The sequence below is a fragment of the Mesorhizobium sp. M1342 genome, from assembly GCF_040317955.1.
In the GTDB taxonomy this organism is placed as follows: domain Bacteria; phylum Pseudomonadota; class Alphaproteobacteria; order Rhizobiales; family Rhizobiaceae; genus Mesorhizobium.
This window is the reverse complement of sequence record NZ_JAMYLI010000004.1, coordinates 1-55,620: the sequence shown is the minus strand read 5'-3', so window position 1 is coordinate 55,620 and position 55,620 is coordinate 1. Positions and strand designations below refer to the sequence as shown.

Annotated in this window: 54 protein-coding genes and 2 tRNA genes (1 of these 56 only partly in view); 29 read left to right on the top strand and 27 right to left on the bottom strand. The window is 62.5% G+C overall.

The annotated features are described in order from the left end of the window. The 6 genes from NKH06_RS05105 to NKH06_RS05080 form a co-directional block, all read left to right on the top strand. Positions 1-279: the 3' portion of an aminotransferase-like domain-containing protein gene (locus NKH06_RS05105; RefSeq protein ID WP_352892434.1), read on the top strand. It extends 1,131 nt beyond the left edge of the window; only the last 279 of its 1,410 coding nucleotides appear in the window; its start codon lies beyond the left edge, outside the window; its stop codon occupies positions 277-279. Between the two features lie 119 nt (positions 280-398). Beyond that, the gene (gene purL, locus NKH06_RS05100) at positions 399-2,630 is read left to right on the top strand and encodes a phosphoribosylformylglycinamidine synthase subunit PurL (RefSeq protein WP_352892433.1); all 2,232 of its coding nucleotides are present in this window, start codon (positions 399-401) and stop codon (positions 2,628-2,630) included. Positions 2,631-2,637: 7 nt separating this feature from the next. Next, on the top strand, positions 2,638-3,198 hold the full coding sequence (locus tag NKH06_RS05095) for a hypothetical protein (RefSeq protein WP_352892432.1): 561 nt from the start codon (positions 2,638-2,640) through the stop codon (positions 3,196-3,198). 133 nt (positions 3,199-3,331) lie between these two features. Beyond that, entirely contained in the window at positions 3,332-3,565 is a 234-nt protein-coding gene (locus tag NKH06_RS05090) for a BolA/IbaG family iron-sulfur metabolism protein (protein WP_010909092.1), read from the top strand. 142 nt (positions 3,566-3,707) lie between these two features. Further along, entirely contained in the window at positions 3,708-4,043 is a 336-nt protein-coding gene (grxD, locus tag NKH06_RS05085; protein ID WP_006332883.1) for a Grx4 family monothiol glutaredoxin, read from the top strand. A 249-nt stretch (positions 4,044-4,292) separates the two neighbouring features. After that, positions 4,293-5,477, top strand: coding sequence for a multidrug effflux MFS transporter (locus NKH06_RS05080; protein WP_352892539.1), 1,185 nt, complete (start codon positions 4,293-4,295; stop codon positions 5,475-5,477). On the opposite strand, the gene NKH06_RS32000 is transcribed toward NKH06_RS05080, so the two are convergent. The 4 genes from NKH06_RS32000 to rpsD all read right to left on the bottom strand — a co-directional run bounded on the left by NKH06_RS32000 (position 5,474) and on the right by rpsD (position 8,370). Next, entirely contained in the window at positions 5,474-5,881 is a 408-nt protein-coding gene (locus NKH06_RS32000) for a UCP034077 family protein (RefSeq protein WP_502914406.1), read from the bottom strand. The two genes, NKH06_RS05080 and NKH06_RS32000, sit on opposite strands and share 4 nt — an antisense overlap. 55 nt (positions 5,882-5,936) lie before the next feature. Continuing rightward, the gene (locus tag NKH06_RS05070; RefSeq protein WP_352892431.1) at positions 5,937-6,770 is read right to left on the bottom strand and encodes an inositol monophosphatase family protein; all 834 of its coding nucleotides are present in this window, start codon (positions 6,768-6,770) and stop codon (positions 5,937-5,939) included. Beyond that, entirely contained in the window at positions 6,760-7,644 is an 885-nt protein-coding gene (gene ttcA / locus NKH06_RS05065) for a tRNA 2-thiocytidine(32) synthetase TtcA (protein WP_352892428.1), read from the bottom strand. The genes NKH06_RS05070 and ttcA overlap by 11 nt, the downstream gene beginning before the upstream one ends. Positions 7,645-7,752: 108 nt before the next feature. Next, complete coding sequence (gene rpsD, locus NKH06_RS05060; RefSeq protein ID WP_023759539.1) at positions 7,753-8,370, bottom strand: 30S ribosomal protein S4; 618 nt, start codon at positions 8,368-8,370, stop codon at positions 7,753-7,755. A gap of 375 nt (positions 8,371-8,745) precedes the next feature. On the opposite strand from rpsD, the gene NKH06_RS05055 reads away from it, so the two are divergent. Next, on the top strand, positions 8,746-8,955 hold the full coding sequence (locus tag NKH06_RS05055) for a hypothetical protein (protein ID WP_023810329.1): 210 nt from the start codon (positions 8,746-8,748) through the stop codon (positions 8,953-8,955). An 84-nt stretch (positions 8,956-9,039) separates the two neighbouring features. On the opposite strand, the gene NKH06_RS05050 is transcribed toward NKH06_RS05055, so the two are convergent. The 3 genes from NKH06_RS05050 to NKH06_RS05040 all read right to left on the bottom strand — a co-directional run bounded on the left by NKH06_RS05050 (position 9,040) and on the right by NKH06_RS05040 (position 11,000). Then, entirely contained in the window at positions 9,040-9,228 is a 189-nt protein-coding gene (locus NKH06_RS05050; protein WP_023810328.1) for a DUF3008 family protein, read from the bottom strand. Between the two features lie 64 nt (positions 9,229-9,292). Then, the gene (gene murI, locus NKH06_RS05045; RefSeq protein WP_023810327.1) at positions 9,293-10,093 is read right to left on the bottom strand and encodes a glutamate racemase; all 801 of its coding nucleotides are present in this window, start codon (positions 10,091-10,093) and stop codon (positions 9,293-9,295) included. After that, positions 10,086-11,000: an RNA methyltransferase gene (locus tag NKH06_RS05040; protein ID WP_128303273.1), complete on the bottom strand. Its 915-nt coding sequence runs from the start codon at positions 10,998-11,000 to the stop codon at positions 10,086-10,088. The genes murI and NKH06_RS05040 overlap by 8 nt, the downstream gene beginning before the upstream one ends. 215 nt (positions 11,001-11,215) lie before the next feature. Here NKH06_RS05040 and NKH06_RS05035 point away from each other — a divergent pair, with 215 nt between their 5' ends. The 3 genes from NKH06_RS05035 to NKH06_RS05025 are packed head-to-tail and all read left to right on the top strand — an operon-like array spanning position 11,216 to position 13,655. Next, positions 11,216-12,427 (top strand): NADP-dependent isocitrate dehydrogenase, encoded by a 1,212-nt coding sequence (locus NKH06_RS05035; protein ID WP_128303272.1) that lies wholly within the window; start codon positions 11,216-11,218, stop codon positions 12,425-12,427. A gap of 10 nt (positions 12,428-12,437) precedes the next feature. Beyond that, a complete protein-coding gene (locus tag NKH06_RS05030; protein ID WP_128303271.1) occupies positions 12,438-13,058 on the top strand; it encodes a glutathione S-transferase family protein in 621 nt (206 codons plus the stop codon). Positions 13,059-13,073: 15 nt separating this feature from the next. Further along, positions 13,074-13,655: a demethoxyubiquinone hydroxylase family protein gene (locus NKH06_RS05025; protein ID WP_352751540.1), complete on the top strand. Its 582-nt coding sequence runs from the start codon at positions 13,074-13,076 to the stop codon at positions 13,653-13,655. A 6-nt stretch (positions 13,656-13,661) separates the two neighbouring features. On the opposite strand, the gene alaS is transcribed toward NKH06_RS05025, so the two are convergent. Both alaS and recA read right to left on the bottom strand, forming a co-directional pair. Continuing rightward, complete coding sequence (gene alaS / locus NKH06_RS05020; RefSeq protein ID WP_128303270.1) at positions 13,662-16,328, bottom strand: alanine--tRNA ligase; 2,667 nt, start codon at positions 16,326-16,328, stop codon at positions 13,662-13,664. Positions 16,329-16,625: 297 nt separating this feature from the next. Then, entirely contained in the window at positions 16,626-17,726 is a 1,101-nt protein-coding gene (gene recA / locus NKH06_RS05015; protein ID WP_023810321.1) for a recombinase RecA, read from the bottom strand. Between the two features lie 280 nt (positions 17,727-18,006). On the opposite strand from recA, the gene NKH06_RS05010 reads away from it, so the two are divergent. Together NKH06_RS05010 and NKH06_RS05005 are read left to right on the top strand one after the other, a co-directional pair. Next, positions 18,007-18,951, top strand: coding sequence for a carbohydrate kinase family protein (locus tag NKH06_RS05010; protein WP_128303269.1), 945 nt, complete (start codon positions 18,007-18,009; stop codon positions 18,949-18,951). Positions 18,952-19,026: 75 nt separating this feature from the next. Beyond that, positions 19,027-19,944, top strand: a complete 918-nt coding sequence (locus NKH06_RS05005; RefSeq protein ID WP_128303268.1) for a pseudouridine-5'-phosphate glycosidase — start codon at positions 19,027-19,029, stop codon at positions 19,942-19,944. A 205-nt stretch (positions 19,945-20,149) separates the two neighbouring features. Here NKH06_RS05005 and NKH06_RS05000 read toward each other — a convergent pair whose 3' ends face one another. After that, positions 20,150-20,473 (bottom strand): TfoX/Sxy family protein, encoded by a 324-nt coding sequence (locus NKH06_RS05000; protein ID WP_128303267.1) that lies wholly within the window; start codon positions 20,471-20,473, stop codon positions 20,150-20,152. Positions 20,474-20,564: 91 nt separating this feature from the next. Here NKH06_RS05000 and NKH06_RS04995 point away from each other — a divergent pair, with 91 nt between their 5' ends. Beyond that, complete coding sequence (locus tag NKH06_RS04995) at positions 20,565-21,062, top strand: GFA family protein (protein ID WP_128303266.1); 498 nt, start codon at positions 20,565-20,567, stop codon at positions 21,060-21,062. Between the two features lie 253 nt (positions 21,063-21,315). On the opposite strand, the gene sufA is transcribed toward NKH06_RS04995, so the two are convergent. From sufA to NKH06_RS04960, 7 genes are all read right to left on the bottom strand, one after another. After that, positions 21,316-21,696: a Fe-S cluster assembly scaffold SufA gene (gene sufA, locus NKH06_RS04990; RefSeq protein WP_023810316.1), complete on the bottom strand. Its 381-nt coding sequence runs from the start codon at positions 21,694-21,696 to the stop codon at positions 21,316-21,318. 103 nt (positions 21,697-21,799) lie between these two features. Then, entirely contained in the window at positions 21,800-22,192 is a 393-nt protein-coding gene (locus tag NKH06_RS04985) for an SUF system Fe-S cluster assembly protein (RefSeq protein ID WP_023810315.1), read from the bottom strand. 21 nt (positions 22,193-22,213) lie between these two features. After that, on the bottom strand, positions 22,214-23,458 hold the full coding sequence (locus NKH06_RS04980; RefSeq protein WP_352440141.1) for a cysteine desulfurase: 1,245 nt from the start codon (positions 23,456-23,458) through the stop codon (positions 22,214-22,216). A 4-nt stretch (positions 23,459-23,462) separates the two neighbouring features. Beyond that, a complete protein-coding gene (gene sufD / locus NKH06_RS04975) occupies positions 23,463-24,731 on the bottom strand; it encodes a Fe-S cluster assembly protein SufD (protein ID WP_352892421.1) in 1,269 nt (422 codons plus the stop codon). Between the two features lie 19 nt (positions 24,732-24,750). Next, a complete protein-coding gene (sufC, locus tag NKH06_RS04970; protein WP_128303263.1) occupies positions 24,751-25,506 on the bottom strand; it encodes a Fe-S cluster assembly ATPase SufC in 756 nt (251 codons plus the stop codon). A gap of 27 nt (positions 25,507-25,533) precedes the next feature. Further along, entirely contained in the window at positions 25,534-27,051 is a 1,518-nt protein-coding gene (gene sufB, locus NKH06_RS04965; protein ID WP_127319478.1) for a Fe-S cluster assembly protein SufB, read from the bottom strand. Between the two features lie 186 nt (positions 27,052-27,237). After that, positions 27,238-28,401 (bottom strand): cysteine desulfurase family protein, encoded by a 1,164-nt coding sequence (locus NKH06_RS04960; protein ID WP_128303262.1) that lies wholly within the window; start codon positions 28,399-28,401, stop codon positions 27,238-27,240. A 236-nt stretch (positions 28,402-28,637) separates the two neighbouring features. Between NKH06_RS04960 and NKH06_RS04955 the strand changes: the two genes are divergently transcribed. After that, positions 28,638-29,312, top strand: coding sequence for an alpha/beta hydrolase (locus tag NKH06_RS04955; protein WP_023669128.1), 675 nt, complete (start codon positions 28,638-28,640; stop codon positions 29,310-29,312). Between the two features lie 21 nt (positions 29,313-29,333). Continuing rightward, positions 29,334-29,984, top strand: a complete 651-nt coding sequence (locus NKH06_RS04950; protein ID WP_352440138.1) for an FMN-binding negative transcriptional regulator — start codon at positions 29,334-29,336, stop codon at positions 29,982-29,984. 11 nt (positions 29,985-29,995) lie between these two features. Here NKH06_RS04950 and NKH06_RS04945 read toward each other — a convergent pair whose 3' ends face one another. From NKH06_RS04945 to NKH06_RS04935, 3 genes are read right to left on the bottom strand one after another with little or no spacing between them, the layout of a single operon-like run. Continuing rightward, a complete protein-coding gene (locus NKH06_RS04945) occupies positions 29,996-30,826 on the bottom strand; it encodes a phosphatase PAP2 family protein (RefSeq protein ID WP_352892416.1) in 831 nt (276 codons plus the stop codon). Positions 30,827-30,871: 45 nt separating this feature from the next. Continuing rightward, positions 30,872-32,515, bottom strand: a complete 1,644-nt coding sequence (locus NKH06_RS04940; protein ID WP_352773101.1) for an ArnT family glycosyltransferase — start codon at positions 32,513-32,515, stop codon at positions 30,872-30,874. Positions 32,516-32,563: 48 nt separating this feature from the next. Beyond that, complete coding sequence (locus NKH06_RS04935; protein ID WP_352865650.1) at positions 32,564-32,818, bottom strand: hypothetical protein; 255 nt, start codon at positions 32,816-32,818, stop codon at positions 32,564-32,566. Between NKH06_RS04935 and tyrS the strand changes: the two genes are divergently transcribed. The 3 genes from tyrS to NKH06_RS04920 all read left to right on the top strand — a co-directional run bounded on the left by tyrS (position 32,805) and on the right by NKH06_RS04920 (position 35,513). Beyond that, entirely contained in the window at positions 32,805-34,058 is a 1,254-nt protein-coding gene (tyrS, locus tag NKH06_RS04930) for a tyrosine--tRNA ligase (RefSeq protein WP_352865653.1), read from the top strand. The genes NKH06_RS04935 and tyrS overlap by 14 nt on opposite strands. An 859-nt stretch (positions 34,059-34,917) precedes the next feature. Next, complete coding sequence (locus NKH06_RS04925) at positions 34,918-35,106, top strand: type II toxin-antitoxin system HicA family toxin (RefSeq protein WP_352673854.1); 189 nt, start codon at positions 34,918-34,920, stop codon at positions 35,104-35,106. A gap of 5 nt (positions 35,107-35,111) precedes the next feature. Beyond that, positions 35,112-35,513, top strand: a complete 402-nt coding sequence (locus NKH06_RS04920) for a type II toxin-antitoxin system HicB family antitoxin (RefSeq protein ID WP_352673856.1) — start codon at positions 35,112-35,114, stop codon at positions 35,511-35,513. 31 nt (positions 35,514-35,544) lie between these two features. On the opposite strand, the gene NKH06_RS04915 is transcribed toward NKH06_RS04920, so the two are convergent. Continuing rightward, positions 35,545-38,925, bottom strand: a complete 3,381-nt coding sequence (locus NKH06_RS04915) for a hypothetical protein (protein ID WP_352865658.1) — start codon at positions 38,923-38,925, stop codon at positions 35,545-35,547. 95 nt (positions 38,926-39,020) lie between these two features. Between NKH06_RS04915 and NKH06_RS04910 the strand changes: the two genes are divergently transcribed. Further along, positions 39,021-39,488: a peroxiredoxin gene (locus NKH06_RS04910; RefSeq protein ID WP_023810305.1), complete on the top strand. Its 468-nt coding sequence runs from the start codon at positions 39,021-39,023 to the stop codon at positions 39,486-39,488. Between the two features lie 151 nt (positions 39,489-39,639). Further along, positions 39,640-40,944: a M23 family metallopeptidase gene (locus tag NKH06_RS04905; RefSeq protein WP_352892411.1), complete on the top strand. Its 1,305-nt coding sequence runs from the start codon at positions 39,640-39,642 to the stop codon at positions 40,942-40,944. 49 nt (positions 40,945-40,993) lie between these two features. Here NKH06_RS04905 and NKH06_RS04900 read toward each other — a convergent pair whose 3' ends face one another. Together NKH06_RS04900 and NKH06_RS04895 are read right to left on the bottom strand one after the other, a co-directional pair. Beyond that, positions 40,994-42,223 carry a M20 metallopeptidase family protein gene (locus NKH06_RS04900; protein WP_352440132.1) on the bottom strand — a complete coding sequence of 410 codons (1,230 nt, stop codon included), beginning with the start codon at positions 42,221-42,223 and terminating at the stop codon, positions 40,994-40,996. Next, positions 42,210-43,388, bottom strand: a complete 1,179-nt coding sequence (locus tag NKH06_RS04895) for a M24 family metallopeptidase (RefSeq protein WP_352440131.1) — start codon at positions 43,386-43,388, stop codon at positions 42,210-42,212. Before NKH06_RS04895 ends, NKH06_RS04900 begins: the two co-directional genes overlap by 14 nt. 225 nt (positions 43,389-43,613) lie before the next feature. Here NKH06_RS04895 and NKH06_RS04890 point away from each other — a divergent pair, with 225 nt between their 5' ends. The 5 genes from NKH06_RS04890 to NKH06_RS04870 all read left to right on the top strand — a co-directional run bounded on the left by NKH06_RS04890 (position 43,614) and on the right by NKH06_RS04870 (position 48,547). After that, a complete protein-coding gene (locus NKH06_RS04890; protein WP_352440130.1) occupies positions 43,614-44,780 on the top strand; it encodes an ROK family transcriptional regulator in 1,167 nt (388 codons plus the stop codon). Continuing rightward, positions 44,777-45,541, top strand: a complete 765-nt coding sequence (locus tag NKH06_RS04885) for an ATP-binding cassette domain-containing protein (protein WP_352440129.1) — start codon at positions 44,777-44,779, stop codon at positions 45,539-45,541. Before NKH06_RS04890 ends, NKH06_RS04885 begins: the two co-directional genes overlap by 4 nt. A 39-nt stretch (positions 45,542-45,580) precedes the next feature. Further along, positions 45,581-46,621 (top strand): sugar ABC transporter substrate-binding protein, encoded by a 1,041-nt coding sequence (locus tag NKH06_RS04880; RefSeq protein ID WP_352440128.1) that lies wholly within the window; start codon positions 45,581-45,583, stop codon positions 46,619-46,621. A gap of 146 nt (positions 46,622-46,767) precedes the next feature. Continuing rightward, positions 46,768-47,763, top strand: a complete 996-nt coding sequence (locus NKH06_RS04875) for an ABC transporter permease (protein WP_352440127.1) — start codon at positions 46,768-46,770, stop codon at positions 47,761-47,763. 13 nt (positions 47,764-47,776) lie between these two features. Next, the gene (locus tag NKH06_RS04870) at positions 47,777-48,547 is read left to right on the top strand and encodes an SDR family oxidoreductase (RefSeq protein WP_352865671.1); all 771 of its coding nucleotides are present in this window, start codon (positions 47,777-47,779) and stop codon (positions 48,545-48,547) included. 61 nt (positions 48,548-48,608) lie between these two features. Here the strand turns inward: NKH06_RS04870 and NKH06_RS04865 are convergent. Further along, positions 48,609-48,684, bottom strand: a tRNA-Val gene (locus NKH06_RS04865). A 216-nt stretch (positions 48,685-48,900) separates the two neighbouring features. On the opposite strand from NKH06_RS04865, the gene NKH06_RS04860 reads away from it, so the two are divergent. The 3 genes from NKH06_RS04860 (at position 48,901) to NKH06_RS04850 (ending at position 50,992) form a co-directional block, all read left to right on the top strand. After that, positions 48,901-48,977 (top strand) — tRNA-Asp (locus NKH06_RS04860). Between the two features lie 339 nt (positions 48,978-49,316). After that, positions 49,317-49,877 (top strand): polysaccharide biosynthesis C-terminal domain-containing protein, encoded by a 561-nt coding sequence (locus tag NKH06_RS04855; protein WP_352440125.1) that lies wholly within the window; start codon positions 49,317-49,319, stop codon positions 49,875-49,877. Beyond that, positions 49,871-50,992 carry a glycosyltransferase family 2 protein gene (locus NKH06_RS04850; RefSeq protein ID WP_352440124.1) on the top strand — a complete coding sequence of 374 codons (1,122 nt, stop codon included), beginning with the start codon at positions 49,871-49,873 and terminating at the stop codon, positions 50,990-50,992. The genes NKH06_RS04855 and NKH06_RS04850 overlap by 7 nt, the downstream gene beginning before the upstream one ends. A 51-nt stretch (positions 50,993-51,043) precedes the next feature. On the opposite strand, the gene rbsK is transcribed toward NKH06_RS04850, so the two are convergent. Genes rbsK through NKH06_RS04835 form a run of 3 tightly spaced genes read right to left on the bottom strand, consistent with a single transcriptional unit; the run spans position 51,044 to position 53,525 of the window. Beyond that, a complete protein-coding gene (gene rbsK, locus NKH06_RS04845; protein WP_352440123.1) occupies positions 51,044-51,988 on the bottom strand; it encodes a ribokinase in 945 nt (314 codons plus the stop codon). 4 nt (positions 51,989-51,992) lie between these two features. Next, positions 51,993-52,445 (bottom strand): RbsD/FucU family protein, encoded by a 453-nt coding sequence (locus NKH06_RS04840; protein ID WP_352440122.1) that lies wholly within the window; start codon positions 52,443-52,445, stop codon positions 51,993-51,995. 21 nt (positions 52,446-52,466) lie between these two features. Continuing rightward, on the bottom strand, positions 52,467-53,525 hold the full coding sequence (locus NKH06_RS04835) for an ABC transporter ATP-binding protein (RefSeq protein ID WP_127288682.1): 1,059 nt from the start codon (positions 53,523-53,525) through the stop codon (positions 52,467-52,469). A gap of 287 nt (positions 53,526-53,812) precedes the next feature. Here NKH06_RS04835 and NKH06_RS04830 point away from each other — a divergent pair, with 287 nt between their 5' ends. Beyond that, a complete protein-coding gene (locus NKH06_RS04830; RefSeq protein WP_352892403.1) occupies positions 53,813-55,477 on the top strand; it encodes an ABC transporter substrate-binding protein in 1,665 nt (554 codons plus the stop codon). The last annotated feature ends 143 nt before the right edge of the window (positions 55,478-55,620 follow it).

Here is a 55,620-nt window from a genome sequence, read left to right as displayed (position 1 = left end):
TTGGCCGGCTTCGCATTCAAGTCGCATGACAGGGTGCCCTTTGTCTGGCTGACCCTGCCCGACCCCTGGCTTTCCGGCACCTTCAAGAACGCCTGCCTTGAGCACGGCGTGCTGATCGACGACGAGGACGAATTCAAGGCCGGACGCTCCGAGCAGGTTTTCCATGGCGTCCGCTTTGGCGTTTCGCAGCCGAGGCAGCGCGGGGATATCGCTGAAGGCGTTGCGGTGATCCGGCGACTTCTCGATGAAGGCCGCGCCGGCTACGACAGCTTCTCCTGACACTGCGTGGCTTTGTCCGGTTTTCCGTCGTTTTTCGTCAATCCATGGGTGTATCGGCCGCCGGGCTTGCGATAAGACGGGACTCAAAATCCCAACGTCCCGGATAAAAATCGCCGCCCATGACCATTTCCAATTCCGTGCCGATCACCCCCGAGCTCATTGCCTCACACGGGCTCAAGCCCGACGAGTATCAGCGCATCCTCGATCTTGTCGGGCGCGAGCCGAGCTTCACCGAACTCGGCATTTTCTCGGCGATGTGGAATGAGCACTGCTCCTACAAATCCTCGAAGAAGTGGCTGCGCACGCTGCCGACCACTGGTCCGCAAGTGATCCAGGGGCCGGGCGAGAATGCCGGCGTGGTCGACATCGGCGACGGCGACTGCGTCGTCTTCAAGATGGAGAGCCACAACCACCCGTCCTACATCGAGCCCTACCAGGGCGCGGCGACCGGCGTCGGCGGCATATTGCGCGACGTCTTCACCATGGGCGCGCGGCCGATCGCGGCGATGAATGCGCTGCGCTTCGGCTCGCCTGACCATCCCAAGACCCGGCATCTCGTTTCAGGCGTGGTTTCCGGCGTCGGCGGCTATGGCAACGCCTTCGGCGTGCCGACAGTCGGCGGCGAGGTCAATTTCGACGCCCGCTACAATGGCAACATCCTGGTCAACGCCTTTGCGGCGGGCCTTGCCAAGACCGATGCGATCTTCCTGTCCGAAGCCAAGGGCGTCGGCCTGCCGGTCGTCTATCTCGGCGCCAAGACCGGCCGCGACGGCGTCGGCGGCGCCACCATGGCTTCGGCCGAATTCGACGACAAGATCGATGAGAAGCGCCCGACGGTGCAGGTCGGCGATCCCTTCACCGAAAAGTGCCTGCTGGAAGCCAGCCTCGAACTGATGGCCTCGGGCGCCGTCATCGCCATCCAGGACATGGGTGCGGCCGGCCTCACCTGCTCGGCGGTCGAAATGGGCGCCAAGGGCGACCTCGGCATCGAGCTCTATCTCGACAAGGTGCCGGTGCGCGAAGAGCGCATGAGCGCCTACGAGATGATGCTGTCGGAAAGCCAGGAGCGCATGCTGATGGTGCTGCGCCCGGAAAAGGAAAAGGAAGCCGAGGCGATCTTCCACAAATGGGGGCTCGACTTCGCCATTGTCGGCAAGACCACCGACGATCTGCGCTTCCGCGTGCTGCATCAGGGCGACGAGGTCGCCAACCTGCCGATCAAGGATCTTGGCGACAAGGCTCCGGAATATGATCGGCCGTGGAGCGAACCGAAGAAGCCGGCGCGGCTGGCCGCCAATGACATTCCGCAAGCCGACGTTGCCGACGCGCTGCTGAAGCTGCTCGGCGGGCCCGACCTGTCCTCGCGCCGCTGGGTGTGGGAGCAGTATGACACGTTGATCCAGGGCAATTCGCTGCAGCTTCCAGGCGGCGATGCCGGTGTGGTCCGGGTCGAAGGCCATGCCACCAAAGCGCTCGCCTTCTCGTCCGACGTGACGCCGCGCTATTGCGAGGCCGACCCTTATGAGGGCGGCAAGCAGGCGGTGGCGGAATGCTGGCGCAATTTGACCGCCACCGGCGCTCTGCCGCTGGCCGCCACCGACAACCTCAATTTCGGCAACCCGGAACGGCCCGAGATCATGGGCCAGCTGGTCGGCGCGGTGAAAGGCATAGGCGACGCCTGCCGTGCGCTCGGATTCCCGATCGTCTCCGGCAATGTCTCGCTCTACAACGAGACCAACGGCCAGGGCATCCTGCCAACCCCGACCATCGGCGGCGTCGGGCTGATCGCCGATTGGTCGAAGATGGTGCGGATCGGCTTTGCGGCCGAGGGCCAGATGATCCTGCTGGTCGGCGCGCCGGCGTCCTGGGGAACGCATCTTGGCCAATCGGTCTATTTCAGGGACATCCACGGCCGCACGGACGGCCCGCCGCCGCCGGTAGACCTCGATCACGAAAAGCGCGTCGGCGACCATGTGCGCACGCTCATCGCATCCGGTGTCGTCACGGCGGCGCATGACGTTTCCGACGGCGGTGTCGCCGTTGCACTTGCCGAAATGGCGATGGCGTCCGGCATCGGCGCCACCGTTCCCGGGCTTGTCGGCACCGACCCGATCCCGGTCTGGTTCGGCGAGGATCAGGGCCGTTACCTCCTGACGCTGTCGATCGATCCGCATGGTGACGAATGGGACGCGATTCGCAAGCAGCAGGGCGAACTCGGCATCTTCGCGCCGTGGATCGGCTCCACAGGTGGCAGCGCGCTGAAGCTTGGCGGCGCCAGGGCAATCCCGGTCAGCGAATTGAGCGGAGCCCACGAAGGCTGGTTTCCGCGCTTCATGGACCAGGCCAGTTGACCAGAGCATGATCCCGAAAAGTGGAAACCGGTTTTCGGGAAGAGATCATGCTCAACCACAAAAGCTGGCTGCCCGGGCGCTGCTTGCAGTCGTTTTCTGGCCGTCGCTGTTCTTCTTCTGGTTCCTCGGGCCGTTCGTCTTTTTCCTGCTGTCGACGACCTCAAGCGAGGTTTGCGCCCGGCTGGAAACGCGCGCGCAGTTTCTTGCCGCGGCCAACGGCGCCATCCCGATGCTGGCGCTGCAGTACCTCATCTACGCGGCCCCGATCATCTGCCTGGTGCTTTGGGGCCGCTTGGCGCCGGATCCGGCACGGGCAAGGCACATTGTCACCTGCATCAAGCTTTTTGCCAGCGCGGTGGTCGTAGGCGCGTTGTGGGAGTACGGCTCGTCGTTGACCTGCGACGGCTACGGCCAGGCGTTCTTCTCGCCGGCTTGGCAAATGACGAGCTATCTTCTCATTGTCAGCCTCGTGCTCAACTTGCCGCTCTATGTACTTGCCTTCAGCCTTGGCCGTGCTTTCTCGACACGCGAGGACATTGCCGAGGATGAAGCAAGCCCACCGGCCTAGTCTTTCTCTGAAACCATCGAACCGTCTTGCCGTTGGTGGGACAGAACGGCTTCAATCCGGACCGGAAAGGCTTTAGGCTCGCCCGACTCTCATCTTATGGCCGGCTACCGGCCGCTCGAAACAGGATTTTGCCATGGCAATGGATGCCCACGACATCGAAAAATTGATCAAGGACGGCATTCCGGACGCCAAGGTGACGATCCGCGATCTCGCCGGCGACGGTGACCACTATGCGGCCGAGGTGGTGGCCGAGAGCTTTCGGGGGAAAAGCCGCGTCCAGCAGCACCAGATGGTCTATGATGCGCTGAAAGGGAATATGGGCGGCGTGCTGCATGCGCTGGCCTTGCAGACCAGCGTTCCGGACTGACCCTTAGCGCTTGGCCCAACACGGCTCATCCTTTGCGCCATTTCAGCCACGGCACGGCTAACGTCTTGTTTCGAGCAATCGTTGGGTTTATTTGAAGGGATATGTTTCGAGCCTGACTCCCACAGGCGGGAAAGGATTTTCCATGAGCGGTATCAACGACTACATCGACAATGAAGTGAAGGGCAACGACGTCGTCCTTTTCATGAAGGGCACGCCCGGTTTCCCGCAATGCGGATTTTCCGGCCAGGTCGTCCAGATCCTCGACTATATCGGCGCCGACTACAAAGGCGTGAACGTTCTGGACTCGGCTGAACTGCGCCAGGGCATCAAGGAATATTCCAACTGGCCGACTATCCCTCAGCTCTACGTCAAGGGCGAATTCGTCGGCGGCTGCGATATCATCCGCGAGATGTTCCAGGCCGGTGAGTTGCAGACATTCCTCGTCGAGAAGGGCGTCAGCGTCAAAGGCGCCGCCTGATTTCTGTTTTGTGCATATTGCCATCCGAAGGTTGATTTTGATTTTCGGGGTCATGCACAAAGGCGTCGGGGGCAGCTCGGCAATTTTCATGTCCTGAACCCAGGACCAAGACGAGCCAATGCGCCGGCCCGCCGGCGCATTTTCGTTTGAAAGATCGGACTTGCCGTGGACCAGTCAAAACCAGAGCCGCAATCGGCAAGCAAACTGCCCATTCCGCGCTGGGAGTTCATAGCCCTATGCGCGGCGCTGATGGCGCTGAACTCGCTGGCCATCGATATCATGCTGCCCGCGCTGCAGCAGATCGGCGCCTCGCTCGGCGTCGAAAATGAAAACCACCGGCAGTACGTCATAACGGCCTACATTCTGGGCTTCGGCGGCGGACAGTTGTTCTTCGGGCCGATCTCGGATCGCTTCGGGCGTCGCGCACCGCTGGTCGCCGGGCTGGTGATTTATGTCGCCGCGGCGGCGGCTGCCGCCATTGCGCCAAGCTTTGAAACACTTCTGCTGTGCCGAGCCGTGCAAGGCATCGGTGCGGCCGCCACCCGCGTCATCGCCGTCTCCATCGTGCGCGATACGTTCGACGGCCGGCGCATGGCCGAGGTGATGTCGCTGATCTTCATGGTGTTCATGGCGATACCGGTCATTGCTCCCGGCATCGGCCAGTTCATCATGCTGTTCGCGACCTGGCATTGGATCTTCGTCACCATGGCCGTCGGTGCGCTCCTCGTCTCGGCCTGGTCGCTGCTGCGCCTGCCTGAAACGCTGCATCCCGAACATCGCCGGCCGCTGACCGTGAACTCGATTGTCGGTGGGTTTCGCATCGTGCTCACCAACCGCATTGCGATCTGCTATGCCTTCGCCAGCACCTTCATCTTCGGCGCCATGTTCGGCTTCATCGCTTCGGCGCAGCAGATCTATGTGGACATCTTCCATGTCGGCGAGATGTTCCCGGTCATCTTCGCCGGGGTTGCGGGCGTGCTCGCCTTCTCCAACTTTCTGAATTCGCGCCTTGTCGGCCGCATCGGCATGCGCCGCCTGTCGCAAAGCGCACTGCTGCTGTTCCTGGTCATCAGCCTTGCCTGGCTGGTGATTTCGCTGGAAATGAAGATGCCGCTCTGGCTGTTCATCACCTTCTTTGCCTGTGCCATGCTTCCGTTCGGTGCGCTCGGCGCGAACTTCAACGCGCTGGCCATGGAACCGCTCGGACAACTGGCCGGCACGGCGTCGTCGATCCTCGGTTTCATGCAGACGTTTCTCGGCGGCATTCTCGGCACGCTGATCGGCCAGGCCTTCAACGGCACGGTGACGCCGCTGGCCGCCGGCTTCTGCAGTGTCTCGGTCGCGGCGCTGCTGATGATCTTCATCGCCGAGCGCGGCAAGATGTTCCAGCCACAGAACCCGCCCGTTTCAGGGCACATCACCGACTTGCATTAGGACGCACCTTCAAGAGTTGCCGTGAACCGAGGGGCAAGCATGCGCCCTGCGATTGCTTCACCCATGCTGTCCGAAAAAGGCAATGGCAGAGCGTCATCAAGTGCCCTGAGGATGGATGCCACGAAGGCCCTGCTGCGCTGGGCATCGGTTCCCAGATCGGAATATGTGGCGCGAGGCTTGCCAATCAGTGTGCCGTTGCGGCGAAGCGAGAACCGCAGTGTCAGGGACATGCCCGCGGTTCCGGGTGGCGGCTTCCAGCAGGCATAGATAGCGTCCGACATCTCCCTTATCGTATCGACGGGATCGGAACTGCGACAGCTGCGCTCTTGCGATTTTGCTTCCAGGGAACTGGCAAACAAGACGGCGGCAAGAGCCGCCGCGACAAATGCGAACCGAGGTTTCATTCGAGAGCCTCCGGATTTGCGTGAAATTGCACCGCTCCTTCGGCTAACGCAGCAATTAATCCTGTGCCGCCCAGAGTTCGCGGCGCAATTCGTGCCAGCTTTCGCGATCGGGCGCGACAAGCAGGCCGCCGCCGAGATGCGAGGGCAGATAGGTGCTGCCGTCGAAGCGCGCCGCGTGGCCGCCGGCCTCTGCATGGATCAGCACGCCGGCCAGGTGATCCCACGGCATCAGCTTGTTGTAGACGACGAAGTGGGCATGGCCGCTCGCCAGCAAGCGGTATTCGTGCGCGGCGCAGCGATAGGCGAATTGCGACAGGATCTTGGTCTGGTTGCGCGCCAGCCGCGACCGCTCGGGTTCGGGCATATATTGCCAGGAGACGGAGCCGGTCATTTCCGAGATCAAGGCGGGTGCCGCGACATGCACCTTCTCCAGGCTGCCATGCGCATGCCGGATATGGCTGCCGGCGCCCCTGGCGCCGATCAGCCAGTCCTTGCCGACCGGATCGTGGATGATGCCGGCGACCGTCTCGCCCTTGACCACGACCGCCAGCATGACGCCGAACAGCGGCACGCCGGAGGCGAAGTTGAAAGTGCCGTCGACCGGGTCGATGACGAATGCCAGATCGGCATCGCCCAACCCGTTCAACAGCGCCGGATTGTCGGAACAGGCCTCCTCGCCGACGACCATCGCCTGGGGATAGCGCTCCCGCAGCCTGGCGGTGATGAGCCGCTCGGCATTGACGTCGGCTTCGGTCACCAGGTCGGCGGCCGAGGTCTTCTGCCTGATATCGCCGTCGCCCAACCGGCGAAAACGCGGCATGATCTCGGCTTTTGCGGCGTCGGACAGAAGACCGGCAAGCCAGTCGATCGCAGTATCGTCAAATGTCATCGGGAACGTCTTGCCTGGCTGTGAGGGTTTCATTGAGGGCGGCGAAATCGAACAGCTTTCTGTCGAGCAGATGCGATGGCCTGCTGTTCGACAGCGCGCGCAGCATCGTATCCTTGCGGCCCGGCATGCGCCTTTCCAGATCCTCGAGCATCGCCTTCATGGCGTTGCGCTGAAGACCTTCCTGGCTGCCGCAGAGATCGCAGGGAATGATCGGGAAATGCATGGCGGCGGCGAATTTTTCCAGATCGGCCTCGGCGCAGTAGCTCAATGGCCGCAGCACCATGACGTCGCCCTCGTCGTTGAGCAGTTTTGGCGGCATGGCGGCGAGACGGCCGCCATGGAACAGGTTCATGAAGAAGGTTTCGAGAATGTCCTCACGATGGTGACCGAGCACAAGCGCCGAGCACCCCTCCTCGCGCGCAATGCGGTAGAGATGGCCGCGCCTGAGGCGAGAGCAGAGCGAGCAATAGGTGCTGCCCGCAGGAAGCTTGTCGGTGACGACGGAATAGGTGTCCTGATATTCGATCCGGTGGGCAATGCCGTGGCTGTCGAGATAGTCCGGCAGGATATGTTTGGGGAAATTGGGCTGGCCCTGGTCGAGATTGCAGGCCAGAAGATCGACCGGCAGCAGCCCGCGCCATTTGAGGTCGAGCAGCACCGCGAGCAGGCCGTAGGAATCCTTGCCGCCAGACAGGGCAACGAGCCAGCGCTGGCCGGGCTTCACCATCGTGAAATCCTCGATCGCCTGCCGGGTCAGCCGCAGCAGCCGCTTGCGCAATTTGTTGAATTCGACCGAGGACGGCACGTCGGCGAACAGCGGATGGAAGCCGCCTTCGCTGTCGGCGATCGGTTCGATGTCTGGAAGCATGTTCATGGCATGTCGCTTTCAGTGGCCCAGAGCGCCGGATTAGCGGACATGACCGACAAAGAAAAGGCCGCCTCGACGGGCGGCCTTTGCTTGGTATCGCAGAACGCGCTCGTTTTAGCGCGAATAGAATTCGACGACCAGGTTCGGTTCCATCTGCACGGCGAACGGAACGTCCGCAAGGCCAGGGATGCGCGAGAAGGTCGCGACCATCTTGTTGTGATCGGCTTCGATGTAGTCCGGCACGTCGCGCTCGGCGAGACCGACCGCTTCCAGAACGATGACCAGCTGCTTGGACTTTTCGCGCACTTCGACGACATCGCCCGGCTTGCAGCGATACGAGCCGATATTGACACGCTTGCCGTTGACGTTGACGTGGCCGTGGTTGACGAACTGACGGGCGGCGAAAATGGTCGGCACGAACTTGGCGCGGTAGACGACCGCGTCGAGACGCGATTCGAGCAGGCCGATCAGGTTCTCCGAGGTGTCGCCCTTGCGGCGGTCAGCCTCTTCATAGACCTTGCGGAACTGCTTTTCCGAAACGTCGCCATAGTGACCCTTCAGCTTCTGCTTGGCGCGCAGCTGCAGGCCGAAATCGGAAAGCTTGCCCTTGCGGCGCTGGCCATGCTGGCCGGGACCGTATTCACGCTTGTTGACCGGGGACTTCGGGCGGCCCCAGATATTTTCGCCGAGACGGCGGTCGATCTTGTACTTCGCGGATTCGCGCTTGCTCATCGCATTCCCTTTTCAAAACAATACACCCGGAACCTCATGGTCCGGGTGAAGGAAACGCGCCCTCCTCTGGCCTCCGTTTTCGAGACCTGACAGGGTTTTCCCACGCAACGCGGCGGAAAACCCACGGGACACGTCAGTTCAAACAAGATAGTAGAATTGGATTTCCACGCATCTTGCCCACATAAAGAAAACCACCGGGCATTGCGGCCCGGTGTTGGGGCGCTGATTAAACGGAGATTTAACCGGTGTCAAGCTTGTGGCTGGCGTAGGCCATGGCGACGATATAGCGTCTCTGGGTTGAGTGCAGTGCCGGATGTGGCGGGAGGTTGCGCCAGCGGCATCAGGAAGGGACCGGAGCAGAGGAGCTACATTCGCATGAAGAAATTCTTCCTTACCCTGACAGGAGCCGCTGTGTTGGCGGGATCCATGGCGGTCCTGACACCGGAGCCGGCGGAGGCCAGGCATTGGCAAGGACACCGGCATCACCAGGCTTGCCGCATCGTGATCAAGAAGAAGGTTATCTGGCGGCACGGCCACAAGAAGGTCATACGCTACAAGATCAAGCGCTGCAGCGGGCGCTGGTAGGCTCCTATCCGGTCTCAGGCGGCCGATATCATTTCAAAGCCCGCGGTCTTGGCCGCGGGCTCTTTGATTCCGGATGCTTAACCCTTAGTCTTTCGACTTCTTCTCCGGCAGGCCCTTGCGCTTCGTCTCGGCGAATTCCTCGAGCTGCTTTTCGCTCATCGATTCGTACATTCCCTTGGAAGCGCCCTGGAGTTCGCTCTTCTTGGTCTCGCCGCGCTTGGCCGACAGAGCCGCGCCGGCGGCTTTCTGCTGGGCTTTCGAGGTGGCTGGCATGGCTCTTTCTCCCGTTAGAATCTGGAGAAAAACGCAACGACTGCCGTGATGTTCCGCTTCGCAATCACGACATCGCCAGCCCGAAGCCCTGTATTAGGCGACGGGTCGGAAAATCGGCTCTTTTCGATGTGAAGACGGCAAGGTCGGGGCCTTCAGGCAGCATCTCGCCACGACCGCTCGGATCGATGTCGGCGAGAAGCGACAGCGCCCGGCGCGCGATCGCTTCAGCGGGGTCGAGCCAATCAACCGGCCAGGGCGCCGTCTTGCGCATGCGATTGGCCAGAAAGGGGTAGTGTGTGCAGGCGAGCACGACGATATCCGTACGCAGCGCATCATGTTCGACGAAGCACGGCGTAATCTCAGTGCGCACGGCTTCTTCATCGACGAAGCCCTCACGCATGTAGATCTCAGCCAGTCCCGCCAGCCTGTCGCTGCCGACCAGGCGGACATGGCATTTCTGCGCCCATTTGCTGATCAGGTCGCGCGTGTATTGGCGCTTGACGGTGCCAGGCGTCGCCAGCACCGAAACCAGCCCTGAGCGCGTGCGTTCCGCCGCCGGCTTGATCGCAGGCACCATGCCGACGAAAGGATGCTCGGGAAATCTATCGCGCAACGCATCGATCACCAACGTCGAGGCGGTGTTGCAGGCGATGACGGAAATGGCCGGCGCAAAGCGCTCCAGCAGTTTGCCGAACAATTCGAGTATATGCGCCCTCAGCGCCGGCTCTTCCCAAGCGCCGTAGGGAAACGCAGCGTCGTCGGCGACATAGATGAAGCGGCGGTCGGGCATCAGCACGCGTGCCTCGCGCAGCACGGTAAGCCCGCCGATGCCCGAATCGAACATCAGGATCGGCCGCTCAGTCATTGTCGGTTCCTTTTCCGCCAAGCGGCGGTATGTCATCGTCCTTGCCGGTGTCGGCAAAGCGCGCCGCCTCCGCCTTGCGGGCACGCGCGGCGGCCGCGGGCAAGCGCCGCGGATCGTCGCCAGGGGACCCGTCGCCGCGCGGCATCGCCGGAGAAAACCTGTCGAGCGACGAGATGATGCCGCGCAGCACCTTGAGCTCCGGTTCGGCAAAGCCGGGGCGTGTGAGCACCGCGCGCAGATTGTCGACCATTTTCGGCTTCTTCGGCGCCGGCCGGAAATAGCCGCGCGCTTCCAATGCGCCTTCCAGATACGCAAACAGGCCGTGCAATTCTTCCTTGCTTGCCGGCTTCATGTCCGGGCCGGAAAAATTGGTCTTGGTCTCATCTTCCAGGCCGGACTTCATCCATTCATAGGACATCAGCAGCGCGGCCTGGGCGATGTTGAGCGAGGAGAAATCGGGATCGACCGGGAAAGTGACGATCTCGTCGGCCAAGCCGACCTCGTCATTGTAGAGGCCGAAGCGTTCGCGTCCGAACAGGATGCCAGTGCGTTGTCCCATTGCATGATGGGTCCGAAGCATCCTGCCCGCCTCCACCGGCCCGCGCACGGATTTGAAGCCGTCGCGCTGCCTGGCCGTGGTTGCGAAGACAAAATTCAAGTCGGCGAGCGCCGAGGCCAGGTCGTCGAACACTCTCACGGCGTCGATGACATGGTCGGCGCGGCTGGCCGCCGCGCGTGCCTTCTCGCTCGGCCAACCATCACGCGGGTTGACCAGGCGCAGCTCCGACAGACCGAAATTGGCCATGGCGCGCGCGACCATGCCGATGTTCTCGCCAAGCTGCGGCTCGACGAGGATGATCGCCGGGCCGGCGACTGCAATGCTATCGGGATCTTTGATGACGGGCATGATTGTCAATGAACTGCTGTTTGCGGCATTTCAGCGTCCCTGCCATATTCGGCCGGGAAAATGAAGCATTCGCAAATGACGACGGCTCTGGCCTCCAATTCGTGACCGATCGCCGTTTGCGTGGCCAAAAGCGCTTTGATATACGGGCGACATCTCCCGGCCCAACGCCACGCGGGCAAGGCCGTCCCATATCCCAGCAACGAGGCATTCTTTCCATGGCGAAGATCAAGGTGGCGAACCCGGTCGTCGAACTCGACGGCGACGAGATGACCCGCATCATCTGGCAGTTCATCAAGGACAAGCTGATCCATCCTTATCTCGACCTCAAGCTTGAATATTACGACCTCGGCATCGAGCACCGCGACGCCACCAACGACCAGGTGACCATCGATTCGGCCAACGCCATCAAGAAACACGGCGTCGGCGTGAAATGCGCGACGATCACCCCCGACGAGCAGCGCGTCGAGGAGTTCAAGCTGAAGAAAATGTGGAAGTCGCCGAACGGCACCATCCGCAACATCCTCGGCGGCACCATCTTCCGCGAGCCGATCATCATGAAGAACGTGCCGCGCCTGGTGCCCGGCTGGACCAAGCCGATCATCGTCGGCCGCCATGCCTTCGGCGACCAGTACCGCGCCACCGATTTCCGCTTCCCCGGCAAGGGCAAGCTGACCATCAAATTCGTCGGAGAGGACGGCCAGGTGATCGAGCACGATGTGTACGACGCGCCCGGCGCCGGCGTCGCCATGGCCATGTACAATCTCGACGAGTCGATCCGCGAGTTTGCCCGGGCGTCGCTGAACTACGGCTTGCTGCGCAACTATCCGGTCTATCTGTCGACCAAGAACACCATCCTCAAGGCCTATGACGGTCGCTTCAAGGACATCTTCCAGGAGGTCTACGAGGCTGAATTCGAGGCCGAGTTCAAGTCGAAGAAGCTGTGGTACGAGCACCGCCTGATCGACGACATGGTGGCCTCCGCCCTGAAATGGTCAGGCGGCTATGTCTGGGCCTGCAAGAACTATGACGGTGACGTGCAGTCCGACACCGTTGCGCAGGGTTTTGGGTCGCTCGGCCTGATGACCTCAGTGCTGATGACACCGGACGGCAAGACGGTGGAAGCGGAAGCCGCGCACGGCACCGTCACCCGCCATTATCGCCAGCACCAGAAGGGCGAGGAAACCTCGACCAATTCGATCGCCTCGATCTTCGCCTGGACGCGCGGCCTCGCGCACCGCGCCAAGCTCGACGACAATGCCGACCTGAAGCGTTTTGCCGACACGCTGGAAAGGGTCTGCATCCAGACGGTGGAGTCCGGTTTCATGACCAAGGACCTGTCGCTGCTGATCGGTCCCGACCAGCCATGGCTTTCGACCACCGGCTTCCTCGACAAGATCGACGAGAACCTGCAGAAGGCGATGGCGTAAGCTAGGGCCTATGGCCAAGCCGGTCGTCTACGGGGCGGATTACAGCGTCTATGTGCGCATCGTCCGCCTTGCGCTCGAGGAAAAAGCCCTCGACTACGAGCTTGTGCCGGTCGATGTCTTCGCCACTGGCGGCATTCCCGCCTGGTATTTCGAGCACCATCCGTTCGGCCGCATCCCGGCGTTCGAGCATGACGGGTTTCGGCTCTTCGAGACGAGCGCGATTGCCAGATATGTCGACGAAGTATTCGACGGGCCGAGCCTTCAGCCGACGGAGGCTCGCGGCCGCGCACGGATGAACCAGATCATCGGCATGCTCGACGCCTACGCCTACAGGTCGATGGTCTGGGATGTCGCCGTCGAGCGGCTGGAGAAGGATGCGCCCGACGAGACCCTGATCGCCAATGGCATTTCGCAGGCGAGCAAAGCGCTGCAGACGCTCTCTTCGCTGAAAGCGCCGGGCTCGTGGTTGCTGGGCGATCGGCTGACACTGGCCGACCTGCATGCAGCACCGATCATCGGCTATTTCGTCAAGGCCGCCGAGGGGCAAAAGCTGCTGGCCGAGTTTGCCGAGATCCAGGCCTGGTGGGATCGCGTTGCAAAGCTCCCACGCTTTGCCAACCGGCTGACATAAGGCTTGGGCGCGTCCATGGATGATCTTTCTCACCAGGACGCACTCACGGTCGCCAGAATAGTCCGAGTGAACCACGCCGGCGAGTTCGGGGCGATCCGAATCTATTCGGCGCAGATTCTTGTCGCCAAGCGCTTTTGGCCAGATTGCGTGCCGTCCTTGTCGGAGATGCTTGGGCACGAGCGCAATCACTGTGCCGCCTTCCGTGCCGCCATGCCGTTGCGGCAGTCGCGACCGTGCCGGGTGATGCAATTCTGGAGCTGGGGCGGCTGGCTGCTGGGTTTTCTGACCGCCCTGCTCGGACCGCAAGGCATCTGGGCCTGCACCGCAGCGGTCGAAGCGGCGGTGCATCGCCATCTCGACGATCAGCTGTTTTTCCTCGCCGAACGCGATGGCGAACTGCACGGCATCATCCTAGCGATCCGCGAGGAAGAGCTTGCCCATCTCCATCACGCCGAGGAGCAGCTGAAATCGCCTGGACCGCTGCTCAACCTTTTGCGGTCGACGATCTCGGTCGCCACGGACAGCCTGATCTGGCTGTCCACCTGGGGCGATTCCAGCAGAATGACGCATGCGCTGAAAGCGGCAAAGCGTCCCTGATGAACGCTAGGCTGCTTCCAGCGCAGCCCTTACCGCGGCGATCGCGTCGGCCGCTTTGGAAGCATCGGGGCCACCGGCTTGTGCCATGTCGGGCCGACCGCCGCCGCCCTGCCCGCCCAATGCGGCGGAGGCCACGCGCACCAGATCGACGGCGCTGAAGCGGCCGATGAGGTCGTCGGTGACGGCCACCACGACGCTTGCCTTGTTGTCTTCGCCGGCGCCGACGAAGACGACGACGCCGGAGCCGAGCGAGCTCTTGCCGGCATCGGCCAGCGGCTTCAAATCCTTCGGCGAGACACCGGAGACCGTCTTGCCGAGGAAGCCGACACCGGCGACCGTCTCATTGGCGGCTGGAGCATCGGCTGACGATCCCCCGCCCAGCGCCAGCTTCTTGCGCGCCTCGGTCAATTCCTTCTCGAGCTTCTTGCGCTCTTCGAGCAGCGTCTCGACGCGCGCCGGCACATCGGCCGGCGAAATCTTGAGCACGGCCGCCGTCGCCTTCAAACGCCGGTCCTGCTCGTCGAGATGTTTGCGCGCGGCTTCGCCGGTCAGCGCCTCGATGCGGCGCACGCCGGCGGCGACCGCGCTGTCCGACACGACACGCACCAGGCCGATATCGCCGGTCGCCCGGACATGCGTGCCACCGCAGAGCTCGACCGAATAGGGCCGGTTGGCCTTGGCGCCATGCACGCCGGTGCCCATCGACACGACGCGCACTTCGTCGCCATATTTCTCGCCGAACAGCGCCATGGCGCCTTCGGCAATGGCATCGTCGACCGACATCAGGCGCGTGGACACCGGGCCGTTCTGGACGACGATCTCGTTGGCCATGCGCTCGACCTCTTCGAGGTCTTCCGGTGAAATGGGCTTGTTGTGCGAAATGTCGAAGCGCAGACGCTCCGGCGCCACCAGCGAGCCCTTCTGCGCGACATGGCTGCCCAGCACCTCGCGCAGAGCCTCATGGATCAAATGCGTCGCGGAATGGTTGGCGCGCAACCTGGAGCGGCGCGCATGATCTACCTTCAGTTCGACGGCGGCGCCCGTCTTGACCGTGCCGCTGGCAACCTTGCCGATATGCACGAACAGCCCGTCGGCCTTCTTCTGCGTGTCGGAAACCTCGATCGAGAACCCTTCGCCGGAGATGACACCGGTGTCACCCATCTGGCCGCCGGACTCGGCATAGAACGGCGTCTGGTTGACGACGATCGCCACCGCGTCGCCCTTGCCGGCGCTGTCGACGGTCTTGCCGTCCCTGACCAGCGCCTGGATGATGCCTTCGGCAGCTTCAGTCTCATATCCGAGGAACTCGGTGGCGCCGGCCTTCTCGCGCACGGAGAACCAGATGGTCTCGGTCGCCGCGTCGCCGGACCCGGCCCAGTGCTTGCGCGCCTCGGCCTTCTGCTGCTCCATCGCATTGGTGAAGCCGGCAAGATCGACCGAGATGCTGCGCTGGCGCAGCGCGTCCTGTGTCAAATCGAGCGGGAAGCCATAGGTGTCGTAGAGCTTGAAGGCCGTCTCGCCATCCAGCATGTCGCCGGCATGAAGCGTTTCGGTCGCCTCCGAAAGCAGGCCGAGGCCGCGCACCAGCGTCTTGCGAAACCTGGTCTCCTCGAGCTTCAGCGTCTCGGTGATCAACTGTTCGCCGCGCAGCAGTTCCGGATAGGCCTGACCCATTTCGCGCACCAGCGCCGGCACCAGCTTCCACATCAGCGGTTCGTTGGCACCGAGCAACTGCGCATGACGCATGGCGCGGCGCATGATGCGGCGCAGGACATAGCCACGGCCTTCGTTCGAAGGCAGCACGCCATCGGCGACCAGGAAGGAGGACGAGCGCAGATGATCGGCAATGACCCGGTAGGACGCGACAGTCTCCTTGTCGGGACCATGCCCGATCGCGGACGAGGCCGCGTCGATCAGGTGACGGAACAGATCGGTCTCGAAGACGCTTTCCACCCCTTGCAGGATGGACGCCATGCGCTCCAGGCCCATGCCGGTGTCGATCGAGGGGCGCGGCAGGTCGATCCGCTCCTCCTTCGTCACCTGTTCATACTGCATGAACACCAGGTTCCAGAATTCCAGGAAACGGTCGCCATCCTCCTCCGGGCTGCCGGGAGGGCCGCCCCAGATGTGTTCGCCGCGGTCGATGAAGATCTCCGAACACGGACCGCACGGGCCGGTGTCGCCCATCGCCCAGAAATTGTCCGATGTCGCGATGCGAATGATGCGGTCGTCGGAAAACCCGGCGATCTTCTTCCAGAAACCGGCCGCCTCGTCGTCCGTATGATAGACGGTGACCAGCAGCTTGTCCTTGTTCAGCCCGAACTCCCTGGTGATCAGGTTCCAGGCAAGCTCGATGGCGCGCTCCTTGAAGTAGTCGCCAAAGGAAAAATTGCCGAGCATCTCGAAGAAGGTCAGATGGCGCGCGGTGTAGCCGACATTGTCGAGGTCGTTGTGCTTGCCGCCGGCGCGCACGCTCTTCTGGGCGGTCGAAGCGCGCGAATAGGGCCGCTTCTCCAAACCGGTGAAGACATTCTTGAACTGCACCATGCCGGCGTTGGTGAACATCAGTGTCGGATCGTTGCGCGGCACCAGCGGGCTCGACGCGACGATCTCGTGACCCTCCTTGCGGAAGTAGTCGAGAAATGTCGACCGGATCTCGTTCACGCCACTCATGAATGCTGCCTTTTCGGAAGAGCCGCCGGCAAACCGGCGGAAATGGGCTCTGCGTTTTTAGAAGATTAGGACTTGGCCTTTTAGCCGCCGCGCCTCACCCTGTCCAGAAACACGGAATTGGTCCAATCCACGGCCTTTGCGGCCATTCGAACCGGGCCTGTTTTCGCCGCCAAACGCAAAACCGCCGGCACTGGGCCGGCGGTTTCGAAACGCAATAACGCGGAACTCAATTACATAAGCCTGAGATAATAGAACGCGATTATGGCCGAACTCCGGCCGGCATCGCGCACGAAGCTGTTACATGGCGCCGGATTCTTCCTCGAAACCGTCGTCTTCGCCGCGCTCAGGGCCGCCATTCTCGAGGAATTTCTCGGCGATCAGCCCGGCATTCTGCCTGATCGACAACTCGATCTCGCGTGCCGTGTCGGGATTGTCACGCAGGAACAGCTTGGCATTTTCGCGGCCCTGGCCGAGACGCTGCGAATTATAAGAAAACCAGGCGCCAGACTTCTCGACAATACCGGCCTTGACCCCGAGATCGACCAGTTCGCCGGTTTTGGACACGCCCTCACCAAACATGATGTCGAATTCGACCACCTTGAAGGGCGGCGCCAGCTTGTTCTTGACCACCTTGACGCGGGTCTGGTTGCCGACAACCTCGTCGCGGTCCTTGATCGAGCCGATGCGGCGGATGTCAAGACGCACCGAAGCGTAGAATTTCAGCGCGTTGCCGCCCGTCGTGGTCTCGGGCGAACCAAACATGACGCCGATCTTCATGCGGATCTGGTTGATGAAGATGACCATGGTGTTGGAGCGCGAGATCGACGCGGTCAGCTTGCGCAGCGCCTGGCTCATCAAGCGGGCCTGCAGGCCGGGCAGCGAATCGCCCATCTCACCTTCAATTTCGGCGCGTGGCGTCAGCGCCGCGACCGAATCGACCACCAGCACGTCGATGGCGCCGGAGCGCACCAGCGTGTCGCAGATTTCCAGCGCCTGCTCACCGGTGTCGGGCTGCGAGATCAGGAGGTTTTCGAGATCAACGCCAAGCTTGCGGGCATAGACCGGATCGAGCGCATGCTCGGCATCGACGAAGGCGCAGATGCCGCCCTTCTTCTGGGCTTCCGCAACGGTGTGCAGCGCCAACGTCGTCTTGCCCGAGCTTTCCGGCCCGTAGATCTCGATGATGCGGCCGCGCGGCAAGCCACCAACACCAAGCGCGATGTCTAGGCCAAGCGAGCCGGTCGGCACCGTTTCGATCTCGACGACCTGATCGTTGGCGCCGAGCCGCATGATCGAGCCCTTGCCGAAAGCCCGCTCGATCTGCGACAGCGCCGCATCCAGAGCCTTTGATTTGTCCACTGCCTTGTCCTCTACCAGCCGCAAAGAATTCTGAGCCATGATACATCACCCCTTGGTCGTCAATGAAGGCCGGACAATCCGTAATCCCTGCCTATTTGTACCTTTTTTGTTCTCATTTGGCAAGAGGGGTCAAATATCTGAAAAACAAACAATATCCGGATTTGTTCTTTTTTTGTCCAAGGATTCGATCAGGGATGCACCACACGTTGGGCCAGACGGCTCGGTTGTTTCGATCTGCCGAATCGCCGCCTTGCATGCGAAGCTCCGTTGCACAGCCTAGCGCTTGTGCGGCTGGAATAACAAAGGTCATATCGCCGGCATGCTGAAATCCGCGAAAATACTGGCCGTAGGCGGCGCCCATATCGACCGGCGCGGCCAGGTGTCCGGCGCTTACGTGCCGGCTGCCTCCAATCCCGGCACGATGCGCGAGGATGTCGGCGGCGGGGTCTTCAACGCTTTGCGCAGTGCGGTGCGGCGCGGCGTCTCCGCGTCGCTCATATCGGTTCGCGGCGGCGATGCCGCTGCCGACACCGTTTCGCGAGCCATTGCCGAGGCAGGCATTACCGACCTGTCGGCGGTCTTCCTCGACCGCACGACACCGAGCTACACGGCGCTGATCGACAGCGAAGGCGAGCTGATCGTCGGCTTTGCCGACATGGCGCTCTATGATTTGGCGTTTCCCAAGCAGATCAGGCGCTCCAAGGTGCGGGAGGTGATCGCTGCCGCCGATGCGATCCTGTGCGACGCCAACCTGCCCTCTTCGGCGCTGGAACGGCTGGTCGCGCTCGCCACGGGCAAGCCGGTTTTCGCCATTGCAATTTCGCCTGCCAAGGTAACGCGGCTGATACCGGTGCTGAAGGAGCTCTCGCTCGTCTTCATGAACCGGCGCGAGGCCATGGTGCTGGCCGGCGTCGCCGCGACTGCCACGGAGCGCGAGGTCGTCGACGGGTTGCGATGCAGCGGCCTCGTCAGCGGCGTGGTGACGGCGGGCAGCGAGCCCATGCTGGGCTTCGATGAAGCCGGCGCCTTCTCGATCCTGCCGCCGCCGCCAAGAAAGGTCGCTGACGTCACCGGGGCCGGCGATGCCCTGGCGGGCGCAACGGTCGCTGCTTTGCTGCGCGGACTGCCCCTGCGGTCAGCACTGCGCGAAGGCATTGCCGGGGCGACGCTTGCCATCGAAAGCGCCAACGCCGTTCCGGAGTTCACCGCGGCTGATTTCACTGAGGCATTGGCTCTTGTGCCGGATGCCAGGGAAGTGGCATGAGACCGGCAAATTCATAGTGCCACGATGTTGCCTGATGTCCCGACGGACGCGCTGCATTCCGGATTGGAGACCCTGATGACCCCTGAGACCGCCCGCCCCTTCATCGACATCCACGCGCCGGTGGCGCAGGCCCTGGCTGCCGGGCGGCCGGTGGTGGCGCTGGAAAGCACCATCATCACCCATGGCATGCCCTACCCCGACAATGGCGCCATGGCGGCCGATGTCGAAAAGATCATCACCGACGGCGGCGCCGTGCCGGCGACCATCGCCGTGGTTGGCGGCCGCATAAAGATCGGGCTTTCGGACGGCGAGCGCGAATCGCTGGCGATGACGGGCGACGCCATGAAACTGTCGCGCGCCGATCTCGGTTTTGCCGTGGCGCAAGGGCGCACCGGTGGCACCACGGTCGCCGCCACGATGATCGCGGCGCATATGGTCGGCATAAAAGTGTTCGCCACCGGCGGCATCGGCGGCGTGCACAAGGGCGCCGAAAAGAGTTTTGACATTTCCGCCGATCTCGACGAGCTGGCGCGCACCCCGGTCATCGTCGTCTCGGCCGGCGCCAAGGCGATCCTCGACATCGAAAAGACGCTGGAGGTGCTGGAAACACGCGGCGTGCCGGTGATCGGCCATGGCTGCGAGACGATGCCAGCCTTCTGGTCGCGACATTCGCCATTCCGCGCGCCGCTGACCTTGCACGAGCCGGAAGAGATCGCGCATTTCTACCAGACGAGGGCAGCGCTGGGGCTCGCCGGCGGCATGCTGATTGCCAATCCGGTGCCGGAAAACCATGAAATCCCGGCTGAGGAGATGGCGGGCTATATCGACGCCGCGCAGAAGGCCGCAGAAGCGCTCAACGTGACCGGCAAGGCGGTGACACCGTTCTTGCTGTCGAAAATCCTCGAACTGACCGGCGGCCGGAGCCTCAAGACCAACATCGCGCTGGTGGAAAACAACGCGCGGCTGGCGGCACGGATTGCGAAGGCGTTGTAGGCCAACGTCGGCGGGACAGCACCCCCCTCTGTCCTGCCGGACATCTCCCCCGCAAGGGGGGAGATCGAATGTCGTCAACGCCTCTGCCAATCTTCAACGTTGAAAAAAGCAGGCAGACGGTGAAACCGCCAATCTCCCCCCTTGCGGGGGAGATGGCCGGCAGGCCAGAGGGGGGTGGTGTCCCTCGACCGTCCCAAGGCTGGCATCACTTCCCCGCCCGCCGTCCAGCCGCATACGCCCGCCGTACCCAGGCCGCCATCTCGTCGGGATCATCGAAAGCGCTGTCGGGAACGCCCCAGTAGGGCATGGCGACCAGCTTGCCGTGGCGCGAGCCGGTATAGGTCCATTGCGTGCAGCCGGCGGCCTCGAACTCGGGCGCGCTTTGCTCGTCGGCCTTCAGCATCAACTCACCGCGCAGCACGATGGCGACGATGACACCGTCGAAATAGATGCCCTTGCCGCCGAACAGTTTGCGGATGCTGACAGGGCCGAGGCCCTCGAACAGTTCGGCGATGCGTTCATTGTCCATGCCGCGATCATGTCACCGGCGTTTGGCCTTGTCATCGCCGCAACCAAAATCATGCTGACAGGTTGTGTGAGGTCGATCGGAGTTTCCCGCCATGCCCGTCCTGCTCAAAGGGTCCTGCCGCTGCAATGCCGTGCGTTTCGAGGTGGAGAGCCACACGCCGGCGCCATTCATGCTGTGCTACTGCTCGATCTGCCGCAAGCAGCAGGGCGGCGGCGGGTTTGCCATCAATCTCGGTGCGGACAACGAAACACTGAACATCAGGGGCAAGCGCAGCCTCGGCGTCTTTCGGGCGGAGATCGAGGATGACGAGCATCCGCATTGCGAAATCTCGAGCGGCGAGCGCAATTTCTGCAAGAAATGCGGGGCGGCCCTTTGGCTCTACGACCCGACATGGCCGGAACTGGTGCATCCCTTCGCCTCGGCGGTCGACAGCGATTTACCCATTCCGCCAAGCAAGGTGCACCTGATGCTGAAATACAAGGCGAACTGGGTGGAGCCGGAGGTTGGCAAGCATGACAAGGTCTTCGACGTCTATCCCGAGGAATCGATCGTCGACTGGCACAAGCGGACGGGCATGTGGGTGGATTAGCGTCCTTCACCTCGTTTACGGCGGGGCGATTGCATATGGGTTTTTACGAAGAGGACCCCCACCCTAACCCTCCCCACAAGGGGGAGGGAACGCTGCCGCGCGCCATCCTTTTGGCGTCGAAACCTCGGGGATTTGCGGAATCAGCGCCTACCGAGTCTCCCTCCCCCTTGTGGGGAGGGATTAAGGGTGGGGGTATTCGTAGAGCGCAAGCCAGTCATATGCGATCACCCCTGCCGCTTACGGGGCTGGAAGATCAGGCCGAGGCGCGTGCTTCTGCCAGCGCCTTGAGGTCCGCCGGCTTCAACTCGACGGACTCACCGCAGCCGCAGGCCGAACTCTGATTCGGATTGCGGAATGTGAAGCCGGTGCGAAGCGTCGTCTGCTCGAAATCCATCTCGGTGCCGAACAGGAATAGCGCTGCCTCGGGCGCCACATAGACATGCGCGCCATCGCGCTCGATATGGTCGTCCTTGGTGTTGGGCTCGGTCACCAGATCGACCGTATATTCCATGCCGGCGCAGCCGCCCTTCTTGATGCCGAGGCGGATGCCGTGCGCGTTGTCGCGGGTGGCGACGATCTCGCGCACCCGGTCGGCGGCCTTTTCGGTCATCGTGATGACGGCGAAGCGTCCCATTCTTTTTCCTTCCATTCCATGCAGGTTCAAGGCCTGCCGAATGATTCCTCACCTAAAATGGTGAAGTTTTATCCCTGGCGCAAGTGCACCAGCCTCTGTCGGGCTAGTACCAACCCACCGCCACCTGCGCCTCTTCCGACATGCGGTCGGCCGACCATGGCGGGTCGAAAGTCATGTTGACCTCGACGCCGGACACGCCTTCGACGGCGCCGACGGCATTCTCCACCCAGCCGGGCATTTCGCCGGCGACCGGGCAGCCCGGAGCGGTCAGCGTCATGTCGATCTTGACCGAGCGATTGTCCTCGATGTCGATCTTGTAGATCAGGCCGAGCTCGTAGATATCGGCTGGGATTTCCGGATCGTAGACGGTCTTCAGCGCCGAGACGATGTCGTCGGTCAGCCGCGCCAGCTCGTCGGCTGGAATGGCCGATCCCGAAACCAGCGCATTGGGCGCGGTTTCCGGAATGGTCTCGGCAGCGATGCTTGCATCATCCATGGTCGTCACCCAAAAAAATCATCATCCGAAGAATTTGCGCGCTTTTTCGAGCGCCTCGGCCAAAGCGTCGACTTCGGCCCTGGTATTATACATGCCGAACGATGCCCTGCATGTGGAGGTTACGCCGAACCGTTTCAACAGCGGCTGGGCGCAATGGGTGCCGGCGCGGACAGCAACGCCCTGCCTGTCGATCACCATCGACACGTCATGCGCATGAATGCCTTGCAGTTCAAACGAGATGATGGCGCCCTTGCCAGGCGCATCGCCGAAGATGCGCAGCGAATTGATGGCGCGCAGCCGCTCATGCGCGTAATTCTTGAGATCTTCCTCATGCGCGGCGATGCGCTCGCGGCCGATTTTTTCCATATAGTCGAGCGCAGCACCCAGCCCGATCGCCTGGACGATCGGCGGCGTGCCGGCTTCGAAACGGTGGGGCGGCTCGTTGTAGGTGACGATGTCTTCCGTCACCTCCTCGATCATCTCGCCGCCGCCCATGAAGGGCCGCATGCCAGCGAGAATGTCCTTCTTGCCGTAGAGCACGCCGATGCCCGAGGGGCCGTAGACCTTGTGGCCGGTGAAGACGAAGAAGTCGCAGTCGAGATCCTGCACATCGATCGGCATATGCACGGCGCTCTGGCTGCCGTCGACCAGCACGGGAATTCCACGCGAATGCGCAATGCGCACGATCTCCTTGATCGGCGTCACCGTGCCCAGCGCATTCGACATCTGCGTGATGGCGATCAGCTTGGTGCGATCGGTCAACCGCTTCTCGAATTCCTCGATGTGGAAGACGCCGAGATCGTCGACCGGCACCCAAACGAGTTTCGCGCCCTGCCGCTCGCGGATGAAATGCCAGGGAACGATGTTAGAGTGGTGCTCCATGATCGACAGCACGATCTCGTCGCCCTCGCCGATGTTGGGCATGCCATAGCCATAGGCGACGGTATTGATGGCCGACGTCGTGTTCGAGGTGAAGACGATGTTGTCGGTGCTCGGCGCATTGAGGAAACGGCGCACCGTTTCCCGCGCCTTTTCATATGCGTCGGTCGCCGCATTGGAGAGGAAGTGCAGGCCGCGATGGACGTTGGCATATTCCTGAGAATAGGCGTGCTGGATGGCGTCGAGCACCGCCTGCGGCTTCTGTGCCGAGGCGCCATTGTCGAGATAGACCAGCGGCTTGCCATAGACTTCCCGCGACAGGATCGGGAAATCGCGGCGGATCGCTTCGACGTCGTAGAAATCTCCGATCTTGCCTGGAGCGTTCATCAGGTCACCCGTGTGCCACGAACCAGTCGTCGAGCCGCGCTTCCAGCGCCTCGACGATCGCCTCGTCGTCCAGTTCCTCGATCACCTCCGCGACGAAGGCCTTCACGAGCAACCCCCGCGCGCTTTTCTCGTCGACGCCGCGCGCCATCAGGTAGAACAGATGGTCGTGGTCTATTTCGGTGACCGTCGCGCCGTGGCCGCAAATCACGTCGTCGGCGAAGATTTCAAGCTCCGGCTTGGTCGAGAACTCGCCATCGTCCGACAAAAGCAGCGTGTTGCAGGCCATCTTGGCGTTGGTCTTCTGCGCATATTGATGGACGTTGATGCGGCCCTGGAACACACCGCGCGCCTTGCCCGTCACCACATTGCGGATCACTTCCGTAGAGGTCGTGTGCGGCACGGCGTGGTCGAGCACCATTGTCACGTCGGTGTGGGTGTCGCCGGCCAGCAGGTTGATGCCGCGAAGCTTGAAATCGGCGCCTTCGCCAGTCGTCCTGACCATGATCTCCTGGCGCACGAGCTTGCCGCCGGCGTTCATGACGAACAGCGTCAGTTTCGCATTCTTGCCGATATGGGCCTTGAACTGCGCCAGATGCGTCGCCGTTTCCGGCTGCTCCTGGACGACCAGCCACGTTACCTCGGCGCCCTCGTCGAGCACGATCTGACTTACCGAGCTGCTCAAGGCAGCGCCATCACCCGTCTGCCGTTCGACGATGACGGCCTTGGCGCTGGCGCCGACGCGCACGGGCAGGCGCACATGCGTCTGGCCGCCAGCCTGCAGGTTCTGCAGTTCGATCGGCTTTTCCAGCTTCGTCCCATCGGCAATATCGATGAAATAACCATCGGCAACGAAAGCCGTGTTCAGCGCGCCGATGGCATCGTCGCTGCCATAGGGATCGAGCCCCGGTGCGATGCTGCCGTCGATCAGCTTTTCCGAAAGGCGCTGGAAGGTGACGCCTTCAAGGACAGGCACCTTGGCGTCGGACTTGCCGTTCAGGATCGACACCACGGCGGAACCTTCGACGATCGGTGCGATGGCTTTAGCCATGGCGGCCGGGTCGAAGTCCGGCACGGTATTCAGCAACCGGCGCAGGTCGGTATAGTGCCAGGATTCGACGCGCCGCGTCGGCAGACCGTGCTTGATCGTCTCGATGGCGTCGTCGCGCTTCAGCATCACCGCGCCGTCGCCCGGCAGCAGCGACAATCGGTCGCCGAACGCGTCGATCAACGCTGTCTCGGCCGGTGTCCGCTGCGGTTGTGCGTGCATATTCATCAAACTGCCCTCTGGCATCTCACGCTGCTTCGCCGATCACGCCGGCATAGCCATTGGCTTCCAAATCGAGCGCCAGCGACTTGTCGCCTGACTTGATGACCTGGCCCTTGTAGAGCACGTGCACGGTGTCGGGCACGATGTGCTCAAGCAGGCGCTGGTAGTGGGTGATGACCAGGAACGCCCGGTCCGGCGCCCGCAGCGCGTTGACGCCGTCGGACACGATCTTCAGCGCATCGATGTCGAGGCCGGAATCGGTCTCGTCGAGCACGCACAATTTCGGCTCCAGCAGCTTCATCTGCAGGATCTCGGCGCGCTTCTTCTCGCCGCCGGAGAAGCCGACATTGAGCGGCCGCTTGAGCATCGCCATGTCCATGCTGAGCGAGGCGGCGGCTTCCTTCACCCGCTTGAGGAATTCCGGGATCTTCAGCGGCTCCTCGCCACGTGCCTTGCGCTGCTCGTTCATCGCCACTTTCAGGAATTCCATGGTCGCGACGCCCGGTATCTCCATCGGATACTGGAAGGCGAGGAAGATGCCTGACGTGGCGCGCTCGGCCGGATCCATTTCGAGGATCGACTGGCCGTTGTAGAGGATGTCGCCTTCGGTCACTTCATAGTCCTCGCGGCCGGCGAGGATGTAGGACAGCGTCGATTTTCCCGAGCCGTTCGGCCCCATGATCGCGGCGACCTGGCCGGCTTTCACCGTCAGGTTCAAGCCGCGGATGATCTCGGTGCCGTCATCGACGATGCGGGCGTGCAGGTTTCTGATTTCAAGCATTTTTTCGTTTCCTGAATATATATCCGGTCAGCCGACCGAGCCCTCAAGGCTAATCCCGATCAGCTTCTGCGCTTCGACCGCGAATTCCATCGGCAGTTGCTGGATGACATCCTTGACGAAGCCGTTGACGATCAGCGCGATCGCTTCCTCTTCCGGGATGCCGCGCTGCATGACGTAGAATTTCTGGTCCTCGGAAATCTTCGACGTCGTCGCCTCGTGCTCGAACTGCGCCGTCGAATTCTTGGCTTCCATGTAAGGCACGGTGTGCGCGCCGCACTGGTCGCCGATCAGCAGACTGTCGCAGTTGGTGAAATTGCGGGCGTTGGTCGCTTTGCGATGCGCCGAGACCTGGCCGCGATAGGTGTTCTGCGAGAAGCCGGCGGCGATGCCCTTGGAGATGATGCGGCTCGACGTGTTCTTGCCGAGATGGATCATCTTGGTGCCGCTGTCGACCTGCTGATAGCCGTTCGACACGGCGATCGAATAGAACTCGCCTTGGGAATCGTCGCCACGCAGGATGCAGCTCGGATATTTCCAGGTAATGGCGGAGCCGGTCTCGACCTGCGTCCACGAAATCTTGGAACGGTCGCCGCGGCAGTCGCCGCGCTTGGTGACGAAATTGTAGATGCCGCCCTTGCCTTCGGCGTCGCCGGGATACCAGTTCTGCACCGTCGAATATTTGATCTCGGCATCGTCGAGCGCCACCAGTTCGACAACGGCGGCATGCAGCTGGTTCTCGTCGCGCTGCGGCGCCGTGCAGCCTTCGAGATAGGAGACGTAAGCCCCCTCCTCGGCGATGATCAGCGTGCGTTCGAACTGGCCGGTGTTCTTCTCGTTCATGCGGAAATAGGTCGACAGTTCCATCGGGCAGCGCACGCCCTTGGGCACGAACACGAAGGAGCCGTCGGTGAACACGGCCGAATTCAGCGTCGCGTAGTAATTGTCGGACGTCGGCACGACCGAACCGAGATATTTCTTCACCAGCTCCGGATGCTCGCGAATGGCTTCCGAGATCGAGCAGAAGATGACGCCGGCCTGCGCCAACTCCTTCTTGAAGGTGGTGACGACGGAGACGGAATCGAACACGGCGTCGACGGCGACGCGGCCTGATTTATAGACATTGTCGCTGACTTCCTCGAGCTCGGAGGCGTCGGTCTTCTGCACGCCGGCGAGGATTTCCTGCTCCCGCAGCGGAATCCCCAGCTTCTCGTAGACCTTCAGCAGCTCGGGATCGACATCGCTGAGCGAGGTCGGGCCGGGCGTGCTCTTCGGCGCCGCGTAGAAGTAGATGTCCTGGAAATCGATCTTCGGATAGTGGACGCGCGCCCAGGTCGGCTCGTCAAGCGTCAGCCAGCGGCGATACGCTTCCAGACGCCATTCCAGCATCCAGGACGGCTCGTCCTTCTTGGCCGAAATGAAACGGATGATGTCTTCGCTGAGGCCCTTGGGGGCCTTGTCCATCGCGATTTCGGTCTGGAATCCGTATTTGTATTGGTCGACGTCGATCTTTCGGACCCGATCGATCGTGTCCTGCACAGCAGGCATATGCGTTCTCCATCCACGCCGGGGTCAAGGCCCGACAGTTTTCAAACTATGGCACCGCCAAAACCGAACCCCAAGAGGTGCTCGCGGCAGCGTAAGTTTAATATAGTGCGCTTCGACCGGGAATTCACCCGGCCAGCATGAAACGCACGGCTCTACCAGGCCGAAAGGCCCAAATTCGTCCAACCGCTACGCGGCCCGTTCTCTATCCGCCCTACGGGCGGCAATACCCGCAAGCGCGGTGCGGAAAAGCTCAACGTCTTCCGCGCCGGTCGCCGGTCCGATGGACACCCGCAAGGCGCCGAGACTGTCGCCGTATCCCATGGCTTTCAGCACATGGCTCGGTCCGACCTTGCCAGACGAACAGGCAGAGCCGGCCGACAGCGCTACACCGGCCAGATCGAAGGCGATCTGCGCGGTTTCGGCTTTGACGCCCGCAATAGCGAAGAATGCCGTATTGGCAAGCCTTGGCGCACCGGTTCCGAAGATTTCCGCGTCCGGCACCAGCGTTTTCACGATGGCTTCGATCTCGTCGCGGCGCCGGCGTACCGCATCCATGCTTTGTAGTCCGGCAAGCGCCTCGCGGGCGGCCGCGCCAAAACCTGATATGGCGGCGAGGTTTTCAGTGCCGCCGCGATGGCCCTTTTCCTGGCCGCCGCCATTGATCAACGGCTTCGGCATCATCAAATCCGAAGCCGCGACGATGGCGCCGACACCTTTGGGACCACCGATCTTGTGCGAGGACAGAATCAGATAATCGGCGTAACCCGCTGATAGCTCGATCGAAATGCGCCCCGCGGCCTGTACGGCGTCGACAATGAGGATACCGCCCGCCGTCTTGACGATTTCGGCGATGCGATCGATCGGCTGGATGACGCCGGTTTCGTTGTTGGCGGCATGGATAGCGACCAGCGGCAGGCCTTCGCTCTTGTCATGACCGCCGAGCACCGATGCCAAGGCGCCGAGATCGGCGATGCCGTTGGCGTCGACACCGATCCGGGTAACCTGCGCTGCCGGGAAGTGTCCGCCATTCAACAGGCAGGGATGATCGGCCTCGGACACGTAAAGCCGGCTCATGCGCACGGTGCCGCGCCCCATCCGCCAGTCTGGTGACAGCAGCGTCGAGGCGGCTTCCGTGGCACCGGAGGTGAACACGATATGCTCCGCCTTGGCGTTGACGAGCGCCGCCACGTCACGCCTGGCGCTCTCGATCAGGCGGCGGGCCGCACGCCCCTCGGCGTGAACCGATGACGGATTGGCGGCGACGTCAAGCGCCGCGACCATAGCCTCGCGGGCCGCGGCAAGCAGCGGCGCACTGGCATTATAATCGAGATAGGCGCGTTTTGCGGCCATTTTCGTCCGTCAAGTCCCGTCAGAAGCCATTCCGATGTCGTATGGCGTTATTTCCTTGAAATTCCAAGGCGAGCCGTCCTATTTACGCGGCTTGCGGCGCGGGTGGCCGGGCTCGATGTCTTGCCACCCAGTTTTGAACAATTCTAAACTAGCTTCTAAGAAGACGCTCGCCCTGCGTCAAGGCCAGAGGAAACGTTCCAGGCACCGCGCGTTCGTATTACCAAGTGGAGTATTTTATGCCTGAGGTCATTTTCACCGGTCCTGCCGGCCGCCTGGAGGGTCGCTATCAGCCTTCCAAGGAAAAAAGCGCGCCGATTGCCATCGTCCTGCACCCGCATCCGCAATTCGGCGGCACGATGAACAACAAGATCGTCTACGACCTCTTCTACATGTTCCAGAAGCGGGATTTCACCACGCTGCGCTTCAATTTCCGCGGCATCGGCCGCAGCCAGGGCGAGTTCGACCACGGCACCGGCGAGTTGTCGGATGCCGCCGCGGCGCTGGATTGGGTGCAGTCGCTGCATCCGGATTCCAAGAGTTGCTGGGTCGCCGGCTACTCCTTCGGCTCCTGGATCGGCATGCAGCTTCTGATGCGCCGGCCGGAAATCGAAGGCTTCATCTCGATCGCGCCGCAGCCCAACACCTATGATTTCTCGTTCCTGGCGCCCTGCCCGTCATCGGGCCTGATCATCCATGGCGATGCCGACAAGGTGGCGCCGCCGAAGGATGTGCAGGGCCTGGTCGACAAGCTGCACACGCAGAAGGGCATCACCATCACGCAAAAGACGTTGCCCGGCGCCAACCATTTCTTCGCCAACGATGCCGACCTGCTGCTCGAGGAATGCGCCGACTATCTCGACCGCCGGCTGGCCGGCGAATTGTCGGATCCGCGTCCGAAGCGGCTGAGATAAACAAGAAAAGAACGGACGGCGATGTACGAGCCTCCTCATTTCAGGGAAACGCGGCCGGAAATCCTGCACGGGCTGATCCGGACGCATCCGCTGGGCCTGTTGATTTCCAACGGGTCCGATGGGCCGGTCGCCAACGCTGTCCCGTTCCTGCTCGACGCGGAAATCGGGCCTAACGGCAGGCTGCGCGCCCATCTGGCGCGGGCCAACCCGCAATGGCGCCTGCTGGCCGACAATCCGGCTTCACCGGTATTGATCGTCTTCCAGGGCAGCGATGCCTATGTGACGCCGTCCTGGTACGAGACCAAGCGCGAGACCGGCAAGGTGGTGCCGACCTGGAATTATGCCATCGTGCAGGTTCGCGGCACAGTCAAGGTGATGGATGACCAGGACTGGCTGGCGCAGCAGATCGCCGATCTGACGGCGTCGCAGGAAGGCGCTCGCCAAGCGCCCTGGGCAGTGACCGACGCGCCGGAGCCGTTCATCCAGTCGCAGATCAAAGGCATTATCGGGCTGGAAATCGAGATCAGCGAAATCCACGGCAAGTGGAAGGTCAGCCAGAACCGGCCGGTCGCCGATCGCGTCGGCGTTGCACAGGGGCTGGAAAGCGAAGACCACCAGTCGCCCGGCATGGCCGGCCTGGTCAGATCCTATGGCGGGCTGGACGGCAACTGAACTTCGAATGCTCAGGAAGCGTTCCTTCTCCGCCCAATCAGCCGAAACGTTGTCTTGCGGACCGGCAGTCCCGAAGGCATCGGCCGGAAGATGAAGCCGAGCCGGGCAAAGACCAGCCCGCAGGCCAGCGCGAAACCGCAGCCAAGGCCGAAGCCGGCGACGGTGTCGCTGGGATAGTGCGCGCCAACGAAGATACGGGTCGAGGCGATGCAGGCAGTGATCGCCAGGGCGATGTACCAGCGCCGCGGAAACAACAGCAAAGCGACCCCGAACACCGCGCCCATCGTCGTACCATGGCCGGATGGAAAGCCGGCGAAGCGCGCATCGAAAGCGAAGGGGTGCAGGGTAAGCACGCCAAAGTCCTCGTAATAGAGCGGGCGAGCCCGGCCAATCGCATATTTCAGCACATTGACGGCGATTCCCGACAGGCCGGTGGCGCACAGCACCAGAAAAGCCAGGCAGGTCCAGTTGTAGAGGAGCATCAGCGAGCGCCGGGAGAGGCTTCGCCAATCCGTCAGGTTCGCGGCGACAAGCAGAAGCGCCGACGGAATGAGATACCAGCCACCCAGGCCGAACTGGGTGAAAAAGTCGGCAGTCCGGGCAAATCCCGCCGACCACTTGCCGTGAAGCATTCCGGCCGGAGTGTCGAGACGAACAAACGCTGCCGCCGTCAGCAAAATCCAGACCAGCACCCAGACCGACCACAAAACGTTCGGGTATCTGGCCGGACGGGTGGCAAGGCGGCTTTTGGCGATCTGCATCGTATCGCGAAAATTGTCGAGCGACCGGCGCCCTACCCCAAGGAGCAGGCTCGAAACGGGCGGGCGTGATTTCACCAGCATAGGAAATTCGACCCCATTGTTGCCGTCATGGGCATCGGCGAGCCGTCACTGGGTTACACGATAGAGGCCGAGCGACAGCTTGTCTCCCGATGAATAGTTGAGGCCGTCGACCTCGGCAACGCGGTTCGCCGACTTGCCTTGCGCCGCCAGCAGCCCATTCAGTTTCTGCTCGTCGCCGACCTGCGCCAGCGCCAGGGCGCAGGCAGGATCGCCGAGCAGATGCTTGGCGACGCCATCGACATCGGTCAGGACGGTCTTGGTGCCGACCAGGAACACCAGGCTCGGCTCGTGATATTCCGCCGAAGCGAGCACCGTGGTGTCGCAAGGCCTGTTGGCCTGGAACGCCGCCTCGATCGCCGGGCTCAGCCAGATCGGCTTCAGCGAAGGCGCGATGACGCCGAACAACAGCCCATAGGTGATGCCCGCGCAAGCCGCGACGGCGCCGATGCGAGGAAGCGGAACCTGCAACTCCCGCGAGAAGGCAAGGTAGCCCGCCCCCAGTGCTGCCGCGGCGGCCGGAATGCTCCACCAGGAGAAGGCGCCGGTGAGATAGATCGGCGCTCCGACGCAGACCGCCGCCAGGCCAAGGCTGACCACGGCAAGACCGAATGCGGTCGACCACCACAACCAATCCTGCCAGCGCCTGAGCGGCGCATTCGCCTCCTGCGGCGGCAAGGTCAGCAGCCAGCCGATCAGCAGCGCCATGCCGGGATAGGCCGGCAGGACATAGTGCGGCAGCTTGGTCGGGATCAGCTCGAACACCAGCCAGAACGGAATGTACCAGGCGAGGCAGAAACGTAACCGGGGATCGTCGCGCAGACGGTTGAGGGCCTGCAGCCCGGCGCCGACCGCGATCAGACCGAACGGCCACATGAACAAGGAATAGGTCAGCATGTAGAAGCCCGGCGGCAGGCCGTGCGATTCCTCACCCGAGGCGACCTTGGCCATCATGTCCTTGCCGACGGCATCACTGAGGAAGGCGCCGCCGCTCTTCCAGGTGATGAGGGCGACCCAGGGCAGCACGATGAGCAGCACCAGGGCGACACCGCGCACGAGCTTCAGCTTCAGGAGCCAGCGCCAGTCGCGCTCGAAGGCAAACAGGGCGGCGACCGTCAGCACCGACAGGAGCGGAGCCACCGGCCCCTTGATAAGGATTCCCAGGCCTTGAGCCGCCCAGAAGATCCACGGCAAATGGGCGGCCACCGGTTCGTTGCGGCGCGATGCCAGATAAATCTGGGCGAGCGCGCCTTGCGCCGCCACGCAGCAGGCCAGCAGCATGGCGTCGGTCTTGGCGTCACGGCCCTCGAAGGCTGTGGCGAAGATAGCCGCCATCATCAGGCCGGCGGCGAGACCGGCATTGGCCCCGAACAGCTTGGTGCCTGTCCAGGCAATGCCGACGACGGCCAAGGCAATGCCAAGCATGGAGACCAGGCGGTAGACCCAGATCGGCGCCGCCGCCCCCTCGCCGCTCAGCGCCACGGCCGCCGATTGCAGCCAGTAGATGCCGATCGGCTTCTTGTAGCGCGAGGCATCCTGAAAACGGATGTCGACATAGTCGGAGGTTTCGACCATCTGCTTGGTGGCCTGGACAAAACGGGATTCGTCCCGGTCGACGGGTGGAAGGCTCGCCAGTCCACTGAAAGTCATCAGCACGCTGAACAGAAAGAGAAAAAGATAGTTCCTGTTCATCGCGGAGCTTTCCGGATCTGATCTGCGGGATGGCCCCGTCGCGGCGCCTCAGGCCCTGCCCCTGCGCGGCGCCTCAATACGCCAGCCCAAACGACGAAGCAAGGATTCGCAAACGCCATCCGCGCTAGCTGCAAAACGGGAAACCACTTTTGCTGATCGCTGGATCTTTGTCTGGCGCGCGATCAGACGCAAAACCGGAAACCACTTTTGCTGATCGCGCTTGGATGCTAAACGCCCGCGTTCATGCACATCCGAGCCACAGCGGCCGGGCGCTTTCGGGAAAGAAACAATGTCCGCCTTCAAATCCGATTTCCTGCGCACGATGAGCGAGCGCGGTTTCATCCACCAGACTTCGGATGATGCCGGCCTCGACAATATCTTCGCCAAGGAGACGGTGACGGCCTATATCGGCTTCGACGCCACCGCCAAGAGCCTGCACGCCGGCTCGCTGATCCAAATCATGATGCTGCACTGGCTGCAGCAGACCGGTCATCGGCCGATCGCGTTGATGGGCGGCGGCACCTCGATGATCGGCGACCCGTCCTTCAAGGACGAGGCGCGCAAGCTTTTGACCCCGCAGGACATCGAAGACAATCTAGCCGGCATCCGCCGCAACTTCATGCCCTACCTCAAATTCGGCAGCGGTCCGAACGACGCCATCATGGTCAACAACGCCGACTGGCTGATGGAGATCAACTACGTCAATTTCCTCCGCGATGTCGGCCGTCACTTTTCCGTCAACCGCATGCTGGCGTTCGATTCCGTCAAGTTGCGGCTCGATCGCGAGCAGTCGCTGTCGTTCCTCGAATTCAACTACATGATCCTGCAGGCCTATGATTTCGTCGAGCTCTACAAGCGTCTCGGCTGCCGCCTGCAGATGGGCGGCTCCGACCAGTGGGGCAACATCATCAACGGCATCGATCTCGGCCGCCGCATGGAGGATGCGCAGCTCTATGCGCTGACGACCCCGCTGCTCACCACCTCGTCGGGCGCCAAGATGGGCAAGTCGGCTTCGGGCGCGGTCTGGCTCGATGCGGAGATGCTGAGCCCCTACGAATTCTGGCAGTACTGGCGCAACACCGAGGATGCCGACGTCGCCCGCTTCCTGAAGCTCTACACGACGCTGCCGCTGGACGAGGTGGCGCGGCTCGAACAGCTCGGCGGATCCGAGATCAATGAGGCCAAGAAGATCCTCGCCACCGAGATCACCGCCCTGCTGCACGGCCGTGCAGCCGCCGAGCAAGCCAGCGATACGGCGCGCAAGACGTTCGAGGAAGGCGCGCTCGCGGAGTCGCTACCGACCGTCGAGGTCGACAAAACGGCGCTTGAAACCGGCGTCGGTATCCTGTCGCTGCTGGTCACTGCCGGACTGGCGGCATCGAACGGCGAAGCGCGGCGGCATGTGCAGGGCGGTGCCGTGCGCCTGAACGACGAGCCGGTGAGCGACGAGCGCCGCCTGGTGACTTCAAAGGATTTGAGTCCGGAAAGCGTCGTAAAGCTTTCTCTGGGAAAGAAAAAACACATTCTGGTGCGGCCGGCTTGAGGACTACCACGTGGAGAGATGATGAAGGTACCGATTTATTGGCTTGACCGAGCGGGTCAGACGGCCACATCGCTTTCCGAGCCAGCTTTCCCTTTCGTCGATATCGAGATTTCAAATGGGGGCGGCCTCTGGCACTCCGTTCAGGCAGTCGTTGACACTGCATGCATGGGCACGATGGTCACACGGGAATTGGCTCAAGCTTGGCGGCTCAACCCGGGTATGACAGCTGAGATGACTGGTAACTGGTCGAAGACCGAAGTCCAGTACAGGCAACATGCGTTACCAAATTTTCCCCCGGATGACCATGGAGTGCTTCATCGGAGAGCTACGCTTGGACAGCGATGGCTTCCCTATCCAAGCCCTCATAGGCATCGATACCCTGAGACACGGGACTCTCGTCCTTCGGCCTCCCCCAGCTGAAAGCTACCTGCAATTCGAGATATCTGGACTTGAAGCTCGCGCAGAACATCCGCCAGTTCATTGATGAGTTGAGTAGAGGAATAACCGCCAGCTGATGTTTGAGACGTGCGCGACGCAGAGGTAGCCGGTGACCGGCTTGGTGAGTCCTCATTCGGCCACGCGATCGACGGAACCGGCGAAAGAGCACTGCTCTGCACCCTCGCTTTTGGCGCTATCCAGATGCGGTTTCGATGGATGGCATGACTGCTTACACTTACAGGTGTCGTTTCGAAGAACTGCACTTCAGCATTTGAACCGCGGCGAAACTTGCATTACCTTTGTTGGTAGCTTTGACAGCGACGACGACCATCAGGCGGATCACCGCAACGTCATATGCAACCAATTCGGTCTAGACCGATTTTCATTGACATCGTGCGCATCAGTGTGTATTGATACACACATGAAGAGCGCCGATGTGATTGCAAAGTTGGTCGCTGATGGATGGTTCGAAGTTGCTCGAAAAGGCAGTCATGCTCAATTCAAGCACAACGACAAACCGGGACGGGTCACCGTTCCACACCCCAAACGAGACATACCCATCGGCACCCTGCGTAGCATCGAAAAGCAATCTGGACTGACACTGAGGTGAGAGACATGAAGCAGTATATCGGACTTATCCATAAGGATGCCGAAAGCGACTTCGGCGTGTCTTTTCCTGATTTTCCCGGCGTGGTTACGGCGGGTAAGGACTTAGACGACGCCCGAGTTATGGCCGAAGAGGCCCTTGCCTTTCACATCGAAGGGCTCGTCGAGGACGGAGAGGCTATTCCAGAGCCCTCGTCTCTGGCTGAGGTTATGGCGTCAGCTATCAACCGCGATGGTGTGGCCATTCTGGTTGGCGTGAAAACCGAGGCAAAAAAGGCGGTGCGGGTAAACGTCACTCTACCGGATGACGTTCTTCAGCGGATCGATGCATTTGCCGAGGCTCATGGCTACACCCGATCTGGGTTCCTCGCCAAGGCCGCAGAAAAGGTAATGGAACTCGAAGCCGCCTAACTTTCGTGACGAAAGGTGGGCGGCCTAACGATCACCGGTATTCGAAGATCGATCTGAATATCCCAGGCGCGATCACCGACAGCGGATTGATGTCCAGCAGCGGCTTGTTGGCATTGCCCTTGAGCCGGTAAGTGACACCGATCAGGCCACGGTCGCGACCATTGCCGAGCAGCGCGCCAACGATGGGCAGTTCGCCGAAGATGCGATTGAGGCCATAGACCGGCATGAACGTGCCGGTCATGTCCATGTTGTTGTTCTGGTCGTAGAGCGTGCCCTGGAACGTCGTCCCGATGCGCGGTCCGCGCAGCACGCCATTGGCCAGTTTCAGATAGCCGCTGCCCTTGTCGATCTCGGCGTAGCCGCGTTCGAACTTCACCCGCGATGTGTCCAGCTTGCCCTTGACCGCCTGATTGAGGCTGCGGTTGTCGCCGGCCGGCGTGGTCGAGACGATGGAGGCGAGTTTCGGTTCGTTGACGACGAAAAAGTTGCTGGTGTCGACCTTGCCCTTGAGCGATCCGTCGCTCGGCCCGGCCAGTGCGAGCGTGATCGCGCCGCCTTCCATATGCTCGTAGATGTTGAGGAATCTCAGAATGGCGCCGGCGTCGGCGGACTGCATGTTGAGCGTGCGCCGGCCGGCGCCGGTGGTGTTGCTGATTGATATGGCCGCACCTGAACTGGCCGTGGCGCTGACCTTCAGCCCGTTCACCCGCGAGCCGGCCGCGCTGTAGTCGAGCTTCAGATTGGACAATTGCTCGTCGTGGAAACCGGTCAGCCGGTCGACATCGGCGCTGACGGAAATGGCATCGGAACCGGTGGTCTTGGTAGCCGTGTCGACGTCCGAAGTGAACTGCTTGATGAGCGAGCGGGCATCGAGCGCGTTGCCCGATATGTCGACCGCATAGCCCTTGCCGGACCGCTTCACCGACACGGCAACGTCGTCGCCCCTGTTCAAGGTGACCTTGCTGAACCGCGCCGACGACAAGGCGCCATTGACCAGCACGATGCTGCCGTCGACGGAGAACGTCTTTCCGTCGAGGTCGAAATCGGACAGCGTCATGGTCTCGCCGGACCTGGTCATGACGAAGGTGACCTTGGCGGGGACCCCTGCCCCCTTGCTCCAGCCCGCCCAGGGAATGTCCAGCCTGGCGTTGGTCAGGTCGGCCGAGACGTTCTGGTCGCCGCTGCCGTTCTTGTCGATCGCCACCTTTACCGTTCCGGCAAGCAGCGGCTTCAGGCCGGGCATGGCGGCGGCGCGGATCTTGTCGTCAAGCACCAGAGCCACCTTGCGGCTGCGCGCCGGCCCGTCATCCCTGAGCGGCTCTACCAGATCGAGTTCGGCCGGAATGCCGTTCAGCAATGCCTTGGCGGAGATCACCGCCTTCTCCGGATCGACCGTGATCGAACCGTCGGCATCCGTCACGATCTGGCCCTCGAAGGGCTTGGCCAAGGACATACCGGTGTAGTCGAGCGACACCAGCCAATCGAGCTTCGAACTGTCGACGCCCGACTGCAGCGGAATATCAGCCTTGACGTGGCCGGTGACGCTGCCCGACAGGTCTTCCGGCAGAATGCCGACATGGCGCATGGCGTTGATCGGCTCGTAGGATGCGAGTTCGGCGACGGCCGACGCTTCGCCGTCGACGTCGATATCGAGCGCGCCGACGACCGGCGGGCGGTTGGCCGCCTTGACCGTCAGCGTGCCGTTGCTGGCCGCCACGGTGCGGCCGCTGGGCATGTAGACGGTGCCCGAGGACAGGGAGATATCGACATCGTTGCCGTGGAAACCGACGACACCGACCGCGTCGCGTATCGGCGGGATGCGGCCGGCGGTGTCGAAGCGCGATCCCTCGATCTGGAAGCGGCCGAACACCTCATCGGCCGAAAGCGGCACGCCGTTGCCAAGCCGGCCCGGCACAACCTGGAACTGAAGGTTGGCGTCGACGACACGGCCGCCGAACAGATTGGCCAGCACCCACAGCCGGGCATTGCGCGCCGAAAACCACGGCCATAGCTGCTTGACGTGAGAGACCTGCATGTCGTGGATGTTGAACGCCAGATTGATCCCCGGCACTTTGCCGTCGACGAACGCCACGGCGGCGGTGCCAAGCATCTCGCCGGAGCCGGCGGACCGGAGCGCGATCTGCTCGGCGACCAGTTTGTGGCTCACCGTATTGTAGACCCCGGCAATCCGGGCGAGGAAGGTGAGTGCCGGCTCGGGCGACTCCGAAGGCGCAAGCGACGACCCGTCGCTGGTCAGGTCGTAGCGATAGGAGGGTTCTTCACCCACCGCTCCGCTTGCCGGCTTCGGCCCGATCGACCCGGCGAAATCGAATGTCGAGCGGCCGGTCTTCAGCAGCAATCTGTCGACCTGGATCTTGTTGCTGCCCGCAACCAGCGTCGCATTGATATCGACGTCCGCCGGCAGCAGTCCTCGCGTGCCGAGATCAAGGACAGAACCCGTCGACGACAAAGCGGCCGTCAGCCGCGATGCGTTCGCGCCGAACCCTTCCGATCCCGTCAGCTTCAGCGCGACGGTTCCCAGCTTGCCGGCAGCGGCCGCCATGTCGCCGGTATCGGCCAGATCGACGCTCGCATCCAGTGCCGTGACGCGGTGCGCCGCGATATCGCGGGAGGCGGAAGCGGCAACGGTAGCCGTCCTGCCGTCGATGTCCGCCGTGGACGAGAACTGCATGCCGCCCGGGCCTGACTGCACGACGGTGGCGTCGGTGATCTTGACGAGCTTGATCGCTCCGGTTTCGGGCAGCACGAATTCGACATTGCGAAGGTCGATCCGGCGCAGCGAATCCTCCCGCACGGCATCGAGTGCGTGGTTGATGTTTCCGAACACCGCGGCGGACAGCTTCTCCGGATCGATGAGGCCGTCCGCATTGCGCAGGCCGGCAGTCCAGTCGCCGCCTGACGGCATCGCCGCCACGACGATGCGGGCATCCGAGATCCTGGCGCTGGTCAGCCGCACATCCCCCCACAGCAGCGGGAACAGACGCACGCCGAAGCGCACGCGGCCGGCATCGGCCATCGGCTTGCCGTCCGATGTCTTCAAGCTGACGTCGCTGACCTGAAGCGCGATGAAACTCGAACCGTCGAGCGTGATGCGGGCAGGCCCGACCGCGACATTGACATCGACGCCCGCCAGTTTCTCGAGCGCCGTTTCCGCCTCGGTGCGAAGCCGGTCGGCTCCGATGCCGGAGGCGCCAACCAGATAAACGAGCATGGCGGCCAGCAGCACGAAAGCGACCAGACCTGCGAACAGTCGCGACAGGATGCGAAAACCGCGTCCGATCGACGCCTGACCGAGCGGCGGCACACGGCAGGCGGACGGAAAGGTCCCCAGGTCGGTGATCTCATCACGCCTGAACCGGATCTTCTCGTGCTGCGGTCGCTCCTGATCCACGCAATTTTCCGTTGTACGAACTCGATCGTGGACGAATCCCCGTCCGACACTATATCGGTGTGGCTTCGCGCGTAACCTCAAACAAGGGCATCGGTATGGCTGACCTCGACGTAGGCGATCTCGCGCCGCAATTCGACCTGCCGCGGGACGGCGGCGGATCAGTCAGCCTTGCCGCATCGTCCGGCAAGCCCATCGTGCTCTATTTCTATCCGCAGGACGACACAACAAGCTGCACGCAGGAGGCGATCAGCTTCTCGCAGCTGAAGCCGGAGTTCGAGAAGGCCGGCGCCGTGGTGATCGGCCTGTCGCCCGACCCCGTCAAGAAGCACGACAAGTTCAAGTCGAAGTACAATCTGACCATCGACCTCGCCGCCGACGAGGAGCGCAAGGTGATCGAGGCCTACCATCTGTGGGTCGAGAAATCGATGTATGGCCGCAAGTATATGGGGGTCGAGCGCGCGACGTTCCTGATCGGCCGCGACGGGCGGATCGCCAGGATTTGGCGCAAGGTCCGCGTCAAGGGCCATGCGGAAGAGGTGCTTGAGGCCGTTCGTGCGCTTTGAGATTTTACCGGCGAGGCCGGCCCGGTTTCCCTTACAACCTTGCGCACGCCTGGCGGGCAACCGCTGCGGACAAGTCGGCGCTGCAAGCCTTTGTTAACCTTAATAATGTGTAGTCAAGCTGTCGTGGTGTCGTAAACGAAAGCTTGGTCCCGTGAACGCAACCGGTCAGTCCGCAGTATTCGGCAGACGTAAGGAGCCCCATACGGTCATCATCGCCCGGGGCAACGAGATCAGGCATTTTACGATCCGACCGTGGCTGGCGGCCTTTATCGGCTCGGCGCTGGCCGCCATTGCCATAGGCTACCTCATGGCCACCTCCTATCTCGTGCTGCGCGACGATTTGATCGGCGCCACCACGGCGCGTCAGGCGCGCATGCAGCAAGCATATGAAGATCGCATTTCGGCGCTTCGCGCCCAGGTCGACCGCATCACCAGCCGGCAGTTGCTCGACCAGCAACTGATGGAAACCAAGGTCAGCGAACTGCTTGAACGGCAGAGCCAGCTGAGCCAGCGTCACGGCCGCCTTGGCCCGCTGCTCGAACGCGCCGAGAGCGAAGTCGGCGCAGCGCCGGCCGAATATCCGGCAGCGGTTGCGAAGCCGGACAAACGCGCCGAAGTGACCGGCAGCATCAAGGAGCCCGCGCGCAATTATGCGGTCGCCAGCCTGAGCGCCGATCCCGGGGCCGGCGACACAAGGCCGTTCTCGCTGTGGTCGACCCGCTCCGATCCGCTGCCCAACGATTCAGCCGCCGATCGTGCCGACAAGCTCTTCGTCTCGATCAACCAATCGCTGAGATCCATCGAGAGCGATCAACTGACCCGCATAAGCACGCTTGCCGACAATGCCTACAAGAGCGCCGATGCCATCACCCAGGCGCTCGAGGCGGCCGGACTGCCCGTCGACAGCGACTTCGGCAAGGGCGACAGCGATGTCGGCGGACCGCTCATCCCGGTCGACAGTTCGATGATGTTCGACAGCAAGGTCAAGGAGTTGGACGAAGCGCTTGACGCGCTCGACCATCTCAAGAAGGAAGCGCGCCAGCTGCCGCTGACCAACCCCGCACCGGGCCACTCCGTCACCAGCCCGTTCGGCGTGCGCACCGACCCGATCCTCGGCACCGCGGCACTGCATTCCGGCATGGATTTCAGGGCGCCGATCGGCATGGCCGCCAAGGTCACCGCGCCCGGCACCGTCACCAAGGCCGGCTGGAACGGCGGCTATGGCCGCATGGTGGAAGTCGACCACGGCAATGGCTTTGCGACACGCTACGGGCATCTCAGTGAAATCGACGTCACCGTGGGCGAGAAACTGGAGGCCGGCGCCGTCATCGGCAAGACCGGCAGCAGCGGCCGCTCAACCGGCCCGCATCTGCACTACGAAGTCCGCCACAATGGCGAAGCGATCGATCCCTTGCGCTTCCTCACGGTCGGCAAGAAGGTCGCCCAGTATCTGTAAGCGATCCTGGGCTCCTGCCCCATGCGCCGATGATCATCATGATGGCTGACTAAGGCGCTCCCGCCGACAGAAACGCCGTCGCTGCCGAAACCAGGGTGGCCGCGCCGACCTTCAACGCGGCCTCGTCGACACGAAACCGGGCGTGATGGAGCGGAAAGACCGATCCGATCGCCTCGTTTCGGATTCCCAGCCGAAAATAGACCGAAGGACGTTTCTCGCTGTAGTAGCCAAAGTCGTCCGCGATCGTCCATCCGGGCGTGTTGAGGATGTTGTCGGCACCGATGCAGGCCTTGGCGCTGGCGGCAATCAGTTCAGTCATCTCGACATCGTTGACGACACCCGGTTCGCCCTTGTGGATGTCGACCTCGACACGCGCGCCGTGGCTTGTCGCTACCCCATCGGCTATCGTACGAAGGCGGCGCCAGGCCCGCTCGCGGGTGGCGTCGCTGCCGCTTCGGATGGTGCCTTTCAACGTGACCTTGCCGGCGGTGACATTGTAGGCGTTGCCGCCGTTGATGGCCGTCACGGAGATCACCAGCGGATCGTAGGGGTCGATCTCGCGCGAAACGATCTTCTGCAATTCGCTCACCAGGGAGCAAGCCACGGCCAACGCATCGACACCCTCATGCGGTTTTGCCGCGTGCGACGCCGAGCCGATGACGGCCACATCGAACGTGTCGCAGGCCAGAGTGTAGGGACCGGAGCCGACGGCGATCTTGCCGGTCGGTGTGTACGGATCGACGTGGACGCAGATGGCGGCGTCGATATCGTCGAGAAGCCCCTCTTCCACCACCCGCCTGCCGCCCGACGGTTCGTCCTCCTCCGCCGGCTGGAAGATCAGGCGAACGGTACCGCCAAAACTCTCCCGCGACTGGTGAAGATGCGCGGCGACCGCAAAGGCCATCGATGCATGGGCGTCGTGACCGCAGGCATGCATCACGCCTGGATTCGTCGATGCATAATCGACGCCGGACTCCTCCTCGATCGGCAAGGCATCGATGTCGGCGCGAATGGCGACCTTTCGATTTGACGGCTTGCCGGTGCCGATAATGTCGACGGCCAGGCCGAAGCCGGCGATGTCGCGAATGTCGGCAATTCCCTGATCCACCAGCATCTGCCTGAGATAACGCTGCGTGCCGGCCTCTTGGTTCGAGAGCTCGGGATTGCGGTGCAGATGGCGGCGGACCTCGATCATCCGGTCGAGAATTCCGGCGGCGATATCGGTCGTCACGGTTTTCGCAACACCACCCGCCGTGGCCGAACCCTCAGGATTTGACATGGATCTCTCGCGGGAACTTCGTCAGGGTCTCGTGGCCGGTTTCGGTGACCAGGATGGTCTCGCTGATCTCGATGCCCCAGCCGTCCATCCACATGCCGAGGATGGAATGCACGACGTTGCCTGATACAAGCACCGTCTTGTCGCCCGGCCTGAGGCTGATCGTGTGTTCGCCCCAATCCGGCGGATAGGCGACGCCGATGGAGTAGCCGATGCGCGATTCCTTCTTCAGTCCATGGCGCTGGATGACCTTGCGCCAGGCGGCTTCGACGGCTTCGGCTGACGTTCCCGGCCTGACCGCGTCGAGCACCGCGTCCATGCCCTCGATCACCGCTTTTGCCGTGTCGGAAACATTAGTCGGCGTCTTGCCAAGCTGCATGGTCCTGGCGAGGCCTGCGGCATAGCGGCGGCAGACCCCGGCAAGTTCCAGCGCAATCGTCTCGTTTTCTCCGAACCGCCGGTCGCTCCACATGATGTGCGGCGCCGAGGCATTCTCGCCACCGAGGATTGTCGGTGGAAGCGCGGTGATGTCGCCGGCAAAATCCGGGCTGCCCGCAATCTGCGCCGCCTGGATGGCGGCGATGGCATCGCATTCGCGAACACCCGGCGCAATCACCTCGAAAGCCCGCGTGACGGCCGCTTCGGCCAGGGTCGATGCCTTGCGCAAATACGCGATCTCGGGCGCCGATTTGACCGCGCGGATCCAGTTCACCAGCAGGTCGGCATCGTGCCATTTTGCGTTGGGAAGTCCGGCGACAAGCCGGGCGTGCGCCTTGGGGGAGAAATAATAGGCTTCGAGTTCGATGCCGATATGTCTGACACCCCAGCCCCTGGCGACGATCCAGTTCGCGATCCAGTCCATGGGATGGCGATCGACGCGCTGAACATGATCTTCCGGAAAGCCGACCACGTTTTCCGGTTTCATCCAGGCGGTCAGAAGACCGCCTGCCGCATCCATGGCGCGCCCGATCCAGACCGGCTCGACATCCTCGATTGGAACCAGCACCACCTGCGGCGTATAAAACGACCAGCCATCGTAGCCGGTGATGTAATGCTGGTTGGCAACGTCGTTGACGACAAGGAGCTCGAGATCGCGCTTCGCCATCTCGGTGCGGATCTTGCGAAGCCGCTGTTGGTACTCGTCGCGGGCAAACGGCAATTCGATCATCTTTGCTCCATGCTTTGTCAGATCAACGGTCGCGGGGTTCGCTCACCATTGAAGAGGTTTCACCATGGCGGCAATCGGCCAGGACGACGCGTGGGCAGGTCCTGGACCGAATACGCCCTCCACGGCCTTCCTCCTGGAAAGCTTTCGCCGAGAATTTATTTTTGAATTCCATTTGACTGAATAAATAAGCAATGCGAAACTACTCTCTCCTAAGGGGCGCAAGGCATGGCACTGCGGGGGACCAATCAGGAGTTCGGGCGGCCGTACAACCGGCGCATCGTGCTTGAGTCCATCCGCCTGCATGGGCCGATCGCCCGCGGCGAGATCGCCCGGCGCGTCGGCCTCACCGTCCAGACGGTGTCGACCATCGTTCGTGAGCTGGAAGATCAGGGCTACATCCTGTCGCTGCGCGAAGAGCCGAAGGGGCGCGGTCTGCCGCCGGCAACGCTCCGGATCAACCCCGATGGCGGCTATGCCGTCGGCATCCACATCACTCCGCTTGGTATCAGCGCCGCCTTGATCAATCTGAGCGGCGACGTGATCGAGAGCATCTACCGCGAGGCGCCGAATGCGACGCCGGACCACGCCTTCGAGCTGATCGGGGCGATGGTGGTGGAATTGACCAGACTACGGGCTGGCGGACGAGTGCTGGGCGTCGGCATGGCCCTGCCCGGCCCATTCGACGTGGAGTCCATGAGTTTCGTCGGGCCGACCACCATGACCGGCTGGAAGGATGTAGCGCTGCGCGAACGGCTGGCGGCCTCCACCGGATTGCCGGCCTTCTTTGAAACCGATATGGCCGCGGCCGCCATGGGCGAGCGGCTCTACGGCCTCGGCGCCCAGTTTTCCGAATATTACTATCTCTATTTCGGCGTCGGCCTTGGCGGTGTCATGATTCATGACGGCAGCGCCTTGCGCGGCGCCTGGGGAAATGCCGGCGAGATCGGGCACATTCCCGTCATTCCGGGCGGCCAGGCTTGCCCGTGCGGCAACAGCGGCTGTCTCGAAAGATATTTGTCGCTCGAAGCGCTCCGGCGCTGGAACGGCAGCGAGGCGGATTGGGTCGCCGAAGTCGCGCCGATCTTTCACAACGCCGTCGCCGTCATCGAGAACCTGTTCGACCCGGAGACGGTCATCCTCGGCGGGCTGGCGTCCACCGACCTGCTCGAAATGCTGGCTGGTTCGGCCGGAGGCCTGCACAACTCCGTCTCGGCCCGCAAGGACCGCACCACGCCCAGGGTTGTGGTCGCACGCGGCGGGCAGCATTCCGTGCTGCGCGGCGCCGCCGCCCTTGCGGTTTCCGGGGTGCTGTCACCCCGCTTCGGGCAGATGTTCGCGGCCGAACGCGAACGCGAGCGCGACCTTCTCAAAGGCAGGGAGATTGCGGCATGAGTGAACCCCTGCTGGTGCTCGACAACGTCACCAAGAACTATGGCGCGATCGAAGCGCTCAAGGGCATCAGCTTCTCGATCGGCAAGGGCGAGGTCGTGGCGCTGCTGGGCGACAACGGCGCCGGCAAATCGACGCTGGTCAAGATTATCGCCGGCGGACTGGAGCCGACCTCCGGCCGAATGCTGTTCGAGGGCAAGGAGTTCCTTGCCCGGTCGCCCGCAGAGGCCAAGGCAGCCGGCATCGAGACCGTCTACCAGGACCTGTCGCTGTGCACCAATGTCGACGTGGTGGCCAATTTCTTCATGGGCCGCGAAATCACCAGGAAGGTTTTCGGCATTCCCGTGCTCGACGAGCGCGCCATGGAGGCCGTCGTCGGAAAGGCGCTGGCCAGTGCCGGCACCCGCATCCCCTCGCTGCGGGCCAATGTCGAGCATCTCTCGGGCGGCCAGCGGCAAGCCATCGAGCTCAACCGGTTCGTGCATTGGGGCGGCAAGCTGGTGCTGCTAGACGAACCGTTCGCAGCGCTCGGTGTCGAACAGACGCGGCGCGGCCTCGACATGATCCGCCAGGTGGCGAACCAGGGCATCGGCGTCGTCATCATCACCCATATCATGCAGCAGGCCTTCCAGGTCGCCGACCGGATCGTGGTGATCCGGCAAGGCGTCGTGGCCGGCGATGTCGCGCGCAACAAAACAAGTCCCGATGCGGTGATCAACATGATCACCGGTGAGACGCTTGCCGGTGCCGGACCGACGGGCTGAGGGACAAAAGAGGGGTCCGGCTTAAGAGGAGCGAACGACATGAAGCGAATACTTCTTGCTGTCTTCGGTATCCTGGCACTGGCCTTTGCCACGCTCACGCCGGCATTCGCCCAGTCCAAGGGTATCGTCTACTATATGGTGCCGACCCTGCTGGACGAGTTCCAGACCGGCTCGGTGAGCGCGCTGGAACTGTTCCTGAAGCAGACCGGCTACGAGATGAAGACGCTGAACGCCGACAACAAGACCGACGCCCAGCAATCGCAGATGAACGATGTCATCGCGCTGAAGCCGGCGGCCATCATCCTGGCGGCAGTCGACTTCAATGCACTGAAACCGTCGATCGAGGCGGCCCGCGCCGCCGGCATCCCGGTGGTCGAGTTCGACCGCCAGATCACCTCGACGCCATCCGACTTCACCTCTGTCGCCGGAACGGTCGAGATCGGCTACGTCGCCGCCGACCAGGCCGAGAAGCTGCTGAAGGCAAAGCACGGTTCGGTGAAGGGCAAGGTGCTGCAGGTGCTCGGCGATCCCGGCGATCCCTATACGCTCGACATCCAGAAGGGCTTCGAGGAGAAGATGAAGGCGTTTCCGGACGTCAAGATCATCTCGCTTCCGGCCATGCAATGGGAAGCCAGCAATGCCGGCACAATCGTTGCCGACCAGATGCTGGCGAATCCCGACATCGACCTGATCTTCAGCCATGCCGCGCACCTTTCGGTCGCCGCCGTCGCCTCGCTCGAGGCAGCCGGGAAGAAGCCGGGCGACGTCATGCTGATGAGCTCGAACGGCGCTCCGGTCGGCCTCGACCTGATCCGCAAGGGCTGGCTCAACGCCGAAATCGAGCAGCCGCTCTACGCGCAGGCCGCGGCTGTCGCCATGTTCATGGACAAGATCGTCAAGAAGCAGGAGATCAAGCCCGGCGAATACGACGTGCTCGGCCTGAAATCGACCGTGACCACGGAAGCCTGGGGTCCGAACATCAAGATCCCCGGTGCCGCCATCACCAAGGAAAACGTCGACAATCCGGCCTTCTGGGGCAACCAGAAGCCACCGACGGACACCGTCAAGTCGGTCGAATAGTCATTGAAAGCGCTCCGGGCCATAGCAGCCCGGAGCCTGCCCTTTCACAACGCCGCGTCCGAAAGGATGCCGTGGCGAATTTGAATCCGCGCCTGAATCCGACGAAATCGATTTTGATTTCGCGGGGGCGCCAACCGGATCAGCCCATGAACCCGCGCACACGCAAAGCCCTGGAGTTCGTACTCGACAACCTCGTCTGGTTCATGCTGCTGTTCGTGCTGGTGGTCTTCTCCATCTTTGTCCCGAACTACTTTCAGCTCGGCATTTTCGCCAACATCATCGAGGCTTCCAGCGTGCTCGGCGTCATGTCGATCGGCCTGGCGCTGGTGATCATCGCCGGCCACATGGATCTGTCGGTCGAATCCGTCGCAGCGCTCAGCGCCATGGCGGTCGGCATCCTGTTCTGCTCGTCAGGTATAGGCATGGGCGTGCAGCTGCATCCCGAATGGCTGATGGTTCCGGTTTCGCTGCTGCTGGCGCTGGCCGTCGGCGGCCTCATCGGCGCCTTCAACGGCTATCTGGTGGTCAAGGTGAAGATGAGCGCCTTCATCATCACGCTGGCGTCCTACATCTGGGTGCGCGGCCTCGTGCTGGTCGTGTCGGGTGGCCGCTCGGCGCAGGACCTGGCGCCGGCCATCCGTTGGTTCGGCATCCAGCGCCTTGTCGGCTTGCCGCTCACCGCCTGGATCGCGGTCTCTTGCTTCGTCGTCTTTTCTCTGATTATGGCCAAGACGCCGTTCGGCCGGCATCTCGTCATGATCGGTGGCAACGAGACGGCAACTTTTCGTGCCGGCATCCGGGTGAACCGCAATCTCATCATCGCCTTCGTGCTAGCCGGCGCCATTGCCGGCCTCGCCGGCTGGCTGCTGGCCATCCGCACCTCGGGCGCCACCGCCAATCTCGGCGTCGGCCTTTTGTTCAACGCCTTCGCCGCCGTCGTCATCGGCGGCGTCAGCCTCAAAGGCGGCGTCGGCACCTTGCCTGGCGTCTATGCCGGCGTGCTTTTGCTCTCGGCCATCAACACGGCGATCAATTTGATGGGCCTGCCGGCCAATTTCACCCAGGTGATTCATGGCCTGCTGGTGCTGGCCGCGGTGCTGCTCGACGCCTTCAAGCAAACCATTCGCCAAAGACTCGCATGACAGGACGGCTCGCATGACAGGACGGCTAAAGGACAAGGTGGCGCTCATCGTTGGCGCCGCCCGCGGCATCGGCAAGGGCATTGCGCTCCGCTTTGCCGAAGAGGGAGCGCGGCTGGTGCTCGCCGACACCGAGGTCGATGCCGGGCAAGCCACCGCTGGCGAGTTGGGCGTCCCCTTCATCCGCACCGACATCTCGCAAATGAGCGACGCCGAGGCCGCCGTGGCGCTGGCGCTCAAACTCCATGGCCGCCTCGACGTCATCGTGCAGAATGCCGGCATCTATCCCTGGCAGCTGATCGAGAACACCAGCGCCGACGACTGGGACCGCGTCATGGCGGTCAATCTGCGCGGCACCTTCAATGCCAGCCGCGCGGCCCTGGTGCCGATGAAGGCGCAAGGCTTCGGCCGCATGCTCTACACCTCGTCCATTACCGGCCCGCATGTCACCAGCCCGGGCCATGGCCACTATTCGGCCAGCAAGGCCGGCATCAACGGCTTCATCCGCGCCGCGGCACTGGAATTCTCCGGCTACGGCATCACCGTCAACGGCGTCGAGCCCGGCAACATCCTGACCGAAGCCATCAAGCTGCATCGCGGCGCGGCTTACATCAAGAACATGGAGGACTCCATTCCGCTCGGCCGCCTCGGCAGCCCGCGCGACGTCGCCAACGCCTTCCTGTTCCTCGCCTCCGACGATGCCAGCTACATCACCGGCACGACCATTGTTGTCGATGGCGGACAGCTGCTGCCCGAGGGCAATGATTTCCGGCTGTTGCCGCCTTGAGTGCAGCACGAACCAGACGACTCGGTTCCGTGTCTGGCAACAGTTTGAATGGACTATGGAATGGTGGGCGATGACGGGCTCGAACCGCCGACATCTTCGGTGTAAACGAAGCGCTCTACCAACTGAGCTAATCGCCCGCTCCGGGCCGGACCTTTAAGCGGTCAGGGTCCGCTTCGCAAGGCCAAATGAATGCAGGACGCCCTGGTTGGATGCCGGTTTTGCCAACAAAACGCCGGCTGTCAAAAAACCTTCTCCTGTTTGCTGTTATGCTGTCCTGTCACGCTTGACACCCGGTGGCGAACCCCTTATCCAGCGCCCCAACGACGAACACGGCTGAAACGTGTTCGCCATGCGCGGGTGTAGCTCAGTTGGTTAGAGTGCCGGCCTGTCACGCCGGAGGTCGCGGGTTCGAGCCCCGTCACTCGCGCCATTTCTCTCAAGGGTATCAAGCCCTTGGCTTCAGAGAAATGTAGACATTGATTGTCAAAAATCTTCTTGGATGAGGCAACTCGGATTGTCTCGTATCTGAGTTGAATCTCCCAAGCATGGACGCAAGAACCGGCTCTGCAACGTCGGCATTGACGACGTCACGCTTTGGTTGCTTGTCGGTGGCGCCCCCCGATGCGCACCTGCCTCCGCTCCCATCAAAGCTCCACCCGCGGCCGAAAAGGTCATCATGGCTGCAAGAACCTGCTAGCCCCATCAGGACATCCATCGAAAACTGTGAGAGAAGGTCGGCCTAAGACGGTCAAAAGCGGAGGCTTTGTACATGAGCGATCACCCCAGCCTGAATCTTCTGGAGACAACACTTGCCGCCGCCAAGCAGGATCAACGGACTCTGGACGAGCAACGGCAAAGCACTACGCCGCTTGTGGACGGCATGTCCTTTTTCGACAGCATCCGGCACAATGACGACCGCGGCAGCGTCACCGAGATCTATGACCCGCGCTGGGGTTGGCATGCCGACCCGCTGGTCTTTTCCTACATATTCACAATTCGCCCTGGCGTGGTGAAGGGGTGGGGCCTGCACAAGCTGCACGAGGACCGCTATTTTGTGATCAGCGGCGAGCTGGAACTGGTCCTTTATGACCCCCGCCCCGAATCCAGCACATATGGCAAGGTTTCGAAGGTTTACCTCTCCGGCAATCGTCCACGCCTGGTCAACATTCCGAAATTTGTCTGGCATGCCGACAGAAACATCGGAACATCCGACTTGGTTGCCATCAATTTCCCGACGATACAATATGATCACGCAAATCCCGATAAGTACCGCCTGCCGATCGATACCGATCTCATCCCCCATGATTTCGGCAGCGCCAAGGGATGGTGAGCAAGCCCCGCTTTTCCATCCTCATGCCGACGCACTCGCGCGTGGATGTCATCGGTGTGGCTATCCAATCGGTGCTGGACCAGACCGTCGAGGATTTTGAACTGCTGGTCGTCGGCGACGGCTGCGCGGCCGGCACGGCCGAGGTGGTCGAAGCCTCCCATGACAGCCGCATTCGTTTCTTCGATCTCCCCAAGGCGCCGAACTTCGGCTACGCGAACCGCAACATCGTGCTGCGTGAGGCACGCGGCGAGCTGATTGGCTTTGCCGCCGATGACGACCTCCTGTTTCCGGATCATTTTGAGATCCTGGCGGATGGCCTCAAAACTGGAGCTGCCATCGCGTACAGTCAGGCGCTGTGGGTTTCCACTGATGGCATCGCGGCCCCCTTCCTGACCAATCTGGACCTGGCCGACGAGTTCAGGGTGTTCACTGAGGTCGGCAACACGATACCCGCCAGTTGCTTCCTGTATCGGGCCGATTGCCTGCCGTCGCGAGATGTCTGGCCCGAAGACGTCGCATCGGCCGGGGACTGGCAATTGTGGCGGCGAATCATGCGCGAGAATCCGCGAAACCCCTTCACCTATTGCCGCGTTCCAACCGTCCTGCATTTCAGCGCCGCATGGAAAAAATCACGGCACTCCGCAGTATCCCAACTCGCCACACTGCTTGATATAGCCGACAGAGCCGGCTGGTGGCCTTCGGCCTTGCGCGTCTGGATACCGAACGCCAGCAAGGAACAATCCGAGTACTCGCGCCTCATGCGCGTTGATCCCGCGGCCTGGAGCGAGCAGATGCGCCGTGCAGTCGGCGATCTGGTGGCACGGCTTGCCTGGGAGGATATCCAGGTGATGCGCCCTATGCTTGCAAGTGCTGAATCCGAGAAGGCGACGTTGCATTCTGAAATCTCAAGGTTGCGCAGTGAGCTCGAGGCGGCTCACCAAAGCAGCGTCGGGCTGCAGAGCCCCGCTTCGGATGCCAGGAACGAGAAGGACGAGATCGAACAAAGGTTGCAAGCGTGCCAGATGCAAGTCGCGGCCTTGCATCAGTCCAGAAGCTGGCGCTTCACAGGCCCGCTGCGCAAGATCTCCACAAGCTTGCGTTCGAAAAAATCATAGGCTTAAAAACGGGCCGGAGGCAGCGTCAGCCGCCAGTCAGCCAAGCCGATCTCATCCCCTCGCCAGCAGCGCCTCGACCTCCTGCAGCGTCGGCATGGACGGCGCGGTCCCTGGCCGGGTCACCGAAATGCCAGCGACGGCGCAGGCGAAGCGCACCGCTTGCAGCGGCTCCACGCCCCTCGAAAGTGCTGCGGCAAGCCCGCCATTGAAGGCATCGCCTGCCCCCGTGGTTTCGGCCACCGGCCCGGCACTGACGGCGGGAACATGGTCGGAGCGGGTCTTCGAGTGCAGAAGCGCGCCCTTGTCGCCGAGCGTGACGATGACCGTGCCGACGCCCCTTTCAAGCAGCTTATCGGCAGCACGCCGCGCCTCGTCGACCGAGGACACCTTCATCCCGGTCAGTTCCTCCGTCTCGGTCTCGTTGGGTGTGAGATAGTCGCAGAGCGTGTAGATGCGGTCGGGAAGCTTTGCCGCGGGGGCCGGATTGAGGATCGTCGTCACCCCTGCCCCACGCGCGATCTCCAGCGCCCGCATGGCTGCTTCGATCGGCTGTTCGAGCTGGGTGACGAAGACGCCGGCACCGCTGATCAGCCCGGCATTGGCTTCGATGTCGGCTGGTGAGATCAGCATGGCGGCACCGGGGCTGACGATGATGGCGTTGTTGCCGGTCGTCTCCTCGACGAAGATGTAGGCCGCGCCGGTGTGGCTTTCCGGCGTGTCGATGACGGCATTCCTGACGCCCGCCTGCGCCCAGGTCTGCCTGGCCATGTCGGCGAAGGGGTCTACGCCGAGGCGGGTGAGGAAGGTGATGTCGGCGCCGAGCTTGCCGGCGGCCACCGCCTGGTTCGAACCCTTGCCGCCCGGACCCAGCGTGAAGGATGTGCCGAGGATGGTTTCGCCCATGCGCGGCTGCCGCTGCGCCCTGTAGGCGGTGTCGGCGACGAAGACGCCCAATATGACCACAGGCTTCATGACGACCGGCTTGCCCGAAGCCATGCCGCTACTCCGCATCCGGCGGTACGACGCCCTTGCGGAAGGCGAAGCAGCCGTAGAAGCGGCGTTCGCCGGTCTGGATGACGCAATAGGCCTGTTTGGCGCGCTCGTAGAAGGCGTAGCGCTCGACCGCGATCATCGGCCACGACTTTCCCTCGGCCTTGTCGACTTCCTTTTGCGCTTCGCTTTGCACGGGCGGAATCTCGTCGGGCTTGCCGACAATCTCCATGCGTGCGGCGGAGTCGTCGACGAATGTGTCGAGCGGGTAGAGCGACAGCACCGCCTTGACCACTTGCGCCGCCGACGCATCGATGCGCAACACGCGGCCGAGCGCCGTCTGGCGCGCCACCGAATCGGACGGAAAATTGGTGTCGGCGATGATCAGATCATCGCCATGCCCCATTGCCCGCAATGCCTGCAGCACGTCGGCATTGAGCAGCGGGTTGATGCCTTTGAGCATGGTATTCCTCGTGAGTTGGGATCAGAGACGCTTGCCGGTCTCTGCGTCGAAAAGGTGGATCTGGTCGAGCCTTGGCTTCAGCTTGAGCGTGTCGCCCGGCTTGAAGTCGTGGCGCTCGCGAAACAGCGCCACCATCTCGCCTTCGCCGAAGCGCAGGAACACCAGCGTCTCCGAGCCGGTCGGCTCGACCACCGAAATCTTCGCCGGCACGCCGTCGGGATGGATCTCGAGGTGCTCCGGGCGCACGCCATAGACGACCGCCTGGCCGTCCTGCGCGGCATTGCCTGGTGCAATCGGGAACAGCGTGCCAGCGATGTCGACACCAGGCTTGTCGCCCTTGCGCATCACTCCTTTGAGCAGATTCATCGAAGGCGAACCGATGAAGCCGGCAACAAACAGGTTGGCCGGTCTGTCGAACAGTTCGAGCGGCGCGCCGACCTGCTCGATGCGGCCGTCGCGCATGACGACGATCTTGTCGGCCATGGTCATGGCTTCGATCTGGTCGTGGGTGACGTAGATTGTGGTGGTCTTCAGCCGCTGGTGCAGTTCCTTGATCTCGGTGCGCATCTGCACACGCAGCTTGGCGTCGAGATTGGACAGCGGCTCGTCGAACAGGAAGACCTGCGGATTGCGCACGATGGCGCGGCCCATGGCCACGCGCTGGCGCTGGCCGCCGGAAAGCTGGCGGGGATAGCGCTTCAGATAGGGATTGAGGTCGAGGATGTCGGCGGCGCGCTTGACCCGCTCGGCGACCACGGCCGGATCGGTTTTCCTGAGCTTGAGCGCAAAGGCCATGTTCTGCTCGACCGTCTTGTGCGGATAGAGCGCGTAGTTCTGGAACACCATGGCGATGTCGCGCTTGGCCGGCGGCAGATGATTGACGACGCGGTCGCCGATGGCGATCGTGCCGGCGGAGACGGTCTCCAGCCCGGCCACCATCCTGAGCAAAGTGGACTTGCCGCAACCGGAAGGGCCAACCAGCACCACGAACTGTCCGTCTGCGATATCGACGCTGACTTCGTGCAGAACCTTGACCGTTCCAAAGGCCTTGGCCACCTTGCTGATCGCGACTTGCGCCATATCTCCCCCATCGGCTCCATTAGCCGTAGGCGCCGAAGCTAACCAACGCGACCTGTCAGGGCAAGTCGGTCCCTTATAGATAAAAACCCGTTCTCGTTGACACGGCGTTTGGTTGTGAGAATAGTGGCAGGCGCTGGTCAAAATGTTGGTACCCGATCCGCAGGGAATTTCAATCGACGCAGGGTGGGGTCCTGCCTAATTCGTTTCCGAACCGGGAGCATCGTTGGCGCTCCGGCGTCCGACAGTTGGCCGATTTATTCACACTTATGTTCTGGGAGGAATAGGCGATGAGAACGGGTCTTTACGACAAACTGGTTCGAGCCAGCGCCACAAGGCGCGACATATTGAAGGGTGCGGCCAGCATGGCCGCGATCGCAGCCGCATCCGGCGCCGGACTTGGCGCCTTGACGCGCCCGGCCTCCGCGGCAAGCGAATTGCGCACAAAAATCCTGCAGATCCCCGGCGTCGGCAAAGGCCAGCCGACGGACGCCGATTTCCAGAAGGTCGGTGAACTCTGCCTCGAGGCGACCAAGGCCAATGTCAAGGAAGGCGAATTCGCCGGCGTCGAGCTGACCTTCATGGGTCTCAACAACCAGAACCTGCACAATGTGCTGTTCCGCGGCTTCCTGAAGCCATGGGAGACCTACACCGGCGCCAAGATCAACTGGATCGACCTGGCGCAGGCCGATTACAACGCCCGCCTGCAGCAGTCGATCGCGACCGGCACCGTCGATTTCGACATCATCGAAATGGGCGCGCCGTTCGAAGGCGATGTCTGCGGCAAGGGCCTGACCTCGGAAATGCCCGACTGGGTCAAGACCCAGATCGATTTCGACGATCTGGTCAGCTATCTGAAGCCGCCGGTCGGCACCTGGGACGGCAAGCAATACCGCGTGACCGTCGACGGCGACGCGCACAATTTCAACTACCGCACCGACGTGTTTACCGATGCCGACCTCGCCAAGGCCTGGAAGGACGGCGGCGGCGAAGGTGAATGGGGCGTGCCGAAGACCTGGCAGCAGGTCCAGGCGGTGACGAAGTTCCTCAAGGGAAAGAAACTCAAGGACCAGGACGTCTTTGGCTATCTCGACGCGCCCAAGGCGTGGGGTGGTTTCGGCTTCTATTTCCTCGGCAGCCGCGCTAGCGCCTATGCCAAGCATCCGGACGACAAGGCCTGGCTGTTCGACGCCGACACGATGAAGCCGCGCGTCAACAATCCGGCCTGGGTGCGCGCCATCCAGGACGTCATCGACGCGCTGCCGTCCGAACCCGCCGACCAGATCAACGCCGATCCGAACACGACCGCCTTCCAGCAGTTCCTGGCCGGCACCGGCTCGATGGTCACCTGGTGGGGCGACGTCGGCTCCAACGTCAAGACCAACGACTCTTCCGTCGTCGGCGACGTCACCGGCTTCTCGATCCTGCCTGGCTCGGACGATGTCTACAATGCGAAGACCGGCGCCTGGGACAAGCTCGCCAGCGGCCCGAACTATGCGCCCAACTGCGCCTATCTCGGCTGGGGCGTCTATGTCATGGCCCGCGTCGATGCCGACGAAAAGAAGAAGAAGGCGGCATGGTCCGCCGCCGCTCATCTCGGCGGCAAGGACCTGTCGATCTGGACGGCGATGTATCCATCGGGCTTCCAGCCTTACCGCAACTCGCATTTCGACATTCCCGAATGGGTGGCGGCCGGCTACGACGAGGCGTTCATCACCTCCTACCTCAAGTCGGAATCCGACAGCTACAACCATCCGAACGCGGCGATCGAGCCACGCATCCCCGGCATCTTCCAGTACTACAGCGCCGCCGAGGACATCCTGGCCAACACTTTCGCCGGCAAGATGAAGGCGCAGGAAGGCGCCGACGCCATTGCGGCGGCCTGGGAGAAGCTGACCGACCAGATCGGCCGCGACAACCAGATCAAGCTCTACAAAGCTTCGCTCGGCATGTAGGCTGGCCTATGAACCGTGGGGCGGGGGCCCCCCCCGGGCCCCTTAGACCCGGCCCCGGGGCGCCAGACGGGTGGAACCGGGGGGGGTTGTGGGGGGACAGACTTCGGCCGCGCCCCACAGGGCGGCCGGAGGCCGGCCCGACG

Coding starts and splice junctions, on each gene's coding strand:
- purL (WP_352892433.1), top strand. CDS start 399: ATGACCATTTCCAATTCCGTGCCGATCACCCCCGAGCTCATTGCCTCA.
- NKH06_RS05095 (WP_352892432.1), top strand. CDS start 2,638: ATGATCCCGAAAAGTGGAAACCGGTTTTCGGGAAGAGATCATGCTCAA.
- NKH06_RS05090 (WP_010909092.1), top strand. CDS start 3,332: ATGGCAATGGATGCCCACGACATCGAAAAATTGATCAAGGACGGCATT.
- grxD (WP_006332883.1), top strand. CDS start 3,708: ATGAGCGGTATCAACGACTACATCGACAATGAAGTGAAGGGCAACGAC.
- NKH06_RS05080 (WP_352892539.1), top strand. CDS start 4,293: ATGGCGCTGAACTCGCTGGCCATCGATATCATGCTGCCCGCGCTGCAG.
- NKH06_RS32000 (WP_502914406.1), bottom strand. CDS start 5,881: ATGAAACCTCGGTTCGCATTTGTCGCGGCGGCTCTTGCCGCCGTCTTG.
- NKH06_RS05070 (WP_352892431.1), bottom strand. CDS start 6,770: ATGACATTTGACGATACTGCGATCGACTGGCTTGCCGGTCTTCTGTCC.
- ttcA (WP_352892428.1), bottom strand. CDS start 7,644: ATGAACATGCTTCCAGACATCGAACCGATCGCCGACAGCGAAGGCGGC.
- rpsD (WP_023759539.1), bottom strand. CDS start 8,370: ATGAGCAAGCGCGAATCCGCGAAGTACAAGATCGACCGCCGTCTCGGC.
- NKH06_RS05055 (WP_023810329.1), top strand. CDS start 8,746: ATGAAGAAATTCTTCCTTACCCTGACAGGAGCCGCTGTGTTGGCGGGA.
- NKH06_RS05050 (WP_023810328.1), bottom strand. CDS start 9,228: ATGCCAGCCACCTCGAAAGCCCAGCAGAAAGCCGCCGGCGCGGCTCTG.
- murI (WP_023810327.1), bottom strand. CDS start 10,093: ATGACTGAGCGGCCGATCCTGATGTTCGATTCGGGCATCGGCGGGCTT.
- NKH06_RS05040 (WP_128303273.1), bottom strand. CDS start 11,000: ATGCCCGTCATCAAAGATCCCGATAGCATTGCAGTCGCCGGCCCGGCG.
- NKH06_RS05035 (WP_128303272.1), top strand. CDS start 11,216: ATGGCGAAGATCAAGGTGGCGAACCCGGTCGTCGAACTCGACGGCGAC.
- NKH06_RS05030 (WP_128303271.1), top strand. CDS start 12,438: ATGGCCAAGCCGGTCGTCTACGGGGCGGATTACAGCGTCTATGTGCGC.
- NKH06_RS05025 (WP_352751540.1), top strand. CDS start 13,074: ATGGATGATCTTTCTCACCAGGACGCACTCACGGTCGCCAGAATAGTC.
- alaS (WP_128303270.1), bottom strand. CDS start 16,328: ATGAGTGGCGTGAACGAGATCCGGTCGACATTTCTCGACTACTTCCGC.
- recA (WP_023810321.1), bottom strand. CDS start 17,726: ATGGCTCAGAATTCTTTGCGGCTGGTAGAGGACAAGGCAGTGGACAAA.
- NKH06_RS05010 (WP_128303269.1), top strand. CDS start 18,007: ATGCTGAAATCCGCGAAAATACTGGCCGTAGGCGGCGCCCATATCGAC.
- NKH06_RS05005 (WP_128303268.1), top strand. CDS start 19,027: ATGACCCCTGAGACCGCCCGCCCCTTCATCGACATCCACGCGCCGGTG.
- NKH06_RS05000 (WP_128303267.1), bottom strand. CDS start 20,473: ATGGACAATGAACGCATCGCCGAACTGTTCGAGGGCCTCGGCCCTGTC.
- NKH06_RS04995 (WP_128303266.1), top strand. CDS start 20,565: ATGCCCGTCCTGCTCAAAGGGTCCTGCCGCTGCAATGCCGTGCGTTTC.
- sufA (WP_023810316.1), bottom strand. CDS start 21,696: ATGGGACGCTTCGCCGTCATCACGATGACCGAAAAGGCCGCCGACCGG.
- NKH06_RS04985 (WP_023810315.1), bottom strand. CDS start 22,192: ATGGATGATGCAAGCATCGCTGCCGAGACCATTCCGGAAACCGCGCCC.
- NKH06_RS04980 (WP_352440141.1), bottom strand. CDS start 23,458: ATGAACGCTCCAGGCAAGATCGGAGATTTCTACGACGTCGAAGCGATC.
- sufD (WP_352892421.1), bottom strand. CDS start 24,731: ATGAATATGCACGCACAACCGCAGCGGACACCGGCCGAGACAGCGTTG.
- sufC (WP_128303263.1), bottom strand. CDS start 25,506: ATGCTTGAAATCAGAAACCTGCACGCCCGCATCGTCGATGACGGCACC.
- sufB (WP_127319478.1), bottom strand. CDS start 27,051: ATGCCTGCTGTGCAGGACACGATCGATCGGGTCCGAAAGATCGACGTC.
- NKH06_RS04960 (WP_128303262.1), bottom strand. CDS start 28,401: ATGGCCGCAAAACGCGCCTATCTCGATTATAATGCCAGTGCGCCGCTG.
- NKH06_RS04955 (WP_023669128.1), top strand. CDS start 28,638: ATGCCTGAGGTCATTTTCACCGGTCCTGCCGGCCGCCTGGAGGGTCGC.
- NKH06_RS04950 (WP_352440138.1), top strand. CDS start 29,334: ATGTACGAGCCTCCTCATTTCAGGGAAACGCGGCCGGAAATCCTGCAC.
- NKH06_RS04945 (WP_352892416.1), bottom strand. CDS start 30,826: ATGCTGGTGAAATCACGCCCGCCCGTTTCGAGCCTGCTCCTTGGGGTA.
- NKH06_RS04940 (WP_352773101.1), bottom strand. CDS start 32,515: ATGAACAGGAACTATCTTTTTCTCTTTCTGTTCAGCGTGCTGATGACT.
- tyrS (WP_352865653.1), top strand. CDS start 32,805: ATGTCCGCCTTCAAATCCGATTTCCTGCGCACGATGAGCGAGCGCGGT.
- NKH06_RS04925 (WP_352673854.1), top strand. CDS start 34,918: ATGAAGAGCGCCGATGTGATTGCAAAGTTGGTCGCTGATGGATGGTTC.
- NKH06_RS04920 (WP_352673856.1), top strand. CDS start 35,112: ATGAAGCAGTATATCGGACTTATCCATAAGGATGCCGAAAGCGACTTC.
- NKH06_RS04910 (WP_023810305.1), top strand. CDS start 39,021: ATGGCTGACCTCGACGTAGGCGATCTCGCGCCGCAATTCGACCTGCCG.
- NKH06_RS04900 (WP_352440132.1), bottom strand. CDS start 42,223: ATGTCAAATCCTGAGGGTTCGGCCACGGCGGGTGGTGTTGCGAAAACC.
- NKH06_RS04895 (WP_352440131.1), bottom strand. CDS start 43,388: ATGATCGAATTGCCGTTTGCCCGCGACGAGTACCAACAGCGGCTTCGC.
- NKH06_RS04890 (WP_352440130.1), top strand. CDS start 43,614: ATGGCACTGCGGGGGACCAATCAGGAGTTCGGGCGGCCGTACAACCGG.
- NKH06_RS04885 (WP_352440129.1), top strand. CDS start 44,777: ATGAGTGAACCCCTGCTGGTGCTCGACAACGTCACCAAGAACTATGGC.
- NKH06_RS04880 (WP_352440128.1), top strand. CDS start 45,581: ATGAAGCGAATACTTCTTGCTGTCTTCGGTATCCTGGCACTGGCCTTT.
- NKH06_RS04875 (WP_352440127.1), top strand. CDS start 46,768: ATGAACCCGCGCACACGCAAAGCCCTGGAGTTCGTACTCGACAACCTC.
- NKH06_RS04870 (WP_352865671.1), top strand. CDS start 47,777: ATGACAGGACGGCTAAAGGACAAGGTGGCGCTCATCGTTGGCGCCGCC.
- NKH06_RS04855 (WP_352440125.1), top strand. CDS start 49,317: ATGAGCGATCACCCCAGCCTGAATCTTCTGGAGACAACACTTGCCGCC.
- NKH06_RS04850 (WP_352440124.1), top strand. CDS start 49,871: ATGGTGAGCAAGCCCCGCTTTTCCATCCTCATGCCGACGCACTCGCGC.
- rbsK (WP_352440123.1), bottom strand. CDS start 51,988: ATGGCTTCGGGCAAGCCGGTCGTCATGAAGCCTGTGGTCATATTGGGC.
- NKH06_RS04840 (WP_352440122.1), bottom strand. CDS start 52,445: ATGCTCAAAGGCATCAACCCGCTGCTCAATGCCGACGTGCTGCAGGCA.
- NKH06_RS04835 (WP_127288682.1), bottom strand. CDS start 53,525: ATGGCGCAAGTCGCGATCAGCAAGGTGGCCAAGGCCTTTGGAACGGTC.
- NKH06_RS04830 (WP_352892403.1), top strand. CDS start 53,813: ATGAGAACGGGTCTTTACGACAAACTGGTTCGAGCCAGCGCCACAAGG.